This is a genomic window from Pseudomonas sp. GW821-FHT03C07, assembly GCF_059420925.1.
Genome location: NZ_JBWKUQ010000005.1, coordinates 57,418 through 113,421 on the forward strand (window position 1 = coordinate 57,418; position 56,004 = coordinate 113,421).

The window sequence follows — 56,004 nt, forward strand, 5'->3', positions numbered from 1 at the left end:
CACCGCGAAGTGCCGTTTGGTACTGCGGTCGAGTAAGTCGGCAGGCTCACAAAAAACGCCATTGATCAGGTCATGATCGATGGCGTTTTTTTATGTGCGCAGGGAGGGGTCAGTCCTGACCGCCCCAGATGATCGATGAGTTGTCGCCGGTCATGTACTCGCGCACTTCAAGGGGTAACGACAGGTCGCTGGGCAGCAGCACGGTGCCGTTACGCAAGTGCTCTTTACGGATCATGCCCTTACCGGCATAGCCCAGGGCCATTCTCGTCGAAAACGGCTGGCGGAAGGACGAAGAAGCCACTCCGGTGATCAGGCCGTAGAGAAAGCGGATAGGGCGACGGTGTTGCGGGGTGAGAATCGAAAAAGTGATTTCGTTGCGTTGCTTGCCTTCGAAGTCGACCATGAACAGACGATCACCCAGCAGCAGGCAGAAGCCGTGATAGGTGAAGGAGTAACCGATCTTGCCACTGCCATCGAGCAGCGGAAAACGTTCTACGGTGACGTACTGAACCATGGAGTCGGCGCGGTACAGGCAGGTGACAGAACGCAGGATTCGTCCTTTGTAGATAGACGAGTTGTGGTACCGGTAGTACACCCCCAGGTAGTCTTCGAGCAGATCGGCGGAGTTTTTTGCCAGTGGCAGGAAGTGTGTGAATTGCGCCGAGGCTCGCAGACCGATCGGCAGTTCGTTCTCGAAACCTTCGTAGAACTTCTTGAAGTCGACAGGTGGCCGAAACAGATCCTCGCTCTCCATCATGAAATAGCGTGCGATCTTCTGCAGGATCTTCTGCGACGGCAAGTGCTGGCCGGCCAGGTACTTGTTGAACTGCTGGCGGTTGACGTCGACCTTACGGCACAGATCAGCCACCGAGCGGCAGGACTCTACCAGCGTGGCCAAGTTTTTTTGCACGTTGCCCTGTTGGTCGCTACGAGCTTGATGACGCTCGCCGTGTGACAGGTTGCTAGCAACAGACATTTTGCCTCCTCAACAAAGTAATACGAACCCCGTGGGCAGGATCAAGGCGACGATCAAGCGGCCACCGATGATGGCCGGTGAGCGCCTTTGCAGCGGGTGAGGCACACGGTATTCGATTTCACAGCACATGCCATGCCATCAGTGCTGCCCGCAAGGCCGGTGAAAACCCGAAGGTGCAAGGGGCGTTGTGGCGATGCCCTGCAGTGACGCGACATGACGCACCATAGCCCTCTTTGCAGGCAACGGAATAGAAAAAAAGCAGGCGTATCAACGGGCATCCGTTACCGGCGCACCCAGGTGGGTGAGGGCCGGGTGGTTGCCGTAACACCCTTCGGGTTAGACATCCTGGCGCCACTGCGCAAGAATCAGCGCGACTTCAGTATTCAGGCGTCCCCATGAAAGACAGTGCCGGTTCGCGGAACAAAGGCTCCTCCATCACGCGCGTGATGGAAATCATCGAAGCGGTCGCTCAGGCCAGCAGTGCCCCTTCGCCAGCGGATCTGGCGTTCATGCTGGATATTCCCAAGCCCAGCCTCCATCGGCTGCTTCAACAGATCCAGGCCGAAGGTTTCCTGCAAACCAATCTGCGCGGGGCAATTGTGCCGAGCGAGCGCTTGCATCACATCGCCATGGGCGTGATCTATGCCAGCCGCTACAAGGCCCAGCGCCAGGCCATTCTCAGGCAGTTGGCCGAGGAGCTGGATGAGACCTGCGGCATCGCCATGCCCGACGGTATCGACATGGTCTACCACGATCGGGTCCAGAGCAGTTGGCCCCTGCAACTGCACTTGCCGGTGGGCGCCCATGTACCGATGTGGTGCACCGCGAGTGGCAAGCTTTACTTGAGCACCTTCTCCGAGAGCCGCCGAAAGCAGATCATCGAAAGCCTGTCGCTCAAGCGCATGGCCCGCAACACCATCACCCAGCCCGAAGATTTGGAGGCCGCGCTCAAGGTCATCCGCAAGAGCGAACTGGCGGTCGACAATGAAGAGTTCGTCGACGGTATGGTGGCCTGTTCCGTGCCGATCAAGGACCGCAGCGGACGACTCTTCGCCTGTCTGTACACCCATGCCCCGACCATACGCAAAAGTCTTGAAGAACTACTGGCTCTCGAGCCGCAGCTCAGACGCGCGGCGTCCAGGTTAGGTGAGCTGGTAGAGGAGCCTCCGTTAGAGACATAACCCAGCGTCACGCCTCACTCCAAGCCATCGGTCGACAGCCGGTGGCTTTTTTTTGTGCTTTCAGTCGACTTTATTTTCATATAACGATACATTTTGTCTCGTTATATGAAAATAATCAGCCTTAACGCTCTTGAGGTGCTCTGATGTCTGTACAAGCCATTCTTCCCCGCATCATGGAAATCGGCGCCGACGCCAGCCGAAAACTGCCCGACGTACTGGCGACGCTGGGGTGCAGCCGCCCGTTGATCGTCACGGATAAGGTCATGGTCAAATTGGGGCAGGCTGAGCGACTGGTCGCGGTGCTGGCCGAGCGCAATATTGTCTGTGAAGTGTTCGACGACACCGTGCCGGAGCCGACGGCTCAGTCGATTCAGGCCGGGGTGGCGCGTGTGCGCGACGGCAGCTTCGATTCGATTGTCGCCCTGGGCGGCGGCAGCCCCATCGATAGCGCCAAGGCCATTGCCATCCTCGGTAAGCACGGTGGGAACATTCGTGATTACCGCTTTCCGCGCCAGGTCAATGAAGCCGGACTTCCGATCATTGCCATACCCACCACGGCCGGTACCGGTTCGGAGGTGACGCGTTTCACGATCATTACCGATGAAACCAACGATGAAAAACTCCTGTGCGCCGGGATTGGCTTTATGCCGGTGGCGGCACTGATCGACTTCAAGCTGACCCTCAGCCTGCCTGCGCGCACGACTGCGGATACCGGCATCGATGCGCTCACTCATGCCATCGAAGCCTATATCAGCCGCAAGGCCAACCCATACAGCGACACTCAGGCGTTGGCGGCCATGAACCTGATTGGGCCGAACCTGCGCCGCGTCTACCGTGATGGTCAGGACCAGGTTGCTCGCGAAGCCATGATGATCGGCGCCACGCTGGCGGGTATCGCCTTTTCCAATGCATCGGTGGCACTGGTGCATGGCATGAGCCGGCCCATCGGGGCGTTCTTCCATGTTCCCCATGGTTTGTCCAACGCCATGCTGCTGCCAGCCGTGACGGCCTGGTCGATTCCGGCCGCCGTCGAGCGTTACGCCGACTGTGCTCGTGCTATCGGTTCTGCCAATGCAGCGGACAGCGATGCGCTGGCCAATGAAAAGCTGATCGCTTTTCTTGAGACCGTGAATGACGAGCTGGCCGTACCCACGTTGCGTCAGTTCGGCGTTGACCGTGAACGCTTCGAGCAATCCATGGCGGTCATGGCGCAACAGGCACTGGCTTCGGGCTCGCCGGGTAACAACCCGCGCGTGCCGAGCGCCGATGAAGTGATCGAACTGTACACCTCGCTCTGGCAATAACCCCTGTCGTTCACCCGCCCCTTACCGGTATTTCAGCCCTACAGCAGGGCACCACGATTTTTGGAGAGTAGATATGAGCACCACCATCGGACACTTGATCAACGGTGAGTACGTGAACCTTCCGGGCCGTTCCCAGGAGGTGTTCAATCCGGCGACCGGCCAGGCTGAAAAGCGCGTTAGCCTGGCCGACAAGGCCACGGTCGAGGCCGCCATCACCGCTGCACAGGACGCGTTCCCGGACTGGCGCGATACCCCGCCGGCCAAACGTGCCCGCATCATGTTCCGCTTCAAGGAACTGCTGGAGCAAAACGCCGAGCGCATCTGCCAACTCATCGGTGAAGAGCACGGCAAGATCTGTCATGACGCGGCGGGTGAACTGCAACGCGGCATTGAAAACGTCGAGTACGCCTGTGGTGCCCCTGAATTGCTCAAGGGCGAGCACAGCCGTAACGTGGGCCCCAATATCGATTCGTGGAGCGAATTTCAGCCACTTGGTGTGGTGGCCGGTATCACGCCGTTCAACTTCCCTGTGATGGTGCCGATGTGGATGATCCCCATGGCGCTGGTCTGCGGGAACTGCTTCGTCCTCAAACCTTCCGAGCGTGATCCAAGCGCGACCCTGTTCATCGCCGAGCTGCTGTACGAGGCGGGGTTGCCAGCCGGCGTCCTGAGCGTGGTCAATGGCGACAAGGAAGCAGTCGATACACTGCTGCATGACCCACGGATTCAGGCAGTCAGTTTTGTCGGCTCGACACCGATTGCCGAGTACATCTACCGCACCGCCACAGCCAACGGCAAGCGCTGTCAGGCGTTGGGTGGTGCCAAGAACCACGCGATCGTGTTGCCCGATGCCGATCTGGACAACGCGGTGAATTCGCTGTTGGGAGCGGCATTCGGCTCCTCCGGCGAACGCTGCATGGCATTGTCCGTCGCGGTTGCGGTGGGTGATGCGGTGGCCGACGCGCTGGTCGAAAAACTGCAGGCGGCGATCAGCGGTCTCACGTTCGGCGTGCACAGCGAGCGTAGCAATGATTTCGGCCCCTTGATCACTCGCCAGCACAAGGACAAGGTCGTCGGTTACATCACCAGCGCCGAACGCCAGGGCGCGCGCTTGGTAGTGGACGGCCGTGATGCCAGGGTTGCGGGCTATGAGAACGGCTTCTTCGTGGGGGCCACGTTGATCGACAGGGTCACTCCCGAGATGGAGAGTTATCAAGCCGAAATCTTTGGCCCGGTGCTGCAAGTCATTCGTGTTGCCACCATGGGCGAAGCCATGAAGTTGATCAATGACCACGAATACGGCAACGGTACTTGCATCTACACCCGTGACGGCGAGGCTGCGCGATATTTCAGTGATCATATCCAGGTGGGAATGGTCGGGATCAACGTGCCATTGCCCGTGCCGGTGGCTTCTCACAGCTTCGGTGGCTGGAAGCGCTCGCTGTTTGGCGACTTGCATGCCTATGGCCCCGATGGAGTGCGCTTTTACACCCGCCGCAAGACCATCACTCAGCGCTGGCCTTCGGCCAATATTCGCGAAGGTGCCGAGTTTTCGATGCCCACGATGAAGTAATCGCAGGCGTGCAACCGAGCCACTGTCCCTGCTTAGGGCAGTGGCTCTTTTGGGTGTCGCGGGCGACTGCAAGTTTGAAGGAAGCACGAAAAAAAATGCTGGCCTGGCGAAGCGTGCAGGGTGGTCGATACCTGCGAAATAACAGCACAACAGGGTCGACAAGCACATGCCTCATATCATCAAGGCGGTGAAGGGTTCGCCTGCACGAGCACTTTCCGTTTGCGGGATCACTACCCGTTACTTGTCCTTCGAGGAGGACGTTCGGGTCTGTTCCGAAGCCGGCATGAACGGAATCAGCCTGTGGTGGGACAAGATAAAGGCCTGTGGGGCAGCCCAGGGCGCAAAGGTGCTGAGGGATACACCGCTTGCGGCGGTGAGCATGGTCGGTCTGCCGTGCATGCTGACGGCGGGGAGGGAGCAGAACCGACAGGTTTTCGACCTGTTGCGTGGCGCGCTGGATGATTGCGCGACTCTCGGCGTGGGCGTGATGGGCGTGGTGCCGGGCAATCACGAAGGTCGTACCCGCGAGCAGCAGGACGAGGCAACCATCGACGTGCTGGTACGCCTGGGCGAAGAAGCGCGGCAACGGGGTGTGACCCTGGCGCTGGAGCCCGTGCATGAACCCTATCTGGATTATCTCAACACACTGGTCGATGCAGAGCGGATCGTGACGGTTGTCGATAGCAATTCGGTCGGCATTCTGTTCGATGTCTGGCATCTGTGCCATGAGCCGGAACTGGACAGGCGCATCGAAGAAACGGCCTCACGAATCGCCCTGGTGCATTTTTCGGATTGGCGAGAGCCAACGCGCTACCACGATGATCGCCTGTTGCCGGGGGAGGGTGTGCTGCCGCTCAAGTCCATATTGACCAAGCTGCATCAAAGCGGATACCGCGGGTTCTTTGATGTCGAAGTGTTTAGTGAAGAGGTATGGCACGCGGACCCGCTGCAGAACCTGAAAAAGTGTCGGGCGTTCTTTGATTCCGTCTGGGCAGGTGAGACGTGAGCAGTAAGGCGGCCCTGCAATAACAATCAAGGGCCGATATCGGCCTCACTCACGAGGTGTTTCAACATGGCAATTTTGACGGGCGATATTCCTGCAAAGAGAAAACTCAAGGTCGGCATGGTCGGTGGTGGCAAAGGCGCTTTTTTTGCCAGTTACCACCGAGCGGCCATGCGCCTGTGCGATCGTTTCGAAATCGTCGCCGGCGCATTCTCTTCTGATCCGGCCACAGGGCGTGAAGCGGGCGAGGCGCTGGGGGTGGATGCTACCCGGATCTACTCGACGTTTGAACTCATGGCGCTCGGCGAGAAAGCGCGTCCTGACCCCATTGAAGCGGTGGTCATTGTCACGCCCAACTTTTTGCACTTTGAGCCGTGCCGCCTGTTCCTTGAGGCGGGCATACCGGTCATCTGTGACAAACCCCTGGTCAACAGCCTGGACGAGGCGCTTGAACTGCTGAGGATCGCCCGGCAGCGCGATACCTTCCTGGCCATGACCTACACCTACCTGGGTTATCCCATGGTTCGGGACGCGCGCAGCCGTATCCAGGGTGGGGAGCTGGGCGAGATCCGCTTCCTGTATGTCGAATATCTGCTGGAGTGGCTAGCGCCAGGTGTCGAGCACCTCGGAAAAAGCCTGGCCTGGCGCGGCGAGCCGGCCAAGGCGGGCCCTACTGCTGCGCTAGGCGATGTGGGTACCCATGCCTTCAACATGCTTGAGTTCCTTTCGGGGCGACGTTGCACCGGGGTTAACGCCAAGCTGACCAGTACCGTACCGGGTTGGGCAATGGACGATACCAACGTGGTGCAACTGGAGTTCGAAGGCGGCGTGGATGGTTTGTTGTGGGCAAGCCTGGCGGCGCCCGGCCACCGAAATGGCCTGCGATTCAAGGTTATCGGCAGCAAAGCCTCGATCGAATGGTGCCAGGAGGCGCCTGAGACCCTGCGCTTCACGCCCACAGGCGAAGCGGAGCGGATCTATCGGCGTGGGCAGTCCGACAATTGTGCCCAGACGCTGGTGTTCACCAGCCTGCCCGCCGGCAACTCGGAGGGCTATCTGGAAGCGCTGGCGGTGCTTTACGCCGATTTCGCCCAGGCGCTGGAGGCAGGGTCTGCCTGGCGCAGCGCAACCGTTGTGCCGATTCCCGATATTCAGGAGGGCGCGCGGGGTGTGGCGTTGTCGCAGGCGTGTGTGGAGTCCAATCGCAGGCGTGGCTGGGTGCCTTTCCCGCAAGTCTGATCGGTGCGCCTGCGCCCTTAATGTCATGCAGTGCGTCAGTGTGCGTCGGCTTTGTCTGGATTGCGAAATTGAGTGAAAGCGGCCAAAGGCAAATACTTTAATGGCACCCGGCGGCTGCGTTGGGTGCCCACACGTTGCACTTGAGACCCAGCCTGGCTTTTAAGGCGATAAAGAGGCGAATGCGTAGATGAAGCAATTACCCGAAGTCATTGTCATCGGCAGCGGAGTAGGCGGTGGGGCCACGGCCCGTCGTCTCGCTGAGAACGGCGTGAACGTGCTCATGCTCGAACGCGGTGACTGGGTGCCTCAGGAAGACCAAAACTGGAGCGTCGCTTCAGTGTTCTTCGACAAAAAATACACCGCACATGACTCTTGGCTGGATGCGAGCGGCACGGCGTTTCGCCCCAGCATCTACTACAACGTAGGTGGCTGCACCAAGTTCTATGGCGCCTCGATGATCCGACTGCGCGAACGTGATTTCGAGGCGTTGCACCATGAAGCCGGGGTTTCTCCAGCCTGGCCGATTTCCTATGGGCAACTTGAGCCCTATTACGCCGAAGCCGAAGCGATCTTTGAGGTGCACGGCGACGACACCGATGACCCCTCGGCCCCTTGGCGCAGCAATGCGTATCCATTCCCGCGAGTGGCCAGCGAGCCGATCGTTGCGCGGATGGGGGCGACGATGAGCCGACTGGGCGCGCGCACTTCTGCCTTGCCTCTGGCCATCAATTACTCCAGCAAAGGCCGCTGCATCCTCTGCAAAACTTGCGATGGTTTCCCGTGCAAGGTCAGCGCGAAGTTGGAGGCCGAAACCGCACTGGTGAGGCCTGCTTTGGCCACCGGGTGCGTCACATTGCGCACCCAGACTCTGGTCAAACGCTTGATCCTCTCGGCTGACGGCAAAACGGTCAGCGGGGTGGAGGTGGAGAGTGCCGGCAAGACCGAGATCCTCACCGCGAAACTGATCGTTGTCGCCTGTGGGGCAGTCAATAGTGCGGCGTTGTTGTTGCGCTCGGCCTGCGATGCGGCGCCGAACGGGGTGGCCAACAGTTCCGACGTGGTGGGGCGCAATTACATGGCCCATAACCAGACGGCGTTGATGGGGCTTTCCATGGGCGAAAACACCACCACCTTTCAGAAAACCCTGGCGATGAACGAGTTCTACTTCGGTGCGCCGGATTACCCATTTCCGCTGGGGCACGCGCAAATGCTCGGTAAGCTTCAAGGCGGAATGCTGTCTGCCAACGTGCCGTTCCTGCCCAAGGCGGTGGGCTCGAGCATGGCTCGTCACAGCATCGACTGGATTGCCTTTTCTGAAGACCTACCTGACCCGCAGAGCCGAGTGGTGCTCAAGGACGGCAAGATTCAGTTGGCGATCCGTCGTAACAACCTGGCGCCGCATCGGGTGTTAGTCAAAAAGCTCGCGGCGCTACTGCGTGCCAGCGGCTATCCGATCGTGCTGACCAAGCCGCTGCTCAAGCATTCCACGTCGCACCAGTGCGGCACCGTAAAGTTCGGCACCGATCCGCGCACCAGTGCATTGGATACGTTCTGCCGCAGCCACGACCATTGCAACCTTTTCGTGATCGACGCCTCATTCATGCCGTCCTCGGCTGCCGTGAACCCGGCCCTCACGATTGCTGCGCAGGCACTGCGCGCGGCAGACCACATTCTGGAGCAAGACTTCGGTATCGCCGCGGTGAAAAGAACCAATACGGTGATACGGACGACATTGGTTGACTCGACAGGGCTGTCTCGAACTTGAAGGCCGCGATCTGCGTGGCAATGCACACCATCCCATCCCATCCCATTACAGAACAAACGGAGCAGGACATGGCTGATACAAAAAAAATGACGGGCGGGCAGATCGTGGTCGAGTACCTGATCCGCGAAAAAGTGCCTTATGTCTTCGGTATTCCGGGCCACGGCAACACCGCATTGCTCGATGCATTCGTCGATCGCAAGGACGAGATCACCCTCGTCCCCGCGATGCATGAGCAAGGCGCTTCGCACATGGCCGACGGCTTCTATCGGGCCAGCGGGCAGATCGCCGCAGTCTGTGCCTCCATCGGCCCTGGCGCCACGAACACCCTGACCGGCATCGCTACCGCATTCGCCGACTCGATTCCGCAACTGGTGATCAGTGGTGGCGTACACACCTACATGATGGGCAAGGGCGTGCTGCAGGAGCTGGACCGCCCCCACGGCGACAACTTTCCGCGCATGGCCGAGCCTGTGGTGAAGCGTTGGTGGCAACCGAGCCATGTCGAGCAACTGCCAAGTGTTATGACCCAGGCCTTCAATGTGATGCTTGAAGGTCGTCGTGGCCCGGCGCTGATCAATCTGCCGCAAGACCTGCAAGCCGAGTACGCAGAGGTGGCATTGCCTGCCCCGCAGACCCACCGGTCCCATGGTCGCCTGCATGGTGACCCGGCCGACATCACCCGCGCCGTCGAGCTGTTGCTGTCGGCCGAGCGTCCGGTGATCATGGCCGGTGGCGGCGTGATCGCTGCCAATGCCAGTGCCGAACTCGTCGCGATCGCCGAGCATGTGGGTGCGGCCGTCACGACCTCGTTCATGGGCAAAGGCTCGATTCCCGAAGACCACCCTCTGTATGCCTGGCCATGCGGTGACCTGGGCTCGATCCCAGGCAACGCCATGACCCGGGAAGCAGATGTAATCCTAGCCATCGGTTGCCGCTTCAGCGACCGCATCACCTCGTCCTACCGTCCGGGCGTGACCTTCGATATCCCGAAAACCAAGCTGATTCAGATCGACATCGACGGCTTTGAGATCGGCAAAAACTACCCGGCCGAAGTAGGGATCGTCGGCGACGCCGGGCCGATCCTGACCGCGCTGCTGGCGCAGTTGCGTGCTCAGTCCCCAGCTCGCGACTATTCCCAGTCGCCGATGTTCCAGCGGCTGCAAACCCTCAAAGCCAAGTGGGAAGAGCACCTCCATCCGCTGCGTACCTGCAATGAATCACCGATGACTGTGTCTCAGGTGCTGTTCGAAGCGCGCAAGGTACTGCCACGCAACACCATCGTGGTCACTGACTCGAGCAACCCGCAGAACCAGGTGTTCAACGAATTCCCGGTGTACGGCCCCAAGCAGCACATTACCCCAGGCGGCTTCTCGGGAATCGGCTTCGCGGTGCCGGCGGCCATTGGCGCCAAGATGGGTGCCCCGAGTCAGCCAGTGGTGGCTATCTGCGGCGACGGTGCTTTTCTGCAGACAGGCCAGGAACTTGCCACGGCGGTGATGATGGGCGTGCCGGCCATTTTCCTGATCATGAACAACGGCGGTTGGGCGGCCATTCGCAACCTGCAGTTGAACATGTTCGGCGAAGACCGGGAAATGATCACCGATTTCCGCACCCCGGACGGTGCCTCGTGGGAAGCTCACATTGCCGACTTCGCCAAGTCGCTGGGCGCCGCATCGGAACGCGTGACCGACCCACTGCAGATCGGCGCGGCGGTGGAGCGTGCGCTGGCATCGGGCCGTCCATACGTCATCGAGGCAATCACCTCCCTTGAACGCCCATGGAGCAACATGCACCCGACCGGCTGGTGGGACATCACCGTGCCGGCTTACCTGGGCGACCTGCGTGACGACTACGTCGAAAAGCGCGGTTTCTGATAGCGGCTCATTGAATTATGCCGCCTTTCGTGGCGGCATGACTCGTTGAGTCAGAAAATTCCCAGGCAGGAGAGGGCCATGTCAGCGAGTAACCAAAAACGTGAACTGCAGTTTTCCGACGAGTTCGTGGAATGCTACCTCGTCGAGAATGTGAAGGACTTTGTCGTGTCTGGCGGGGTAGTCGTGAATCTGGACCACGCGCCCATGCACATTGGCGGGCCGATTCCCAGCGTGGTCCCAGGCTGGAAATCCACCTGGTTGTTCAATGCCGTGATTATCGAGGCGAGCCGCGTCGCGATCTTCAGGGTTCGCAGTGAGGTCAATCTCGGGGGCTTGGTGTTGGGTGAGTGGGACTGGTTCGGCAATCGCTTTGCCAAGTTTCCGCGCACCACGCCACTGTACATTTCCCGGTACGACGAAATCGGCAGCGTCATGCTCGATCCGTTTGCCTTTGCCAATCAGCGCAAGGAGGTGACTGACCTGCGTGAGTACGGCATTCGCCTCAATTTGTGGTGGGCATCAGCGAATACCGACTGCTACCTGCACAACGAGCATCCGTTCCTTGAAATTCACACTCAGATTCACGGGACGGGGCGCATTCAAAAATTCCTGGAGCGTGATGACTCAACCCTATACGAACAGATCAGCATGGCGCCGGGTTATACCCATGATCCGTTTACCCATGTGCAGACCGATGGAAAACCGACCTATCCATGGCACCGCTACTGGTCTGACTCGGATGCCATCTGGTTGGCGATCGAGTTTCATCCCACGGCTTGATTCTTTTTGCAGCGTTCTTTTCGCGGATAACCAGAGCACCGGACTGTTCGTTCCTACACGGAAATGTAAACCCTTTGTAGGAGCGGCCGGTCGCAAATATCAGCCACGTTACACATTTCAATCCAGGGGATTGCCTAGCGCACGCCAGGGGCAGTCTGACATCGATTACCTCGCTCGCAGTGTTGTCTGCCGCCTCCTGATCAAGCAATAGCAGCTGCACTGCCGAGTAGGCTTTCTTGATCAAGTCGATGTCTTCTTGCTGGCCTGGCGGGACGTATGCGCCACGGGGGATCTTCATTTTTTCGAGCAACCCATCGAGCTCTGCCAGCGGAGAAGAGTGATCAGTTTGGTGTGTGTCTTTAGATTCCATGGTCTTTGCCACAATACGCGCACAGGCTTCGTGTACCGCGCGGTTATGCGGGGTGTAAGTGCCGAACCCATCCCAAGATGATCGATTCGACTGAATAACGTTCCCTCTCGCTCAGCTCCGGCAACTTTCCCAGATTCAGCATGAAGCTGTGTCTGCCTCTATTGTTGGCATTGGTGATGAGGGTGGGCGCGTGGGTGGCTACCACGAAAGAGCAACCAAACCGCCGAGAAAGCAGATGAAAAACCCTTGGTAGCGTTTGCTGCCATTTCAGGTGCAGGCTGATCTCCGGCTCGTCTACCAGAAATACTGTGCCTCGTTCAGCTGTGGTGATAATACTCAGCAGCAGCTGGTTGATGTTCTGTTCACCCGAGCTCAAGGACGAGTAGGAGACTCAGCACCGTCAGGCAGATGCCAGCGCCGCGCAGGTGCTTGAGGCCGTCGATGCACTGGCCAATGTCAGCCAGAACATCGAGATCATGACGGACATGAACCTGCAAATCGCCAGTGCGGCCGAAGAGCAGAGTGCAGTGACCGAAGAGGTGAACCGTAATGTCTCGGCCATCAGGGACGTAACGGGCGCATTGGTGGAGCAGGCGGATCAATCGGCACGGATCAGCCTCTCCTTGAATGACCTTGCGAACCAGCAACAGGTGCTGATGAACAACTTCAGGGTCTAGCGGGTGTCGACCTTCTGAGGAGCAAACCTCAGGAGGGTCGCCATACTAGTGAGCGCGCTGAATGTGATCAGCCGCTTTCTCGCCGATCATGATCGCCAGCGCGTTGGTGTTGCTGGAACACAAGCTCGGTGCGATGGAGTTGTCGGCGATACGCAGGCCGTCGATGCCGTGTACCCGCAAATCGGTGTCCACTACTGCCGTATCGTCCGCGCCCATTTTGCAGGTGCCTACCGGGTGCAGCGCAGCGTGCGCCTGTTGACGCACGAATTTCAGATAGTCGTCACGGGTGTGCAATGGCTCAGCGGGTACGTGTTCGCGCAGAATATGGCCGGCCATCGCGCTCTGGGACATGATGCCTCGACCGAACTCGGTCGCTTGAACCATGCACTCCACATCGAACGGAACAGCTGTGTTGTGAGATGTTCTAATAAGATTCAGCTCATTTTAAATAACCCATCTACGACTACAGTTTCTGCTAGTCGCTTACGAAGGTCGGCATCTATAGCCTCGTCGTCAGGGCGATAAAGACGTACACGCTTATATGCTTCAATGCGATTAATCTCTTTCCCTAAATAGTCCCACACTACCCTGGAGCAAGCTGGGGTGCGCTGATCTCCAGATGAAACGCCTATTTTCAATCCGTTAAGTCGTGTGACGCGGCTTTTATAACTGGGTACGATTATTGTTTGAGTTACTTCATTTGAAGTAAGGGTCTCATAGTCTACAAGGAAGAAGCGTCCCTTTAAGCTGTATGCCACGCCGTAGTAGGAATAACGATCATCGTCATCGCTTTTAATGCTAAAGTTCTGAAGTCTTTCGTTGCGATTATAAATATAGCTTCCCGCCTCTGCTCTAAGGTAAATCAATGAGCAAAGATAATGTCCTGGCGATGACATTGAGTGATAATATTCGTGATAATAGCCTACGTACTCTCCGATATCATCGGAAGAGTGTTTTTGTAAGTGGTCAAATATTTTTTGCGCCGCAGTTTTACCTTCTGACGATTTTCTCGAATTGTCTGCAGCGATTATCTCTCTGAATTTTTCGGTAGGTAAATTTATTTCAAGCTCTTCCACACCAAAGAAATCACAAATTCGTTTCAGGTTGTACGGAGATGGGGAGCTTTTCCCATTTAAGTACTTGTTGAATTGTGCTCTATTAATATTCAGGCGGCGGCAAACATCAGCAATTGAAGTGTAGTGCTTGCACAATAACTGCAAGTTTACTGGTAAGGAGTCACTCATGATTCCGCTCTCCAGGATGGCGCTATTTGGCGCTAGTATCGCATCATGTAGCGCCATTTTCAAGCAAGCAGCGAAATTGAAGTCATCAAGCCCTTTGGCCAACATGCTAGTCGAAGGCCGGAAGCATAATGCGCTCCAGCTCCCCTTGGGTTCTCTACCAAAAATAATTAGCGAGGACACTCCTATGCTTGAATTAATCAACGATTTTCTATCAGGAAAATTACTCATATTGCTTGTCGTTGGGCTTGGAGGCTATTTCACGATCCGCTCGCGGTTCGTCCAAGTGCGACACTTCTTGCATATGTTCGCCGTATTTAAAGGTAGTCTCGGCAGCAGCGTTGGACACCTCAGCTCATTTCAAGCATTGATGCTAAGTCTTGCCGGTCGAGTCGGGGCGGGAAATATTGCTGGAGTGGGGGTAGCGATTACGCTCGGTGGCCCTGGCGCAGTTTTTTGGATGTGGGTGGCCGCATTCATCGGAATGTCCAGTAGCTTCTTTGAGTGTACGCTGGCTCAGCTTTATAAGCGCCGTGATTCCGAAGGTATGTACCGCGGCGGGCCATCCTATTACATACAATATGGCTTGGGCAAACGATGGCTCGGTATGATTATGGCCGTTTTTATCCTGGTAACATTCAGTTTCGCTTTCAATGCGGTTCAATCTCATGCGGTTACGCACTCATTAAATAATGCTTTTGGCCTAAACGTTGACTACACCGGATTTGTTTTGGCTGTCTTGCTGGGAGCGGTGTTTGTTGGTGGTATCAAGCGAATTGCGCGGGTCGCTGATCTGCTAGTTCCTATAAAGACTTTGACCTATGTAGCTATCACTATATACGTGATAGTTGTACAGTTTGATCATGTGCCTCTCATGTTGTTGACCATTGTCAAAAGCGCGTTCGGTTTGGATCAAACCTTCGCTGGGGTGATTGGAACCGCAATAGTAATGGGTGTAAAACGAGGTGTTTTTGCAAACGAAGCAGGTCTAGGCAGTGCGCCAAATGTCGCTGCTGTAGCTCAGGTGAAGCACCCAGTTGCTCAGGGCGTTGTTCAAGCATTCAGCGTGTTCTTGGATACGTTCGTCATCTGCACTTGCACTGCGTTGCTTATTCTACTTTCGGGTATTTATTCTCCGGGATTTGAGGGGGATGGACTGGTACTCGCTCAAAACTCTCTCGCGGCTGTGGTAGGTGATTGGGGGCGCATGTTTATTAGTGTTGCCCTAGCGCTATTCGTTTTTACTTCAATACTTTATAACTACTACCTCGGTGAGAATAGCCTGCGCTATCTGCTGGGTGAGAATAAGAAAGCTATAGTTGTATTTCGCGGGCTTGTTCTTGTGCTGATTTTTTGGGGCGGAGTGGAGAATCTAAGTGCGGTATTCGCTTTTGCAGACATAACCATGACGCTGGCCGCTTTGGTCAATCTCACTGCAATGGTATTGCTGTTCAAAGTTTGTCTGCGTGTGCTCAATGATTACGATAGCCAGCGTTCGATGGGTATTGCCGTACCGGTATTTGATTCGAGCAAATTTGATGATCTCGACCTGGATTTGAATGCCTGGCCCAACGATATTGGGTCGCCAGTACCCGCAGCGGTTGGGGCTACTCAGCAGGTGAAAGATAAATCTCGCACTTTGGCTATGGCAATGGGTAAGATTAAATGACGATCAGTAATAGAAGCTACGTGGAAAAACCTAAGCTTGGCATTATTACAGGTTCAGGCCCGGAGGCGGGTATGGATATGTGGGCTAAGTTACTCCAAGAAAATCGGCGTCGTATGGGCTCTGCATTCAGGGGCGACTTGGACGCTACGTCGGTCGTCATAGTTTCTGATCCAGAGCTTGGTTTGTCCATGGAGTTGGAGTTAACCGAGCGCCAGGTGTGGTCGGCATTACGCGATGATATTTATCAGTTGGATGGGCGGGTCAGTGCTTTCAGTATTGCCTGCAATACTCTGAATTTATTTGCCGATAGAATTAGTGGTTTGGATTTGCAAAGCAAATTCATATCCTTCAATGACGTGCTACAGGGATATTTTCAGAGGGCAGGGATTAGCAATGCCTGCCTATTAGGTTCTCGCCCAGTGGCCGAGCTTGGGTCGTGGTCACCCTATAGATCATTGGCAGATGTTATAGACCTTGAGCCCGTACCAGACACCCAAGAATTACACCAGTTGATTTATGATATTAAAATGCTTGGTTCTCAAGACGAGAGTCTTCGACCGCGATTCAGAGAATTGTTAGCCCGCATTCAGGCGGATACCGTGATTTTGGCCTGTACTGAGCTTCCACTCATTTCGGACATTTCGACCGATAAGCATCTATTAGACGTAACGCAACTCGTCGTTGAGGCGATGCTGGATCACTCTGGGATAGAAGAAGTTGAGTGCGTCTGATGAAGTCGAAGATCCTGAGCCAGGCAAAATGCATAATGATATTGTACACTGGCGGTACAATAGGCATGAAAAACACCGAGAGGGGATTGGCACCCGCCGGTGGATTTGAAGAGGTATTGCTTGAACACTTTGGTGATGATGCGAATAAGTTAGGAGCGGAGTTTAATTTTCGTGAACTGGAACCTGTGATCGACAGCTCTAGCATGACGCCGCTCTATTGGCAGCATATTCGTGACGCAATTGTTCAAGCGATTTCGGTCGATCAAAGTGACGCTGTTCTTGTATTGCATGGTACCGATACACTGGCTTATAGCGCAGCAGCGTTGGCTTTTCAATTGATCGGCCTGCAGGCCCCCGTTGTCTTTACCGGGTCAATGTTTCCTGTCGGAGTAGAAGGTAGCGATGCGTGGGAAAATATTGATGGCGCCCTCAAGTTATTAGTTGGCGGTATCAATCCGGGAGTCTGGCTGTACTTTCATGGAGAATCTTTTGTCTCGACTCGCTGCACTAAGCTTCGTAGTTCAGGGCGTAATCCATTTGCTGCTCCGGCAAGAATGAAAAGTGATCCTTGTACAGGTTCTAGTTTGCTGCCTGATAAGCTCGAATACACTTTTTCGAAGACTATTGCATCGGTGGTAGTAGTGCCTATGTATCCTGGTATAGCGCCGGAGATCTTACATGAGCTCTTAGCGTTGAACGTACAAGGATTGATATTGGAGTGCTATGGCAGTGGTACAGGGCCCAGTGAGGATCGTGATTTTATTAATGTGTTGCACCTCGCAAAGGAAAAAGGTGCAGTGGTCGTTGCGATCACGCAATGTTATGAGGGGGGGGTTGAGCTAGACTGTTATGCTGCAGGGAGCGCTCTAAATGAGGCTGGTGTCATTTCGGGAGCAGGCATGACACGAGAGGCTGCATATGGAAAACTTCATATGCTTTTAGGTTCGGGTTTACCGGTCCCGGAAGTTCGAAGACTCTTCCAAATAGATCTTTGCGGTGAATCAAGCTGATTTCTTTTCAAACTCATCCATTTACGACCTCGACTGACTGACGAGCCGAGGTCGGTTTTATTCACATCATGCGTAATGCTCGATTTTTATCAGCGTTTTCCGGGATTATGCGCAATCGCCGGGCGCCTTCAAGCTGCCGTGCTGGGAGCTCGAGATGTTTCATCGATAGGTAATTGATTGTGCGTCATAGATCTGCCAACTGGTTGAGCGCTTTGATCACTCACACGTTGTCGATGTTTCGCGGCGCTATCGAAAAATTGAGAAATCTATCTTGATTTTCATTATCAAATACTTGGTTCGCTCTAACGATTTGGCCTCAGTGTATACGTCTTCTGCCTACATACGAATGTAGACATGGGCGTGCGCCTCTTCCGAACTCGTGACCCCCACCGGTAACTCGCTGCTTCGCCAATCCAATATTTATAAATACCCGCTGGAGAAGTCATGAACATCAAACAGAAGCTGACATGGGCGTTCGCAGCCATCGCCTGCCTCCCGGTGATTCTCGTAGCGGTGCTCGTCGTGTTGAATCTGCGCAACGCGGCACAAGTCAATTTTATTGATAGCAGTGGCCGTGAAATCCGCCAGATCGATAACGGTATAAAGCAGTTCTTTGATGGCATCAGTCAAAACGTCGAATACTTCGCCAAGGACCCTAGGATAGCCACAGTCAAGGGATTAAAAAACTATAGCGGTGCCGACGCCGCACAAATTCCTGCTCCTGAGAACAATCAACGGCTTCAGGAGATTTTCAATAGATTCGCCGCCAGCCATCCGACCACCGCCTACATTTCCGTGGGACTGAAGGACGGCAGCTTCGCGGGTTGGCCCGAGGACCCGAAAATGGCTAACTACGACCCGCGTGCGCGTCCATGGTACAAAACGGCCATGGCAGCCGCACCAGGTTCCACCGTCCGCACAGCAGCTTACTACTGGGCGCCGGATGATGCGGTACTGGTCGGCACCGTACGAACCATCGCCGATGCCAGCGGCAACCCGGTGGGCGTAGTCGGCGTGGACGTCTCGCTCAAGCAACTGACTGAAGTGGTTAAAAACATCAAGCTGGGCGATAGCGGATACCTGATGCTGGTCGAAGCCAATGGCAACGTTCTGGTCGATCCCAGCGATGCCAAGCACAACTTCAAGCCTTTGGCCGACCTGGGTCCTGGCTATACCGGACTGGCCAAAAGCGGCGACGGCGTGACCCAGATCGAGATCGATGGCGTGCCTTACATGGTCAATGTGGTCAGTTCCGGAAGCCTGGGCTGGCGCTTCATCGGTCTGATCAAACGCGAAGAGGTGATGGCTCAGGCCACGAGCCTGACGGGGTTGATCGCACTGATTGCCGCCGTGTTGGCGGTCATCTTCGCCATCGTCGGCGCGAGTTTCGCTAGCATGATCGTGCGACCGATTCGCGGCGTTGCCGATGGCCTGCAGGAGATCGCCGAAGGTGAAGGCGACCTTACACGCGAACTCACAGTGCAGGGCAAAGACGAAACAGCCAGCCTGGCGGGCTGGTTTAACCAGTTCCTCGGTATGATCACTCAACTGATGCGGCGAATCGGCAGCGCTTCTTCCGACCTGCAAAATGCGGCTGCCGACACCAGCCTGGTGGCTAAAAACATGAATGAAGCAGCCGGGCGGCAGCGCGAAGCGGTGGAGTTGGTGAGCACCGCCTTCAACGAGATGGTCGCAACCGCCAACGAAGTGGCCCGTTCCTGCAGTCATGCTGCTTCCAGCGCGGACGCCGGTTACCGCGAGGTGCACGACGGGCAACAGCACATCGGCGAAGCCACGGGCAGCGTCCTTAAACTGAGCGATGCCCTGCAGCAGTCGGCCCAGACCATGCAGATGCTCGAACAGGACAGCAAGAACATCAACATCATTCTCGATACCATTCGCTCGATCGCTGAACAGACCAACCTGTTGGCCCTCAACGCCGCCATTGAAGCGGCCCGCGCCGGTGATCAGGGCCGCGGGTTTGCGGTAGTGGCTGACGAGGTACGCGCCCTGGCACGGCGGACTGCCGACTCAACCGGCGAGATCGACAGCCTGCTCGGCAACCTTGCGCGGCGAACCCAGGAAGTGACCCAGCAGATGCAGAGCAGTCTGAAGGTGTCGCAAATCAGTGTTGAATGTATCCAGCAGGCCCGCGACAGTTTCGACAAAATCCGTAGCTCGGTAGACTCGATTCGCGACCAGAACACTCAGATTGCCACTGCGGCAGAAGAACAGCATCAGGTGGCCGAAGACATCAACCGGCATATCGCGCAGATTCATGCCGATGCACAGCTGGTCGAAGAGTTTGCGCGCTCGGCGCATACCGGTTCGGGCCGTCTGACGGATATTTCTGGTCAACTCAAGGGCTTGGTCGGACGCTTCAAGTTCTAGTGTCCTGTCTCTAAAATAAACTCTCCGAAAAATTGGCTATGCTTTCTCGGTCATCACACCCTTGGAGGCGAACAGATGAGCGCCCAAGATATTGTCCTGAGTCCCGAAGAACACACCGAACTAAGCCGCCGCACAAGGTCTGCCACCATCAGTCAACGTGACGGTCGTCGCGCCCGGGTGATCCTGTTGGCCGCTCAAGGTTGTTCGAGGGTAGAAATAGCCCACTTGGTTGGATTTTTCTCGGCGCTCGGTCACTCTTTGGTGTCAACGTTTTCAAGAACAGCGATTAGAGGGTTTGATCGACAAGCCAGGGCGTGGACGTAAGTCCTCTTTGCCGCCAGAGGCGCTGACCCGAGTGCTTGAGCAAGTGGTTCAACCGCGTATTGGCCAGCCTCGCTGGAGCTGCCGAAGCATGGCGCGAGTCACCGGCATCTCACCGGCCAGCGTCCAGCGCATATGGGCCGCCAACGACCTAAAACCGCACTTGACACGTACCTTCAAGCTGTCCAACGATCCGCATTTCGAAGAGGAATTCTGGGACGTCATTGGGCTGTATCTGGATCCGCGGCATAAAGCATTGGTGCTCTGTTGCGATGAAAAAAGCCAGGTTCAGGCCCTGGAGCGCACCCCGCCAGGGCTGCCTTTAGGGATCGGGCATATCCGCACGCACTCGCACGATTATATTCGCCACGGCACCGTTTGTAGTGGTTTAACTGAGTCGGACACTGCATTGAGTTTCTTTTCTCGGTCCGAGGAAGGGGCAGGCAATCGAGTGAGGAGCGCTAACCCGTCTGTTGAACTTCAGGCTCGAATGAGCGGGAAGCCAGGCTTTCCGCTCATTCTCAAAGTGCCGTCAGCCGCTGACGGCCTGCTTGTCCAGCACAGAGCTCATTCTCAGTTGTGCCAGTTCAATCAAATGCATCACCCCCATCGCCACCTTACGGTTCGAGCCGGTTTGGTTATCGGCGTGTTCATAGGCCGTGGCGGCTGCGGATTGCAGAATCGAGTAGACGTTGGCCAGGGCGTCTTCCTGATGCCTGGGTTCACTCAGGTGATCGTGCAGCGTGGTGACAGGGGCAGGTTTTGATCCCGCGCCCGGGCCGAGGTTGTAGTGAGACAAAGCCCGGTCGGCGATACGAGGGTCGATGGATTCAACGTTGGAGAAAACAGGCGGATTGGGGGTGGGTTTGAACATAGATTGGTTACTCCCGATCTGTTGAGGGAGCCGCCAACATCGCTGCTAAACGAGAGGGTGGCAGCCGTACGCAGGTTAGCAGACCGGTGATCAGGAAACCCGGCGCACCGAAGTGCCCTGCGCACGACCACCATAAAACGGAGGCTGAAAAAAAGCGCCTCGTAGAAGGTGGCGCCGTGCGCCTGATCACAATGGGCTGCTAAACCCGGTCACTGAATTGGCAGTGACGGATCGAAGCCTAGCCGCGAGATCAGGCGCAAACAAGCGGTCAGGATTTTCTAGGAAATTTCACTCGATGGAAAGCGAGTTGTCTTGCTGGCCTTGGCATATCACTGCGGAAAAGCGTTCGCTCAACGACCCGTCGAACCTCAAAAAACTCCCATCCGTCCACCCCGCGCCAACTTCACACCTGAAGGTCGTCGTGAGCTCTCGAGCGGCGGCGATTCATGCTGAAAAATACCCACTGTTTTTGCGAATTCCCCTACGCGTATTTTGCGCAATTGCATGGACTTGACCACTCATTTGCATTCGACTTGACTCGTCTTGCTCATGATCTGAGAGATTTATGCGGCAACAGTTGCCCGATCTCTCTGAGCAGCCCGATGGCCGGAATCCAGTGCAGTCGGGCGGCCTCTACGCGCTGGCGCAGGTTATCCAGAAGGGCGCAAGCTTGCCGTAAACGTACGGAGAACACGCCTTGCTTAGCTACATTTTTGAGCGCGGCAGCAATGCCCGAGGGTTTAGCATGCTTTAAATTCCGAATTCTGAAGCGCCCCCTCAATCATCAATTCTGCCAGCACTGCGCGTACCGTTCGCACACCCCATAACGCTTGTCCAACTCGGCCAGACGTCCCCAGTTTTCCGCCACAGCCTCTTTTTGCAATTGCTCATTGAGGCGGCGGTAGTACTGCAGCATTGCGCCGTTGACGGCCAGCGCCCGAGTGACGTCGGTTTCCTGGGTATCAGGCACCAGCGCTTTGAGGGAGGGTATGTCCAACCGGGAGAGACGAGCGCGATACTCAACTTTGTATTTATCAAGCGCATCAGCTTTTATCCCTTGTACTTGAGCCAGGAGGGTCGCGACGCTCTGTCGATATTGGTTCCAATAGGCATCCGGCAGATCGAGGTTCATCTGTCCTTTTCGCTTGTTGATGATCAGGTCGACAGCCTGAGCCTGGGCGCTGGCGTCCAGGGAGGAGGTGTCAGGTTTCATCTCCGCGATGATGCTCTGGGAGATGATTTGCTGTGCCAATCCATCACGCTCCGAGGTATCAGGCAGGCCTTTGGCGGGGGCGGGAAACAGGGCATTAGTGCCAATGCAGCTTGGTAGCCCCTTATTCACCAGCGGGACGGGCGAACGCACGACCTGCCCCTGCACCTGGTGCAGGCGTTTAAGCATGGTCATGCACTGACTGCCAGCACTATTAAATGTCAGTTCATATTCAGCGCCACTTTGCGGCGTGAAAGTGAAGGCCGTGCCACACAGCGAGCCTGCTCCTTGTGAATTGAGGTGCAGCAGAAGAGCTTTATTAGGGGGCAGCCGGATCTCCAGGTAAGGCGCTTTCTCAGAAGCCGGCGGCATCGACATGTCCGCCCGCCTGCGGGTGTTGGCGAGGAACAGATTATTGAGAATGCCCGTGGTTTGGCCGTTGCAGTGATGCTCATCAAGCACGTCCAAAGTGGCACTGCTCATCTCGCTGATAAAACGCAATTTTGCGGCGTCTGGTTCGGTCGCGTCCGGGTAACTGCCCGATACGCTGCAGCCTCCCAGAATCAATACAAAAGCCACGGTGCCCAGTGCACGGCCCGCAAAAAAACTACTCATGATGGGGTGTCATCCTTAACGCTGAAGGTGAGAAATGCCGCATTATAATGGACGAGTCACATTTTGTTTCGAAGGACCGAGGATTGAATGAATAAAGTAAGTCAGCTGTGTGCGATTGGCGTCACTGCCTTGATAAGTGCCTGTTCGGCATTGCCGCCTGAAATGGCCCTGGACTCAAAGGTCTATTCCGCAGAAAACGCCGGCCTCGTCCTGGGCTCCCTGATCGAGGGAGGTCCCTACGGCACCTGGATCAGCTTTCGCGAAGTGAACACAGGCAAAACCTACGGCTGGGGTCCCAAGGATTATTACTCGGCATGGATGCCCGCAGGCACCTATGAAGTGAGCGATCTTGGCTCTCGCCGGGGCCTCATGGGCGCTTACTCGAAACCCTTGCGCTTTACCGTTACGAATGGCCAGATCAATTATCTAGGCGAGATGACCTATGATTGCCCACTCGCGGTGCACCCTGCCGCCATCTATGGCGTCAAGAACTGCGGCATTCTTGCGTTGGCAACGTGCTCGGTTGACTACCCCAGCATAGCCGTGTGTGTGGCGGACAGGCAGGAACAGTCGGTGCGAACCTTCGTAAAGCAGCACCCTCAATATTCCAAACTTCCGGTAACGTCTTCAGTGATGTCGACGCGTTAAAGAGTAAGCGTCGGTCGAACACGCCTTGCGTAATTAAACGGACGCCCACTTGTGCGGTAGCAACTCCGTATTTGAGACACTCGTTGAGTGCGTCGTAAGTGTCCGAGTGTAGTGGTCAACTAATCCCGGACACTACTTGAGTTTCTTATCTCAGTCTCAGCAGATGTCAGGTAATCACTTAGGACTGGTACGGCTTCATCCTCAAATGAAAGTGAACGGGGCGCTCTGGACTGCTGTCAGCCGCTGACCGCGTGCTCATTCAGCACTGAATCCATTCTCAGCTGTGCCAACTCAATCAGATGCACCACACCCATCGCGACCTTGCGGTTCGAACCGGTCTGGTTGTCAGCGTATTCATAAGCAGTGGCCGCAGCGGATTGCAGAATCGAGTAGACGTTGGCCAGGGCGTCTTCCTGATGCCTGGGTTCATGCAGATGATCGTGCAGCGTGGTGACAGGGGCAGGTTTTGACCCTGCGCTCGGACCGAGGTTGTAGTGAGACAAAGCCCGGTCGGCGATACGAGGATCGATGGTTTCAACGTTGGGTATTGCAGGCGGATTGGGGGTTACTTTGAACATATTTGCACTTCCAATGTTAAGTGGAACTGCCAGTTATCGCTGCTAAACGAAGAGGTGGCAGCTGTACGCAGGTTAGCAGACCGGAACATTGGGAACCCGGCGCACCCGTGAGGATGCCCTGCGCACAGCCACCATAAAGCGGAGGCAAAAAAATAGCGCCCGACTAGGGTGGCGCTGTGCGCCCAATGTTTATTTCCAGGCTGCTAAACCTGATCACTGATGAGCAGTGACAGTCGAAGCCTAGCCGCGAGATTGGGCGCATACAAGCGGTCAGGATTTTCTAGGAAATTTCACTCGATTGAAAGCGAGTTGTCTTGCTGGCCTTAGCAAATCACGACCAAGAAACGTTCGTTCAGCGGTCCGCCGAACCTCAAAAAACTCCCTTCCGTCCACCCTGCGCCAACTTCACACCTGAAGGTCACCGTGAGCTCTCGAGCGGCGGCGATTCCTGCTGAAAAATACCCACTGTTTTTACGAATTCCCCTACGCATATGTCTCGTATCCATCTGCGAAGCTGAGGGCCTGCAGGCCAGTAACGGCTGCGGGTTCTTTGAAACGTTGTGCTGAGCTTCGTGGCGGATGAAGCAGCAGACGGGCTACCAGTGACGTATGACTATGGAGAGATTTACGTGGCAGACATGGACAGTAGAGCCGCCGGTAGCATCGCAGGTGTCGTCATCAGTTTTGTTCCCATCAAGGGGTACGGTTTCATCAAAGGGGAGGACAGGGAGCAGTACTTTTTCCACCTTGATGACGTCGAAGGTCGAGCGCCTCTGGTGACCGGGCAGAACGTCACGTTCATGCCGACACCTTCTGCCAAGGGCTCGAAGGCAAAACGTGTGGTTCCTGGACCTGGCCCGACAGACATTTATGTTGAGCCCTACGATTTCGTCTGGTCCAAAGTCGGCCCACCGAAAGGCATGAAGAGGGTGCTGATCACGGGTAAAGGCTGGAGCGAATCCAGTGACCTCAGCGACGCCCGCCAACTGCTGATCGAGACCGCCAGGCTGTGGGGGGCGAACGCTGTGTTACATGTCACCCAGTCTAGGTACACGGAAGAAGAGGGCGGCTCCAACTACAAATACACGGTGCACCGGTTCGACGCCGAGTTGGCTGTCGTGAAGGTGATCAAAACCACCTCTGATCCTGAGCTCATTGCGGCCTCGCAGGCACAGATGCAGACGTTGAAGGACTGGTGGGCAAAATGCAAAGCACAACACAGCAGCGACGGGCCTTTTGCAGCGACGCGCCATCGTGGACCGTCCTATCGGCTGGGCTTCTGGCTGGGGCGGTTCTCTGGCCGCTACCAGAGGGCTGAGGATGACTGCATGGACTGGCTAAAGAACAAAGGCGTGCCCGCTGTTCTGGCCGGGATCCTGACGTGGTCGGTGAGGCTGAGCTTTCTCGGCTGTTTCTTGTATTTGGCGTTTTGGATAGCGCCCTTGATTCTTGGGCTCTTGGTGCTGATGGGCATTCTGAGGAATGATCCTGACTGCGGCGCAGAGAGAGTGGACTCTGATGTGGAGGAGCCTTGACCTGATCCGCCATCGATCGATTCGACCACGCAACGGTAAAAAACTGGCGGTCTCACGGTCCGCGAGGGTGATGCCACTTCAACAGCTTCTCTATTGAAAGACCACGCCGTCAGCATTTGCCGAAAAACCCTACAGGCGCTTCTGCGGATCATCTGCAAAGCTGGTCTGAACAATCGCACCATTGAACTGTGCGAAGAATGGAATCTCAACAGCAGAGGTCAGCAGCATGGCGGACGACATTAAAAAGCAGAGACCTTCATATCGCTTGGGCTTCTCGCTGGGGCGGTTATCTGGCCGCTACCTGAGGTCTGAGGATACAGCCATGGGGTGGCTAAAGGGCAAAGGCGTGCCCGCCGTTTTGGCGGGTATCCTGAAGTGGTCGGTGAGGTTGGTTTTTGTAGGTTGTTTCTTGTATTTGGCTTTTTGGATGGCGCTGTTAATCGTTGGACTTCTGGCGCTCCAGGGGCTTAAGAGAGGAAAGTCGGGCTGTGGCGGAGAAATAGTAGATTTTGATGTGGAGGAGCTCTGTCCTGATCCCCATGCACCTAAATATATTCATGACCCGAGGTTTGATCGTGACTTGTAGGAGTCAATTTTCTTCATCTGGCTCCGTATTTTCATGAATGCTCTCTATCATTATGTCCCCACCCTGGCCTCCCTGTTGTTGGGCTCCACTGGTTCCACCTACCAACCCTTGGATAATTGGTCCAGCGTGTATGCCTGCCCAAGCCAAGGCAGTGATCCAGAACGTTGGCAATATGATGAATAGCGCGGCCATCACATAATTCAGCAGCATGTCGGCCTGTATGTTGTGCAAGCCCATCAACGGGTCCAGATTCGAGTAGGGCGAGTTTTGGCCGTACAGGGCGTCGAGGATGGTGCTATCGATCCAGCGCGCAAGCTGAAACCAAAAGTCCACGAAGATCATCGCGAACTGCACGATTGAAACCGTGACGGCGGCCTTCAGGTCGTAGGTGCTGAAAATCAGCACCAGTGGTATGCAGATCACCAGCGCCATCTTCAGCGCCGCCATCACCATGGGCAGCGCCTGGCGCACAACGTCCATGGCCGGGAAGTAGGCAGCTGTTCCCATCGATAAGCCAATGGTGCTCACCGCTCGGCTCAAGTCGTTGTAAAGGGAGCTTTGCACCTGACCGCCATAGTCAGAGTAGAGCTGCCCTTGGGTCATCCACTGGCTACTCGGCGACACCACTTGCCGAATGATCGCGTCGTTCACTTCATCCTGGGGCATGGAGCTGGCCCACCGCACAAAGCGATCCAGCAGAGTGATGTCTACCTGAGTCAGTAGCCGTGCGCGCAGCCCCTGATCACTGTCGGCCCACCACTGATTGCAGGTCGGGTAACCGCCGCCATGGCTGACCTCAGCCAACCCCATGTCTCGCACCGGGTCGTAGGGCCACTCAACTCGCGGGGTCTTGGAATGGTAGGTGTCGTAGTACCCGGACTGCTGGTTGAAGTACCGGGAGCCGATCCAGTTGATGTCGTGGGTTTGTTCGTCACTCAGGGTAGGGCGGCTCATGAACAGCTTGGCCCGGGAGTAGCCGTAGCAGTCATTAGTAAAGTCAGCCACTTCCTGGGTGAGCACCGGGTCATGCAGCCGGGTGGTGTTGACCTGCATGCGCATCTGCCGCAGATCCGTCCCGCACGGAATGGCCGCCACCGCAGCGCCGGTCACCGCCTTGGACATTGAATGCACGAACCACCACCACACCGGCACGCGAGCGCTCTGGTTATTCAGGGAGGTGAAGGAGCGGCCCCAGCCGGTGTCCTCGGGCGCCGGCACCTGGTACTGACATTGTTGCGAACGCGTGTCGTCGAACTGCAGGGTGGTGAGATTGAGCTCAATGAAGGGCACGCCCGCAAACATGATCACGGCGGTGGCCAGCCAGAGCCGGTTCTCGATGCGGGTGGCGGCCAGCAGCCCCTTGTTGCCCTCATCGGCGCCTTCGTCACGGGCCTTGAGCCATTCCTGAAGCAGGATCGCAAAGAACGGCAGGGCAAAGAGCCCTGAGTCCATCAGCACGTCCCAGATGCCGTTGCCGACGAGCCAGCCCACCAGGGTGAGGTAGTACTCCAGATAATCGTTGGTGTAGAGGGTCATATCAGCCTCCTAGCTGCGTGTGAGCGCGGGACAGTTCCATCAGAACCAAGGCCATCACGACCGCAATTTCGGCTCGGCGCCAGCGCAGGCTCGCGCCCGGTTCACGCTTGAGTAGGCGTGCGCGGTACTTGAGCCACCCCAGTAGGGCAGCGCTGTAAAGCCCCATCCGCCAGGCAAAGAAATACCAGTAGGTGTGAGCTCTCCAGGATTGCCAGGCCGGCAACCCCTGCATCACATACACACCGCCGAGGTTGAAGGCTGCGGCGATGATGATGACCAACAAGGCGACGGCGATGGGCCCCCAGATGCCCAGGCTTTTGAAACGGGAAGAAGAGGGCGTGCTCATGGCTGCATCCTCCGACGGCTGTTGACGTCCTTCTCCACGCTCTCAAGGCGGTTGGTGTCCGGGTCGCCCTCGTAGATGGTCCGGGAGTTGTCCTTGCGCTCGGTGTGGCGGGCGATGATGGCGGCGGGGGAGTTGCTGGTCAGGGCACGGCGCAGCTCCAGCTCGGTCCGCAGGTTGGTGATTTCCTGTTGCAGGGATTCACGCTCCTGGTTCACTGCTGCTGTGGCGATCTCGTTGGCGGCGACGTTGGGTTCCTTGTTGCCGGCCAACAGGGCACGTTGTAGCAACAGGGCTTTCTCCAGCACGCTGGTGACGGCGGTCTCCGACGCCAGGCGCTGAGCCAACAGCTCCTGGTCGGGCTCATCGCGCAGTGCGGTGATAACGCCACGGGTGATGGGCATCGAGCTGCTGCCAGCGGCGGCGAGGTTCTCCAGGCTGGGCGGCTGGGTACCGGCAATCAGCGCTTGCAGCGACTGGAGTTTGCTTTCGTACTCTTCCTGAATCAGTGGCGTCAGGCCGACACCGGCCGTGGTGCTGCTCTTGGTGCAGTCCTCACAGGTCTGCTGTTCCACTTCGCCCAGCACTCGGTTGGCGAAGGTGGCGGCTTCATCGGGTGAGCGCCAGACACCGCAGAGCATGCCGTTGTTGCAATCGGCGGGCGCGATGGGCGATGACTCTGTGGCGCCACGACCATTGAGGAGGTTGTAGCCGGCCTTGGTGACGGTGTTCACCACCCGGATCGGTGGCTGGCCCTGGCCACCGGCTTTGTCACCACCCACCCAGGGAATGCCGGTGTTGCCCTTGTCCGACTCGGCCTGGGCTGTCACCGCGACGGCATCGCTTTTCTGGCCCATGGCTTCCTTGAGGGCCTGGCCTTCAGCGAGTGAGCCCCAGCCGCTTTGGCTGCCGGCCACGTTGATCATGCGCTCGGCCATGGCGCGACAAGTGCTCTTGGAGCGATCGAAGTCCAGACGAGCCTGCAGGATGCCGTTGGTGAGCAGGTTGTACAGGGCCGGGTCCGCCCGCTGAATGATCAGCGCCGGCAGCGAGGCCACAGCTCCGGTGGCGTTCTGAATCAAACTCCCCATGATGCTCTGAAAGCCATCGGTGAGTCCGTTGAGCTGGTTGTGCAGGGTGGTGGACAGGTCCATGTTTCCGCACATGAGGTTGCTGTTCCAGCCGACGCCCACGCCGAAACTGCGCATGTTGCCGGCACGTCCCATGGACACCGCATTACCACCACCAATGCGGTACAGCACGTCGTCACCGATCACGCTGCCGGTGCTGCTGAAACTGGGGGGTACTGCGAAAGTGAGGGGGCTCGACAGGGCCGTGAGGAGGGCCAGCCAGGGGGCGGCTGAAGAAGGGTGAAGCACTGACATCCAAGTCATGAGGGGGAACTCCGTTCCGTAAAAAACGATGCAAAGACGGGAAAAACGTTACTGAGGGCCGGTACTGCCGAGGAAGGTCTGTCCCTCTCGCTTGCAGCAGGTGTAGGGGCGCCACAACGACCAGGCATAACCGCCGTCCCGGGCCTGCGGGTGAGGGCCCGGGTGAGGAAAGACCGAGCAGGATTGACTGAGCACCGGCGTCAGCGATTGCCACTTGCCCGTGCTGGGATCGGATTCGCGTAATTCCCCCGCTGGCCAGTAGCCCGGGCTGGGCAACGCCAGGAGCGGCTGGTAGACATGCAACTGGCCCGGGCGGGTGACGATGTCCCCCGCGCGTTGAGCCGTCACGGCGGAGGCCTTGTAGTCGTCAGGCTGGTGCAGAAAGCCGCTGCGCGGATAGACGCTGCCCCACAGGTTCAGCGCCAGCCTGCTGCCGATCTCACGCAGGCCCGGGATCAATGAAGGCGGGTAGATGCTTTCCGGAATGCCGTGGCGCCAGCCGAGGGGATCCAGGGTACTGAGGAGGTTGGGCACATAGGGTGTACCGGCTCCTGCGCAGGTATAACCCGAGCCACTGGCAAAGGCATTGAACGCCGCAATGCCTGGATGGCCAATCACATCGACGTTCTTGAAGACGGCGAGGTTGTTCTCGTTCGAATTGTTGGTGGTACCGCTGCCTCCACCCTGGGCCATCGGGTTGGTCGGGCTCAGCAGTTTGACCTCGGTCCAGGGATTCTCACCCGTGGAGGAGTAACTGGAGACCACGGCATCGGGCACGTAATGCCGGACCTTGGCCGATGTCTTGACGCTACAGCCGAAGGGCGTACACCGCAGCCAATAGCACACGCCCACGACCTGGTACTCCAGACAGCTCGGAGACGACACCGACGGGATGATGGTGGCCGTGTCCAGGGCTAGGCTCAGGGTCGAGTAGGGAAGGGCCAGGAGAACCGGTACCCACGATTTCACACGTCGACTTGGCGCACAAAGGCTCATGGCTGATCCCTCCTGAACTGCTCGATCTTCGCGAGCGCCTGCTCAAGGTTCGGATCGCCGTAGACGACGTAGCGGTGGTCCACGACAACGGCCGGCATCTTGGTGACGCCGAGGTTCCAGGCTTCTACCACGTCCTGGTGAGCCTGGCTGATCTCGGCGGCGGCCTCGGCTGTGAGGCTTTCCTGAAAGAGAGCCTGCACCTGAGCAGGATCGTCCGGCAGCAAACTGGAAAGCTCAGCCTCCAGCTGGTCAAGTCGATCTAGGTGGACCAAACGAACGTCCGCAGTCACCTCAACAGGATGAGCCGAGTCCGTGATGACCCAGGTGCTGGCGAAACAGGTTGGAGCGATGGTCAGCAGGGCCGTCAGGCCAAGTGACCGAAGAGGAGGCAAATGCAATAGCGTCATGGCAAAGGTCCAGGTAACAGAAACCTAGATCCTCTCTAAAACGACGCGCGATCACAGCCAGAAAACAGGATCCCGGGCGGTGGCTTTTTTGAGGGGATGTGTGGTGGTGGCAAGTCCAATATCGCAGATCAATTTCGCTATTAGGTAAAGGGGTATAGGTCAATTTGCAGGAAATCGATTTCGCGTTAAGTTCAAGCGGTACTATTGAGTCGGATGCTGAGCTTCGCGCCTGGGGACAAGTGCTGTAGTGCCTGCCGCGCATCAACATACCGTGCCAGTCACTACGATTTCATTGCCTCTGAGGCCGCCTCGCCGATGAGTTCCGATACTTCACGTGGTTTTGATGCCAGTGACGCATGACTCGCCGCTAAGGTAATGACTTTTCTCGCCTCGAGCCGAGCTGACATGCGCTTCTGGTTTTCTGGGGAGATCATTCTGTCCTCGCTCGAGATCTGGTACCAAGAAGGTTTCTTTTTCCATGCCGGGGTCGTAACTGCATTGCCAAAGGTGCTGGCAAGAGGCGCCTTCTGGGTCACGGCCATGACCAAGGCGTCGTCCGGTGTTAGATCCTGGCAAAAGCTCTCGTGGAACTTCTCGAATTTGACCCACAGGTAACCGTCACTGTCGGGCGCGAGATTAGGCAATACGACAGGCGGAAATTCCTGAGTGATACCAGCAGGGCTTTCTCCAGCATCGGGGGCGAACGCTGCGATGTAGACGAGACCGACCACATTGGGCTGATCACCGGCTTCGCTAATGACCACTCCTCCGTAGGAGTGCCCCACCAACAAGACCGGGCCACTGACCTGCGCCACCATTTTACGGGTACGCTCAGCATCGTCGGCTAGCGACGTCAACGGGAGTTCAACCGCCCGAATGGAGCTGTAGCCTTTTCGTGCCAGCTCGAGAATGACCTTGTTCCATTGGGCGGCACCGCCCCAGAAACCATGCACTAAAACGATTGTGGGTTGGTTGCTCATTGTCTGACTCCTGAGGTAGAAGGTTCGCCGACTGTCGTAGGTGCTTATAGTCCGTCAGCGTGCTGGTTTTACCTGTGCGTGCGGCCATCGACGGAAAATCGACGTGCTCCAGCGAAAATGCGGTTTTCATGAGCACCCGCAGTCAGGCGTGCCTTTGAAGCTAAAATTCTTCGTAGATCCGCCAACAGTTGATCCCCGCGTTCGGTCCATAGGCGCCCGCGAATAAGAGTTTTTTGCGCGGCCTAAAATTATAATTTCGCCTGCGACCTAACAGTATAATCAGTTGGGATTTAAAACAAGCTTTTTGGTGTTGCGATGATTATAAAGATGGTCTATATGCAATCTTGAAACTGTCTATTTGCGCTGCAGCGATACTGCTCATATTGTTCTTCTAACCATAAAAATTAACGATTCTCTTGCGCTGTTTTTCAAGGGTCGTGATTGATGGTCCATAACAATAATCAGAGTAATCCGAACATGGGCACGCACCTGTTGAGTCAGCGCAGCCAGGCTTTCGAAAATGCGGACCAGTATGCGGTATCGCACTATATCAATGAGCACGTCGGCGGCCACCCCATCCGCTTACCCAGAGCTTGCGCCGCACAAGCGCGGCTGAAGCATCTCAGGTTTTCCAGTTTGGATCTGTGTCCTCAATGCTTTATCCGTGAGAGAAAGCGCGCACGCATTAACGCCTGTCTCAGCAAGACCAATTGCAACGTTCGCAATGTCACCGACCTAGCGCTGGATCATGTTTCGTGCATTTTTGGTGCTTTGTGCAACATTCCCGCAAGCCGTTCGGTGAGCTGCCTTCGAATACTCTCAAACGTTGTTCTGCGTAACCTGCGCAAGGCCTGATTCTTGCTGTGCACAGACTGTTTCGTTGGTGCAAGCGGTAGGGGAGGGTTTATCGCAATGGTTACGACAGATTTGAGCAAGCTGGAAGTGGAGTACGTTGCCGAAATCATCTGGCGGCTTTCTGAGTATCGTGGCAAGGCTCAGGCGCGAGCAGAGGTTCTTGAACTGGTGACCTTGCTGCTCAACGCTGACTATGCAGCCTCGTTTGTATGGGATGCCCAGCGCCAGAAATCGACCCAGAGAGTTGCAGTCAATATCAGTGGCGAGATGCTGGACAGCTACGATCAGTACTTCTGTCAGGTCGATCATGTTACTCCGGCCTTGCGCGCGCGCGTGTCGGCCACCAACGTGGACAATGTGATAGCTCGTCCTGAGCTGCTAGGCAGTGAGTTCTACGTCGATTTTCTGAAGCCGACAGGCATGTACCATGGCATCAATATCTACTTTTTCGACGAGGGCGTTGATGTAGGGGATCTGCGCATTTGGCGGGGGGCTGGAGAGCAGTCCTTTACACTTCGGGAAGAGCGCATTCTCAATAGTCTTTCACCTTATTTTGTGCGTTCACTGTCATCGGCCATTCAACCTGCGCAAGGGCTTTCGGGGCGTGAGGTTGATGTCGCGCGATTGGTCGCAAACGGTGCAAGCGACAAGGAAGTTGCTCGGCAATTGGGCATTGCCTTCACCACTGTTCGAACCCATTTGAGCAATGCAATGTGCAAGCTCGACTGCGCGAATCGTACTCAACTGGCTCGACATTTCTAGTACCTCCTCCTCATTAATGAGGAAGCGGCCGATCGGCACACTCGTTAGTTTAGTGGCAGGGCATAGGGGCCCGATAACTGGACAGGATACGAGTGATGCGACAGTTGAAATGGGGCATCGGACCACCGTTGGCGTTGGCTGCCAGCGTGTCGAGTGCAGGAGTATTACCGGCTAATTTCTATGAATTGACCGGTGTTGAAACGGCAAAACTGATCTGCTCGAAAACTGTTACCAGTCGCCAGTTGGTGGAAGGTTGGCTGGCGCGTATCGAGACTCATAAGGAATTGAATGCGTTCATCTCGGTTGACGCACATGCTGCTCTGGCACAGGCAGACGCTTACGATCAACGCATGCAACAGGGTAAACCCTGTCTGCCCTTGGGCGGTGTGCCCATCGCCATCAAGGACAATATCCAGGTTAAAGGCTTCGCCAATAGTGCGGGAACCCCCGCGCTGGCGGACTTTTATCCGAAGATCAACGCGCCCATCGTTGATCGGCTGATAGCCGCCGGAGCGATTGTCATTGGCAAGACCAATATGCAGGAGCTGGCCTATGGCACATCCGGCTACAACACGGCTTTTCATGAGCCAGGAGTAGTTGGCGTGCGCAATGCCTACGACTCGACGCTGATCGCCGGAGGTTCGTCTTCAGGCAGTGCCAGTGCGGTGGGCGCAAGGCTGATACCAATGGCCTTGGGCACCGACACCGGTGGATCCATCCGTCAACCTTGTGCACTCAATGGCTGTGTAGGTTTCAGGCCTACGGTGGGGCGCTACAGTCAGCAAGGTATTACGCCGATATCCCATACACGTGACACTGCCGGGCCCATGACACGTTGTGTTGAGGATGTGGTTTTACTGGATCAGGTCATTACCGGGCTGAAGCCAGTAGTAGCGCCGAAGGCCTCCGCGATAAGGTTGGGTGTGCCAGCTGAGTTCTGGCAAGACCTGAATTCAGATGTTGCAACCACCGCCAGCCAAGCGCTCAAAAAGCTTGAGGCTGCTGGGTTCCAGCTGGTGCCTGTTTCTATGTCTGGGGTCTTCGAACTGGATGCCAAGGTAGGGATGCCGATTGCATTGTACGAGGGAAAATTAGACCTGCAGCGCTATCTGGTGATTAGCGGCAGCGGTATCAGTATCGAGACATTAGCTCGTCAGATCTCGAGCCCCGATGTAAGGGATATTTTTCACCGATTCATCATTCCGCAAAAACTTCCTGACGCCAATGGCAATCTCGTTGATCTGAAGCCGGCCTACGACTGGGCGATCAACAAAGGCGTTCCTGCACTGATGCAGATGTACCAGGCGCTCATACGGGACAACCGTCTCGATGCCTTGGTGTTTCCGACCACCCCCGATGTGGCGATCAAAAGCGAACCTGAAGCTACTACCTTTGCTGCGTTTGCACGGATGATCCGCAATGCCGATCCCGGCAGCAATGCTCGCATGCCTGGCTTGACACTCCCTATTGGGCTTGGCCCACGTAGCGCGCTGCCGGTTGGTTTGGAAATCGATGGAATGCCCGACTCTGATGGTCACCTGTTGGCTATCGGCCTGAGCATGCAATCGGTCCTCGGACGCCAGGCTGGCCCTGCTCAATAAACCGCAAAGCTATTCCCAACGCCCCAACTACAAAAGTGAGCTGATATGAAAAATAAGTCGGTGCTAAAACACGGGTGTCTTGCGAATGGACTCAAACGGGCAGTGGCGACGCTATTAGTTGGGTATACCGCAGGGGCCTGTGCCGGTGTGGTTACCACCGAGCCTGGAGATTCGGCTCCTTTGCCCGAGGGCACGGATCTAGGGGTTCTGTACTACCAACACGCCGAGCGCAATACATTGAAGGTAGACGGTCATGAGGCGCAGGGGGATTTTCGCCTCAGTAGTGATGTGGCTCTGGCTCGATTCGTGAAATGGACTTCGCTAGGTGGCTTCCTGGTGACACCTCAGGTGATTCTGCCCTATGGGCATCTGAAAATGAGTGGTGACAATCATGCTTCTGAAAGCAATTTTGGCGACCCCATTATCGGCAGTAATATCTGGCTCCTCAACGATGCGGTCAACGAGCGTTACTTCAGCTTGGGGGGTTACATCGGCTTGCCGCTAGGCAGCTACGACAGCGACAAAGGTTCAATGAACATCGGCGAGAACCGCTGGAAGGGGGTATTTGAAGTCAACTACGTTCAGGCAATCATTCCTCGGACGCTGTACGGTGAAATCACGCTGGAGCACGATGAGTTCGGCAAGAACAATGACTTTGCCGGTCGCACACTACGTCAAGACTCGGTTTTTGAAGTGCAGACGCACCTACGCTATGTATTCAGCCCCACCGACCAGTTTGGGGTCAGCTTATTCCACACCACGGGTGGCGAAAATCATCTAGGCGGTGTCAGCCAGAACGACAGCCTGAATACCAAGCGTTACCTGCTGACTTGGTCGCACTTCCTTACCCCAAAAACACAACTGCAAACCCAGGTAGGCCAAGACCTCGATGTAAGCAATGGCCCGCAGGAAAACCTGCGTGTGAATGTGCGTCTGGCTCATATTTTCTGACTAAGCAAGGTGACCAAGCATGACTGTGCATAAAAAACAGTACAAAGTAGCCGCGGTGCAGGCCGCCCCTGCGTTCCTCGACCTAGAAGCTGGCGTGGCCAAAGCCATTGGACTGATTGCTCAGGCGGCAGCTGAGGGAGCCTCGCTGGTGGCTTTCCCTGAAGCGTGGTTGCCGGGATATCCCTGGTGGATCTGGCTGGACTCACCGGCCGGTGGTATGCGCTTCGTCCAGCGCAACTTTGACAACGCTCTGGAGGTCGGCAGTGAACCCTTCGAGCACCTCTGCAGGGCTGCGGCTCAGCACAAGATTCACGTGGTAATGGGCTTCACGGAACGTTCTGGCGGTACCTTGTATCTGGCTCAGGCGATCATTGACGATTGCGGTCGGGTAGTCGCCACACGGCGTAAGCTCAAGCCGACTCACGTGGAGCGCTCAGTCTACGGAGAGGGTGATGGCAGTGATCTGGCCGTGCATGACACTAACTTGGGTCGTTTAGGCGCCTTGTGCTGCGCGGAGCATATTCAGCCTCTGTCCAAGTACGCTATGTATGCTCAGCACGAACAGGTACATATCGCGGCCTGGCCTAGCTTTTCGGTATACAGGGGGGCTGCATTTCAACTTAGTGCCCAAGCCAATAATGCCGCCTCGCAAGTCTATGCACTGGAAGGTCAGTGTTTTGTGCTGGCGCCATGTGCCACGGTGTCCAAAGAAATGCTCGATGAGTTGATTGACTCTCCGGCCAAGGCCGAGTTGCTGCTGGAAGGTGGCGGCTTTGCGATGATCTACGGTCCGGATGGCGCACCTCTATGTACGCCATTGGCGGAAACAGAGGAGGGCATCCTCTATGCTGATATCGACTTAGGGGTGATTGGTGTTGCCAAAGCTGCCTACGACCCTGTTGGTCACTATTCACGCCCTGATGTGCTGCGGTTACTGGTCAACCGGGAGCGAATGACGCGTGTGCATTATGTTCAGCCGCAGCCGCTGCCGACGACATCGGTGTTGGCGTTCGGTGCGGGAGCGGATGTTGCCAGAGGCGAGGAAAGCCCAGAAGAGCAAGGAAAAAAGTAGGGCTTTTTTCAGTAGGCTTGCCCCGTCAACCCGTTTTCCAGTGACAACGGATTGGTGGGGGAGGTGCTATTGCAAGCATTGTGCAACAGGCATGATGCCCGTGATCCCGGTGCGTGGGTGATCAGGCTTCTCGCTCAGGTGAAAACTTCGCGACTGCGACCACTGACGGGCATCGGTGGCGATTTGTTCGCCCAGCGCGGCGACAATGCGTTGTTGAGCGTCGGCGAGTTGCGCGTAGCCGCCGGGCGCGTCCTCGCGGAACTGTCCCTGGCAAATCAAGCGGGCAGGGGCTGTGTCATCCGCCAAACTCAAACTCCAGTTCGCGTACAACTCGACCTGCTTGCCCGGCCAGTTATCGAAACGTCGAACCTGCACCTTGATTCTCAGCACCGCTTGATCCGACGAGGGCGTCAGTCCGGAAATATCCTCGGTGTCGAGACGCTGTGTCAGCTCGGTGGAGAGGGCGCTGCGCAGTTCTTCACTCAGCGGTGCGCCCCAGCGTTCGCCTTCCAATACGTCGAGGCTGTTTGTTCCACGCCGCACCACCCACTGCGGCTGGTCCATCTGCACCGGCACCCCCACTGCCAGGATATCGATCAGGAAGGGCGCCGGTGCTAGCCGGGACGCGGTCGCTGGGGCGGGTGAAACCAACGTGTGATAATGGATAGGTGTCGCGCTGCAGCCGCTCAGCCCTATGAGCAGGGCGAGCAGGCCCGGACGGGATGCAATGTTCATGGTGCTGACTCCTGGGAGGCCGAGCGGGTAGGCGGGATCGGTTGATCGTCCGGTCGGCCGCGCAGCAAGGATTGCGGATGACGGCCCAGCAGGTCGCTGAGCACGCGCAAGGCCACCGCCGCGCGCTTTACCTCTTGCAGGGCCTGGCCAAGCGCTTGCGGTAGCGGCGCGTCGCCCTCCATCAGGCGCTGCATCACGCCGAGGGTTTTGTGCGCCTGCTGCAATGTCTGTGTGGTCTGTGGCAGCACTTGCTCATTGACCTGCTGTAGCGTTTTGTTCAAACCAACCAACGTCGCGTCCAGATGACCGGCGATGGCGTCAAGCGGTAGCTTGTCGACCTTGCCGATGATGCTGGCCAGTTGTTCTTGCAGGTGGTCGAAGCTGCTGGGGATGGTGGGAATGCTGAGCGGTCGAGCCTGGCTATCAAACTTGGCTTTCGGGGCATTGGGTACATAGTCGAGGGCCACATAGAGCTGGCCTGTCAGCAGGTTGCTTGAGCGCACTTGCGCGCGCAGTCCCTGCTCGACCATGCCGCGTAGAAATGTAGCCGCCTGTTGCTCCTGGTCGCCCTCGGGTTTGGGCAGCTTTTGCAGCACCAGGCCCAAGCGCTGCGGATAGATCTCTATACCCACAATTGTCGGAAAGCGCTGCCTGGACGCATCGTAATCGAGCGCCATCGAGACGACGCGGCCGATAGTGATGGACGAGAACTCTACGGGCGCACCGACTGTCAGCCCGCGCAACGATTGCTCAAAACGTAGTTGGATGTGATGAGCCGGACCATCCGGTTGCGCCATGGCCGCTTGCTGATCCTGGGCCAGCGTGAAGGACGAGAGGGCGGGAGCCGATTCGGCGCGACTACCCTCCGGCGAAGCAAACGCAATGCCTCCGGCCACAATGGCAGCCATTGATTGGGTTTTGACTTTCAATCCTTCGGCACCGAGGGAGATATTCACGCCGCTGGCATTCCAGAAGCGTGTATCGCTTGTCACGAAACGGTCGTAGGGCGTGTCGATGAAGATTTGCAGGCTTACATCCCGGCCATCGTGGTCCAACTGATACGACACCAGCCGTCCGACCTTGATGTCGCGGTAGTACACGGGGGAATCGATATCCAGCGAATCAAGCTGCGCGGTATGAAGGGTAAAGACCTTGCCCGGCATGCCATTGATCAGGGTGGGCGGAGACTCCAGGCCGATAAAGGCATTGGCCGGCTGTGTCGAGGTGCCGGCATCCACGCCGATATAGGCCCCTGAAAGCAGGGTATCGACACCGGAGATGCCTCGGGCACCGATACGTGGCCGGACAACCCAGAAACGGGTGTCCTCGCGGGCGAGGCTCGCGGCGCTCTCGACCAGCGAGGCCGTGACCCGCACATGGGAGCGGTCATCGCTCAAGGTGATGGCGGACACGCTGCCGACCGTGACGTCCTTGTATTTGACCGGTGTCTTGCCGGCTTCCAGTCCGGTGGCGGTTTGAAAGGTCAGGGTGATGTGCGGGCCGACCGACAGCCAGGCATGCATCAACATCGACAGCCCGACCAGCGCGGCGACCAGGGGCACCAGCCAGACCAGGGATATTGTGCGACGTTTATCCACCCGCGGTGGGAGGGGCTGGTCATCGGCGTTGTCGGGCATTTGTTGCATGGTCTTGCTCACCATCCCAGATCAGACGTGGATCGAAACTCATGGCCGAGAGCAGGGTGAGAATCACCATCAGGCCGAAGAAAAAGATGCCTGCGCGCGGCTCGATGACGCTGACGGCTTGAAACCTGACAAGGGCCGCGACGATGGCGACCACCATCACATCGAGCATCGACCAGTAACCGATCAACTCGATCAGACGGTAGAGGCGCGCCCGTTCGTGTGTGGCCCAACGGCTGCGCCGCTGTGCGCTGAGCAGTAAGGTGCCGAGCACCAGAAACTTGCCGCAAGGTACCAGCACGCTGGCAACGAAGATCACCAGGGCGATGCCAAAATCCCCCGATGCCCAGAATTCGATGACGCCGTGCAGCAGTGTGCTCTCGCTGCCTTGGCCAAACTGGCTGGAGTACATCACCGGCAGGACGTTGGCGGGCACATAGGCAATGAGACCGGACAGGAGAAAGGCCCAGGCTTGCGCAAGGCTGTCCGGGCGCCGTCGATGAAGTCTTGAGCGGCAGCGCGGGCAGCGAGCGGGGGGGCCTTGATCGGGGGGGCTCTCGCAGACCAGTCCACACAAGGGGCAGGCAACGACACCCAACTGCGCCGAACGCGGTGAAGGGGTCATGGGTTCACCCCACTGGCCGATGGCTGCGCGGCCAGCTCCCATAGACAGCGCAGATCCCGGTTGGCGATCAAGCCGAGCAGTATCATCAACACGGCCATGCCTCGGATACCCGCGCCCGGCAGCACCTGAAGCAAGCTGGAGAGCTTGATCACAGCGACCAGGGTAGCGAGCAGGCAGACTTCAACCATGCACCAGGGGCGCAAATGGATCAGCAGCTTCATGACCTGGGCGAACCCGGGGGCTTTTCGCCTGAATTGGGCGAAGCCCAGCACCCAGCCCAGCAGGACGATCTGCAGCAGGGGCGCGACGATGGTCGAAAACGCCACCAGCATCGCAACAGGCAGCGCCGTGCCCTGGGCGAGCGCGGCGGCGGCGTCCCAGAGCGTCGCTTCGTTGTGCTGGCCATGAAAATCGATGCGAATGACCGGGCAGGTATTGGCGATCACGAAGGCGATGGCCGCGGCGACCGTCAGCGCCAGCCAGCGGTCGATATCCAGAAGACTGCCGCGATACAGGACCGCCGAGCAGCGCCGACAGCGCGCCACTTCGCCTGAGGCCACGGTGAAGCGTTGGTACACCGTGTCGCAATGCTCGCAGGCAATCAGGTACGGATAGGTTTTCATGGGCGCCGCTATTTGAACTGGGCGACCAGCGCGTCGGCGCCTTTATCGATCCCGGTTTTTGCCGCGCTCAGGGCTCCACGGGTGGCGCCGATGTTCAGCGAGTTGGGGTATTGCTTGGTCACGTAGGCGTTAAGCAGGCGGTTGCTGGACGAGTCGTAGATCTCGACCGCATAACTGACCGAACCGGTAAACGTACCCTCCTTTCCGCGAATCGATTGCACGATGTTGTATGGGCCGCCGGCCAGATCGAAGCGCGTGAACGTGCCGAGAAAGGGCGTGGTGGTTTGCGCACCGGTCAAGGTCAGCTTGATGCGCAGGGCATTGGGTGCGGGGATTCGGGTCAACTTGAAGCGCTCTTGCAAACGTTCGCTGAACTGCTTTTTCATATGGCCGGCGAGGGTTTGCCTGTCGGCCTGTGTCAGGTCGCCGAATTGATTGTCTGGCGCCTGATAGATCGTGATCGGTTCGAGAATGACCGCGGAGTAGTTGCGCCAGTCAACGTTGGCCTTGTAGAGGTAGGGCACGCGGTAGGCGTCATCCTCGGTGTTCGGTGCCAGGCGTGCCGAGGAGTCGATACCGGTATACAACGATGGGGTGGTTGTGGCACATCCGGCCAGGGCCAGGGTGATCGTCAGCATGACCCGTTGAGAAACCTTGAGCATTTTGTTCATGTTGGAACCCTGTTTGAAGAAGCGTGGTCAGGTGGGAGAGGGTGGTCTTGACGTTGAGGTCAGGTGTGCTCCAGCCTTTCCTTGTCTTTGAAGGGCCTGGGAAGTACAGTGTTTCCCGATTAAAACTAAACCACTTGGTACGCTTTAGATTCTTGCGCGGCGGAAGAATACCTGTCAAGCAAAAGTGTACATGATGGTTCACTTAAGCGATTGGAGTGGTGATGAAGGTAAGGACGGAGGCGCGTCGCGAAGCAATCGTTGAGGCCGCGGCGCTGCTGTTTCAGGAGGTGGGTTACGAGCGGGCGTCGATGAATGAGTTGACCAAGCGCCTGGGCGGTTCGAAGGCCACGCTCTATGGCTATTTCCCGTCCAAGGAAGCGCTGTTTGTGGAAGTCGTTCGTTCGGTGGCGACCGTGCATTTATCCGAGGCCGTGGCGCAGTTGTCCGCGCCTGATCGGGAGCGGTTTACGCTTGAGCAGATGCTGATGCGCTTTGGCGAGCGCATGTTGTTTGTGCTGACCAACGAGAGCAGTGCTCTGGCGGTGTACCGGATGGTCATGGCCGAGGCGGGGCGCTCGAACATCGGCATGCTGTTCTACGAGGCTGGGCCAAGCGATTGTAACGAGGTGTTGTCGGCCTGGATGGCGCAAGCCATGGGCCGTGGCGAACTGCGCGAGGCCGATCCTCAGGTCAAGGCGGCACAGTTCCTGGCATTGTTGACCGCGGAAGTACAGGTCAGGCTCTACCAGCCCAGTTCAGAACCGCTGGCGGTCGAGCAGATCCAGACGTTGGTCGGTCGGGCGGTAGAAATGTTCCTCTTGGGAGCTGCGCCTCGCCAGGCTACCGTCAGCGGCGCAGGCAAGGCTGGCGATAAGCGACAGGCCAAGATTAAGGCCTAGGCCAACTTCGTCGGGCTCAAATAGTGAATTTATCGATTTGCGTTTCGCGCCACACAATCCCGACACCTGGCAAGTCCGGGATCACGGCGTTTCCGTCCTTGAAGGTCAGAGTCGGCTCAACAACAGCTCCTGCGATGTCCAGCCGTTCGAGCCAGTCAGCGGTGGGTGAGATTGCCAGCAGGTGTGCACTGAACTCCTGAAACAAGTGGCTGGAAAGCGGCAGGCTGAATTGCTGGGCTAACGCACTTGCTCGGAGCCATCCGGTAACACCACCAATTTTCATGACATCCGGCATCGCCAGGTCGCAGGCACCGGCGCTCAGCGCCTTGAACATCTCTTCGGGGCCGAACCAGTTCTCGCCGATCTGAATCGGTATATCCAATGCTTCGCAGATTCGAGCATGACCGATATAGTCGTACTGAAGAGTCGGTTCTTCGATCCAGGCCAAGTCTTCTTGTTGCAGGGCTAGGCCCCGGCGGATCGCTTCGGGCACGGTCAGGCTCTGGTTGTAGTCGACCATGATGGAAAAATCCTCACCCACCGCGCGGCGCATGCTCCGAATGACTCGCAGATCCTCGGCCAGACTGGCATAGCCGATCTTGGTTTTAACCGCGCGAAAACCTGCTTCGGCGGCGTCAACGGCACGTGACGTAGCCAGGGCTTCACCGTCCAGGCTGTGACTGTCGTAGCTTTTCACTGCCCGTAGATTGCCGCCCAGACACTGTACCAGCGGCAGCCCCTGAGTCTTGGCCAAAGCGTCCCAGGCCGCCATGTCGATCCCGGCGGCGGCCATGCGCACCAAGCCAGTGAAACCCAACAAACAAAAGCGCTTGCTGAGCATCTGTTCCAAGTCACTGGGTGCCAAGGGCTGATCGATGATCAGACTGGCCATGTCATCGACCATCCGCTTGAGCGGCTTGAGCGCTATCGGCGTGTAAGCGAACAGGTAGGCATGCCCGGTTACACCAGCGTCGGTAGTCAGGTCCAACAGCACCAACGGGGCTGTGGCTACAGTGCCGACGGCGGTATGAATGGGATATGTCAGGGGAACATTCACCGCTCGGGACTTGAGCCCGGTAATCTTGACGACAGACATCGTTAACTTCTCGCTTGTTCAAAGGGGAGTATCTGGGCCGGCTCCGGGGCGGCCAATGCACGCGTAGCAGGCAAATCAAGGTAAGCAGGCGACAAGTACGCGATAGAGGGGCAGCCAATCTGGGCCAGGGTCCGGTCGATATCGGCTTTGAGCAGGCGCAACACATCATCCACACCGACTTCGCCCCGCGCCGCCAACCCATACAGAGTGGCGCGTCCCAGTAATACCGCGTTGGCCCCCATGGCCAACGCCTTGACGATATCGGCCCCGCGGCGGAAGCCGCTGTCGATCAGTACTGGGGGGCTGACCTTGCGCACGGTTTCAGCCAGCACTTCGAATGGCGAGATGGCCGTGTCGAGTTGACGTCCACCGTGATTGGACAGAATTACCCCATCGACGCCCTCGGCGATACATCGGGCCGCATCGTCGGCATCCAGCAGGCCCTTGACCAACAAGGTGTGGGGCCATTTGTCACGCAACCAGCGTAATGCCTGCCAATCAAAACTGGCGTCCATCTGCCGACTCATCAGGGCGGCCTGGACCTCCAGGCTGGACGCTTCACTGCTAACGAAGTTGGCCAGTTCCGGCATGCCATGGCGAACCAGGTCAAGTGACCAGCGCGGATGCAGGCAACCGTCGAGCATGACCCGCGGGGTGTAGCTCATCGGCATCTTGAACTGATTGCGCAGGTCGCGTTCGCGATAGCCGTTGACTGCCACATCGGTGGTCAGCACCAGGGTCTTGTAGCCAGCCGCCAGCGCGCGCTCGACCATCTGTTCGGCCAGGGTGCGATGAACCACATAGAGCTGGAACCACAGTTCACCATCACAGCGCCGGGCCATATCCTCGATGGACAAATTGGAAGCGGTGGACAGCACAAAAGGTATGCCCGCCCGGCTTGCCGCACGGGCCAAGGCCAGATCGCCCTCGGGCCACAACGCGCCATTGAGGCCGGTAGGGCCGATCAACAGTGGCAGTGACTGGCGTTTGCCGAACAGACTGGTCGAGAGGTCACGCTGGCTGACATCCATCAACCGGCGCGGCTTGAACCGAACGTTCTGGAACACCTCGCGGTTGTGTTGCAGACCCTGTTCATCTTCGGCGCCGCCTTCAAGGTAATCGAAGACCATTTTTGGTAAGCGCCGACGAGCCAACTCACGATAGTCGGCGACGTTCAGCGGAGCATTGTTCCACATGGATGATGCTCCTCAGTTCTGCGGCGCCAATGTGCTGACTTCGATCAATATGGGGGCGTGCAGCGCCAGAGCCTGATGAAGCGCATCTTCAAGTTGGCCTCGGTCCTCGGCTTTGAACGACTGCATGCCATAGCCCTTGGCCAGGGCACAGAAGTCGATGCCCGGGACGTCCAGGCCTGGCACATTCTCCACCTGCAGAACCCCGGCAAACCAGCGCAAGGCGCCGTAGGTCCCGTTGTTCATGATGACGAAAATCGTCGGGATGTTGTATTGAACAGCGGTCCATAGTGCGGTGATGCTGTAGTTGGCCGAGCCGTCACCGATCACAGCAATGACGCGGCGCTCCGGTTCGGCCAGTTGAACACCCACTGCTGCGGGCATGGCAAACCCCAGGCCACCGGCAGCGGCGAAGTAGTAGCTGCCTGGACTGCGCATGGTCAGGCGTTGCCACATCAGCGCGGTGGTGGAGGTGGATTCGTTCAGGTAAATGGCATCGTGCGGAGCGATTTCGTTGATCGTGTCGAACACCACCTCTGGGCGCAACGGGCCTGCGAGCTGTTCCACCGGCTCAGGCGGTGATAGCGCTGCCGGCATTGTCCGGGAGGAGGACGTTATGCGTTCGGCCAAGGTGGCGGCAATCAAGCCGACATCGCCAACGATGGCGTCACCCATGGGGGCCCGCGCCGCTTCCAGTGGGTCACAGGTAACCGCAATCAGTCGCGTACCTTGAGCCAGGTACTGACCCGGATCGTATTGATGGTAGCGAAACACCGGTGCACCGAGCACCAGTACCAAGTCATGACCTTCCAGCAGTTTTCCAATGGCCGCAATGCCTGCCGGCAGCAGGCCACGAAAGCACGGATGGCGCGTCGGGAAGGGACAGCGCGGTGCCGACGGAGCGACCCACACCGGGGCTTTCAGGCGTTCTGCCAATGTTACGCAATGCGAGTTGGCCTTCGCTGCATCGACATCTGGCCCCAACACCAGCACCGGGTTGCGGGCGTTCGACAGTTGCTCGAGCAGATCCGCTAGAAGGGCATCGCCCGGCAACCCGGCACTGACTACCCGTCGCTCAAGCAAGTGAGAAGATTGTGGATCGGCTTCCCGCGCCCAGTCGTCATAGGGCACGGACAAGTAGACCGGCCCGCGCGGTGACATGGAGGCCATATGGATCGCACGACTCATGGCGTGCGGGACTTCCTGGGCACTGGCCGGCTCATAGCTCCATTTGACCAGTGGCCTGGGCAGGTTGGCGGCGTCGACATTGGTCAGCAGCGCTTCCACCCCAACCATGGCGCGAGTCTGCTGGCCTGCGGTGATGATCAGTGGCGAATGAGAGTTCCAGGCATTGCTCAGCGCACCCATGGCGTTGCCGGTGCCGGCGGCCGAATGCAGGTTCACGAAACCGGGGGTGCCGCTGGCCTGTGCGTAACCATCGGCGATTCCGACAACCACGCCCTCGTGCAGACCGAGGACGTAATTGAAATCCGTTGGGAAGTCTTTGAGGAACGGCAGCTCGTTGGAGCCCGGGTTGCCAAAGACGGTGGTAATGCCTTGGCGACGCAGCAGTTCGTAGGTCGTGGAGTGTACGGATGCCATTGCGATGATCTCTGTCAAAACGTCAGCCTCAAAAGTAAGAGGTCATCTTGAATAGATCAAATAGATGATTTTTTCGACTTAATATAGATGATGTCTATTTTTCTGGGCGGCTGGTCAGTTTCCAGCCGCTTGAGCTCAAAGGCCTGCCAGGGTGTCCTTCAACAGCCCACAAAACCACCGTTGCGCAAGGATATCGCTGTCATGATCATTCCATTGCAGGCTGACTTCGATAGACGGAACGCTAAAGGGCAGTTCCACCACGCGGGTATGGCTGCGAGAGGCGAACATGGTCGCCACCCGTGAGGGCAGGGTAACCAGCAGGTCGCTGCTGGAAACAACTTCCGGCAAGACACTGAAGTGCGGCACCCGCAATCTGACCTTGCGTTCGAAGCCTGATTCGCGCAATCGATCCTCCACCACATGGTGTCCGGTCACTGCGGATACCACCACGTGGTTCTCCTCCAGGTACTGCTCCATCGTCATCGTCGAACCAATGCGTGGGTGGTCCTGACACACCAGGCACACATAGCGCTCACTAAAAATCAGGTCACAGTTAGCATTGAGCGGTGAGTCACTGCGGTTACAGATGGCCGCGTCGATCTTTCCGGTACTCAGCCACTCTCCCAGCTTGTCGATGTCAATCTGGATGATTTCCAGCTCGGTCTCGGGTGCTTGCGCCTGCAAGGCCTTGAGGATGTAAGGCAGAAAGAACACCTCGCCAAGATCAGACAAGGCCAGGCGAAAGCCGCGGGTCGAAACCCGTGGATCGAAGTGGCTGGTCTGGGCAATGGCCCGCTCGATCTCTGATAGTGAATAACGGAATTTCGCATACAGCTGGGTGGCCAGGAACGTGGGCTGCATGCCATCCCGGCTGCGTGTGAACAGTGGCTCGTTAAGCAATGTACGCAGGCGAGACAACGCGTAGCTCACGGACGGTTGGGTCACATGTAAGCGCTCGGCGGCGCCGCTGACACTGCCGGTTTCGAAAATCGTCACGAAGACCCGGACCAGATTGAGGTCGATCACTGTCACTCCGAATATAGTTTTTATTTATATTAAATTGAAAAATCTATCTATTTGATCTATTCGGATTCTATCCATATCGTCTGGAAACGCAAACGAAGTAGTCGTACGCAACTTCGCAATGCCCCCCGGTAGCGTACTGCCAAGTCCTGCTGCCGTGGCCCTGACAATAATAAGAGTAACGTGTATGCGCTCAATTAATGCGTTGGAAGTCGTCAATTCTGCACGACTTAACAAGTTCCACTACCTGCTGGTTTTCTGGTGCTCGTTCATCATGATGTTCGATGGCTACGACCTGGTCATCTACGGTTCGGTGCTGCCACATCTGATGACCGCGTGGGCGTTGACACCCGGTGAGGCGGGCATGTTGGGCGCCAGCTCCATGGTCGGGATGATGTTTGGTGCAGTCACCCTGGGCACGCAGGCCGACCGCTTCGGCAGGCGTCGCATCATCCTTTTCTGCGTAGCCTTGTTCAGCCTGGCAGCGCTGTCCAACGCCTTTGCCACGGACGCCACCAGCTTCGCCTTGTGCCGTTTCCTCACTGGCGCAGGGCTGGGAGGCGTTGTGCCCAACCTGGTGACCATCCTCAAAGAGATGTCGCCGGGTTCATGCCGCAATCGCCTTATCAACTTGATGCTCAGTTTCTTTGCCATCGGTGGGCTTTTTTCCGGCCTGGCAGGTATCTATCTGATCCCGCATCTGGGCTGGCATTCGCCGTTCTACGTCGCGGGCTTGTCGTTTCTGTCCCTGCCGTTGCTCTACAAGACCCTGCCCGAGTCGGTGGACTACCTGTTGCATCGTAACCGTCAGAAGGAGGTCGCCAGGATGTTGCGTTGGATCAACCCGGATCACAATCCCACTGGCTCTGTGACTTATGTGTTGGAGTCGGCTGCTGACGTGGGCGCTGGCAAAACGTCGCTGTCGGCGTTGTTCGGCGATGGCCGGGGGTTCAGCACATTGATGCTGTGGTTGAGCTTTGGCATGTGCATGTTGATGGTGTATGGCCTGAACACCTGGCTGCCGAAGCTGATGAGTAGCGGTGGCTATCCATTGGGTTCCAGCATTGTGTTTCTGGTGGTGATGAACGTCGGTTCCCTAATCGGCACCTTGATCAGCGGCGTGCTGGCCGATCGTTGGGGGTGCAAGGCGACACTGGCGCTGTTCTTCGCCTTGGCTGCCGTATCCATATCGATGTTGGGCATCAAGCCGGACGCGACCACGCTCTATGCCTTGTTGCTGATCGCTGGCGGTTCAACCGTGGGCTGCCTCTCTGTAGTGCATACCTTGGCCGCTGATCTTTACCCATCCCGGGTTCGTTCCACCGGCGTCAGTATGGCTGCTGCGATTGGCCGCTGCGGTGCCGTGGCAGGGCCGTTGCTGGGCGGCTTTCTGTTCAGCCTGAGTTTGCCTTTTGAGCACAATTTCCTGGTCTTCGCCCTTCCTGGAGTGATCGCGGTGATTGCCGTGTTGTTGATCTCACAGAAGCCGGTTGCACTTTCCCTAGCACCAACTCGCCCTACGGAGGGTGTCTGATATGGCAACCACTAACCTTCAAAATCAATATGCGTCTATTGCCGAATTCATGGACGAGCAACGCTGGAAAGCGCGCTTTTATCCTGGAACCTGGCAATCGGCCGAGAACGAAATGCCGGTGAATGAGCCCGCCACTGGTGAGTGCCTGGCAACCGTAGGGATTGCCAGTGCGGCGGACGTTGCGCGCGCCGGGCTGCGAGCCAGGCAAGCCCAGTCGGGTTGGGCGGCCACGCCTTTCGATCAGCGCGCGGCGATACTGCGAGAGGCGGCGCGACTTCTGCAGCAGGAAGCCGAGAGTTTCATCGAATGGAATATCCGTGAGTGTGGCGGTGCTCGTTTCAAAGCCGAGTGGGAGCTCAATGTTTGCGTCGAGCAGTTGCAGATGGCCGCTGCCATGCCAATGCAAGCCAATGGCGAAGTGTTCCCCTCGAGCATGCCAGGGCGAACCAATATCTGGCGTCGGGTGCCGATGGGGGTCGTTGCCGTCATCTCTCCCTGGAATTTCCCGTTGCTGTTGTCCTTGCGCTCGATTGCGCCGGCGCTCGCCCTGGGTAATGCGGTGCTACTCAAACCCTCGGAATTCAGCAGCGTGATCGGCGGTCTGCTGCTGGCACGCTTGTTCGAACTGGCGGGTGTGCCGCAAGGGGTGTTCCAGGTGCTTCCCGGTCTTGCAGAAACCGGTTCTGCACTGGTCAGCGACCCTTCTGTGAAGATGATTGCCTTCACCGGTTCGACGGCTGTGGGGCGCAGGATTGCCGAAACCTGCGGCGCACTGCTCAAGCGGTGTTCGCTGGAACTGGGAGGCAACAACGCCCTGATCGTTTGCCCTGACGCAGATCTCGATGCGGCCAGCTCGTCAGGTGCCTGGGGCTCGTTCCTGCACCAAGGGCAGATCTGCATGCAGGCAGGAAGGCACATTGTCCATCGCAGCGTGGCCGCGGCCTACACCGAGAAACTCAGGGAAAGGGCAGAGCGTCTTGCCTGTGGGAACCCCTTTACCCAGGCCGTGCAACTTGGACCACTGATCAACGCCCAGCAGCGCGACCGCGTACATGGCCTGGTACAAGACGCCATCCGCCAGGGCGCGACGTTGGTCACAGGAGGGGAATACCAGGATCTGTGTTACCGGCCGACCGTACTGATCGACGTTACGCCGGAAATGCCGGTGTTCAAGGACGAAATTTTCGGGCCGGTCGCGCCCATCGTCGTGTACGACGATATCGAGGAGGCCTTGGCGCTGGTCAATGCGTCGCCATACGGATTGGCGGTTGCCATTCATACCGCCAATGCCACGCGCGGCTATGAATGGGCAGGGCGTATTCACAGCGGCATGGTGCATGTGAACGACCAGACGGTTAACAACGAATTCCAGGTGCCTTTTGGCGGCATGGGGATTTCCGGTTACGGTGGTCGTTATGGCGGCCCAGCGAACTTTGATGAATTTACCGAGCGTCAGTGGGTCAGCCTGATGAACGATCCAGTCCAGTACCCGTTCTAGCGCGCTTTCCTGTCGCTGGGGGCGGCGCAATCGCTGCGATTGCGCCCTTTATACAAATACATGAGTGAGTCCGGCGAAGCCTTGCGCTATTTGCAGGGGTTCGGCTGTGCGCTGCATTTCAGTTTTTGCAGAACAACAATAAGAAAGGAATATGCATCATGAAAGCTTCTGTTCGTCTTGGTACTTTGGGCTCTTTGTTGACCTTCGTAATCGCTCCCGCAGTGAAGGCTGATGCCCTTGAGGACAGTCATCTCAACCTCGGCTTGCGCAACTTTTACGTCGACAGGGACTTCAAGCAGAGCAATGCCCCCAAGTCTCGTGTCGGCAGTTGGAGCCAGGGCTTCGATTTGCAATTCAAGTCGGGTTATACCGATGGCCCGATCCAGTTTGGCCTGGACGCCGCCGGACAGTTTGCCTATCGGCTCGATGGCGGCGGAGGGCGGGGGCCGGACACCGTGTTGCCCTTCGATAACAGCAAGGGCGAACCGGTTCGTGACTATGGTCGTGCCGGCCTGACCGCCAAAGTGCGGATGTCCAACACCGAAGTCCGCGTGGGCGAGCTACGCCCAACCTTACCTGTGGCCTACATGGATGACTCCAGACAGCTGGTTACCACCTTTGAAGGGGCAACCATTGAGTCCCGGGAGTGGTCGAAACTGACCTTGAACGCCGGTAGATTCTGGAAGATATCCACGCGCGAATCATCCAATCGGGAAGACATCTACCTGTTCGGCAAGAGTCCTGCCCAGAGCAGCGACGGACTCAATTTCGCCGGTGCGCGTTACGACTTTACCCCTGCGCTCAACGCCACCTATTACTTCGGCCAACTGGAAGACATCTACCAGCAACATTACCTCGGACTCGCGTACACCTTGAATTTTGGGGACGGTTATAGCCTCAAGAACGATGTCCGTTACTACAACAGTCGCGAGGAGGGGAAGCAGCTGTCGGGTGACCTCGATAACCGATCGCTGGGCTTTATGACAGCGCTGAGAAAAGGAGGAAATACCTACACGCTCGCTTATCAACGCATGTTCGGTGACGACGCCTTCCCGTTACTCAATGGCTATGCGCCGCAGCCTTATCTTGTGAACTGGTCGACCGTCGCTTTCTACAAAGCGAGCGAGCGCTCCTGGCAAGCGCGTTATGACTACGATTTCGCCGCGCTGGGTGTTCCGGGCCTTAAGTTCATGACCCGCTATCTACGCGGCGTTGACATCAACCCTGGAGCTAACCTTGCGGATAACGTCGAGAGCGAACGCAACTTCGTCATGTCTTATGTGGTGCAGAATGGTCCGCTTCAAGGGCTGGGTGTCGAGGGGCGCAACATCAAGGTGAAGACGCGCTACGGTGCCGACTTCGATGAGAACCGGCTGATCACAACTTACACATGGAAGTTCTGGTAGGCATAACTGTGTTGATGATCGGCAGATGATCGCCGGTTCTCCAGTGGACTGCCAATAATCGTTTAACGAGGCTGCGCTTGATCCAGTCGTAAGGGGCAAAACCCGATGTTTTAGAAAGGCTGCTGCTGATAGCTTCAAGCCTTGGCGATTTTGGACAGCACTTTGATGGAGCGCACGTTGCGACCGGACTCGATCTGCGACAGCATTGCCCGGCTCACACCGCACTGCCGGGCCAAGGCGGCGAGGGGCAGATGACGCTTACCCCGCAGACGTTGCAGATTCTGTGCGACCCGCTCGCAGATCAGTCCTCTTCCGGTTGCTCCAGGTTATCAGGTCAAGCACGGGGTCGTCGGAGCTCGTCAGGAAGCGCGAGGGTTTCTGCGTGTTCACGCGTAACGGGGCTCGGTCGGAGTCCGCTCGATCATGCCATATTGCGTATGCTGAACTTCACTTCCAATGTCGAGAGTCGTTTGCCACTAACCAGTCGAGATCCCTGCGCAGTTGAAAGTCTAGGGCATTAGGCGTGACGGTGAAACTTCCAGTCTCCTCGACTCGGACAAATGTTCTCATGCAGTTATACAAGTCCATAGTTTTCCCAACGGTGCAGACTGTTGCGTTTTTTGTAAGGCTGTATCAATTAACGTCCCCTTTATCGAAACCAACACAGGAGTAGAATTAAGCCATCACCAAATGAGAGGGGAAGACATGATGAAAATTTTACTCGGCGTAATTCTGGCGATCACTGCTACTGCAGCGATGGCAGCCAACGAACCCGTAGATCAGTATCGCGGTGACCAAGATCTGGACATCGCCAAAGTGATTTCTGTAACACCAACATCAACGGCTTGTGACGTGGTACCTGCAACGATGGTCTACATCGACCATCAGGGCGAAACCCATAGCGTGACGTATCAGGTGATGGGCACCTGCTCAGGCGCTTAACGTATTGAACAGCCCCACTTTTCAAGCGACCATTCGGGTTGTTTGTGTTGCTAATTCATGGAAGCTCGCTAACCACCGCATGATGCACTCCATGACTTCGACCCTTGCTATGGCGCTGCTACCTACACAGTTCACCCAATGACTGTAGCGCAGTCTCGTCCGTTTTCATGCCCAGCCGGGTCGAATCGGTTAGCAGTTCGATCCCTTGATGCGTGTTGTCTGCCGGCTTCTCCAAACCGGTAGCTATCTGACGAATCTGAAAGCTGGAGTCTGCAGCTTGTCGAGATAGATTTCGAATTTCATCTGCGACAACAGCAAATCCACGACCATGATCGCCTCCTGCGATCTCCAATGAGACTGTGGGCTGTCGGTGATAGAGCACTGTTATGACCAGCAGCAAAATGTTGATGGGTGCCGCATACAACAACTTAACGCTGTCGAATTCAACCATCAGAAAGACGCCCGCACCCGCTAATATCATTAGCGATGCACCCCAAACCTTGCAGGTCATAACCGAACAACATGCTCTTGTCGACCAATGGATTATTCAAATCAAAGAGTTGGCCACTCCTGGGATGAAATCCTCCGATACCGCGCGCTCAAACAAGTGTCGAGCAGATCGACCAGCTGTTCAATGATTTCAATCACATCCTGGCCAGGGCCGAAACATGCCTTGACCCCTAAATCCAGCAATCGACGCGCGTCAGCATCTGGAATGATTCCCCCCACAACCATCGGTATGTCGAGCTTGCGTTCGCCCAACAGATCCATCCGCTCAGTGAGTAACTCGTTGTGCGCCCCAGCCAGACTCGAAATACCAACCAGATCCACCTAGTTTTCTTCATCCAGTGATTCCAGTAACTGAACCGGCGTCTGGAACATGGGGAGAAGGCGCACCTCGAAACCGGCATCGGCCAGCGCCGCGGCCATCAGTCGAATTCCGCGGTCATGCCCATCTTGCCCCAGCTTGGTTAGCAGAACCTTGGGCGGCCGACTATGGTGAGCAACAAAGGTCGAGATGCGAGCGCATACCAGCGCCCAGCCCGGGCTCTCACTCTGGGTTGTGGTTTGGCGGGCGCTTGTGTGTGGCCCAGGCCTATCGGCGCCACAGCATGATCGGCAAGGCGTTGGTCAACGAAGCGGTGTCGCGAGCCAAGGAGCTGGGCTGCGAGATATTTCGCGCCACGGTGCAGGCACAGAACGAAAGGTACTTCCATGGTCTGCGCTGGCAAACCCTTGAACATATGGAGTTGCTTGGACGGCCTCATTGCCTGATGCAGGCGCGGTTGTCGAGCTACCCATTGATGCAGCGCCAGGTCTCTCTGCGTGCGCTGAAGGTCGCCCGTCATGACTGAAGCTCTTGATCTGTCGGCGCAGCTCGACACGTTGCGCTGTACTCCAGCGATACGCGCCAAGCAGGCGATTCAGCAGCCAGCGGCCGTCATTGGTCAGGTAAAACAGACGCTCACTCGTGAGCAACTTTACGCGCTGCCAGGCGATGACACGGCGGCCATTGCCTGCGGCGATTATTTCCAGTTGCTGGCCATCGAAGGCATGTTGCCAGCCTTCGTTCAAGCAGCACCGTGGTTCGCCGTATGGTCGGCGGTCATGGCCAATGTCAGCGACATCACCGCCATGGGTGGCCGCGCCACAGCAACGGTCAATGCCTACTGGCATCACGATAGCGCTGCGGCGCAGCAGGTGCTGGCCGGTATCCGTGCCGCTTGCGAAGCCTACGGTTTGTTACTGGCCGGAGGGTATACCAGCCTCGCTGCGTAAAACCCGACCGCGCTGGCGGTGGCGATCACCGGTATCGCCCACACACTGCTGTCCACGCTGCACGTGGCACCCGGTCAGGGGTGGATCTGCAAGGTGATTGGCATGCCGGCAGCACCTACTGGAAAGCCTTCGAAGGCGTGCCAGCCGAGCGCCTGCGCAGCAAGCTTGAAGTGTTGCCGCAACTGGCCGAAGCCGGCTTGCTGCGGGCGGCCAAAGACATCAGCAATGCCGGGGTCCTGGGCAGCCTGCTGATGCTGCTGGAAACCACCGGCTGCGGCGCGACCATTGATCTGCAGGCCCTGTCACGCCCAGCAGATGCCGATCTTGAGCGCTGGCTGCAAGTGTTCCCCAGCTATGGCTTTGTGATGACCCTGGAGGGAGGGGACTGGAACGAGGTCCAGGCCGCTTTCGCCTTCGAAGGTGTGCGTTGCGAACGCATCGGCCAGGTCAACGCCAGTGGCTCGCTGCGGGTCCGCGCCGGTGAGCAGCACGATGAGTTCTGGAATCTGCGCGAGCAGGCATTTACCGGCTTCAGCTACCCCCATCTCGATCTCAGCCCTTTGACACTCACCGAACAGGAGAACTGACATGCCCGCCGTCAACTTCAAGGTCCGCTGGCCCAATGGCAAGGAAGCGACAGGCTATTCGCCGTCGACCGTGATTTATCAACACCTGGAAGAGGGGGCCAGTTACCCGCTGGCCGAGTTTCTGCTGCGCGTGGAGAGCGCCTTGAACAGCGCCTCGGAGCGGGTCAAGCAGGTCAAGGGCTTCTATTGCAGCTCGGCTATGGACACATTGAGTTCGCTCAAGGGGCAGGCCAGTTATCTCGAAGGCGAGCTGTTCGAGACTGGTGAGGTGGACGTTCTCTGCATGCGTACCGAAGGTGTAGGCCAGATGATTAGCGCGGGCTGGAGTTCGTTCTGATTCAACGGTCTTTCCCCTTCAACCCTTATTTTTTCATAATATACCGGAGCACCCTATGGCTAGTCACCTCACTACAGTCAAACCTCCACACCACAGTGTGATCATCGTCGGCGGCGGTCAGGCCGGGTTATCCGCCAGCTACTACCTGCAACAACAGGACATCGATCATCTGGTGCTGGAAAAGCACAGCCTGACCCACACCTGGCGCAATCAGCGCTGGGATGCCTTCAGTCTGGTAACGCCCAATTGGCAATGCGCTTTACCGGGTTATACCTATACCGACGGCTTCAACGGCAGCGATCCTCACGGTTTCATGAAGAAGGATCAGATCAACGAGTACCTGGCCGGGTTCGTCAAATCGGTCAATGCCCCGGTCCGTGAAGGTGTCGCGGTGCAGCGCGTGGTCCCCCGAGCCGTTGGTGGTTTCGAGATACACACCTCGCAAGGCGAGTTCACTGCCGATCAGGTGATTGTCGCGTCGGGCGGCTATCACACGCCGATCATCCCGCGCCTGGCCGAGCGTCTGCCAGCGGGCATCCATCAGACTCACTCCGAGCAATACCGCAACCCACAGGCTTTACCCGCTGGCAATATACTGGTAGTCGGTTCAGGGCAATCAGGCGCGCAGATTGCCGAGGACCTGCACCTGGCCGGGCGCAAGGTCTATCTGGCGGTCGGCGATGCGCCACGTTGCGCGCGCTTTTACCGTGGCAAGGACGTGGTCGATTGGCTGGCGGAAATGGGCTACTACGATATCGGCGTT

Annotated in this window: 52 protein-coding genes and 7 pseudogenes (2 of these 59 cut by a window edge); 34 read left to right on the plus strand and 25 right to left on the minus strand. The window is 57.2% G+C overall.

All coding sequences use genetic code 11. From position 1 onward, the window contains the following. Positions 1 to 36: the 3' end of a histidinol dehydrogenase gene (gene hisD / locus AC07VG_RS11925; RefSeq protein WP_495021172.1), read on the plus strand. Its footprint begins 1,272 nt before the window's first position; the window shows 36 of its 1,308 coding nt (coding positions 1,273–1,308); its start codon lies off the left edge, out of view; its stop codon occupies positions 34 to 36. A 73-nt stretch (positions 37 to 109) separates the two neighbouring features. Here the strand turns inward: hisD and AC07VG_RS11930 are convergent, their stop codons facing one another. Beyond that, positions 110 to 976, minus strand: a complete 867-nt coding sequence (locus AC07VG_RS11930) for a helix-turn-helix transcriptional regulator (RefSeq protein WP_495021173.1) — start codon at positions 974 to 976, stop codon at positions 110 to 112. A gap of 395 nt (positions 977 to 1,371) precedes the next feature. Here AC07VG_RS11930 and AC07VG_RS11935 point away from each other — a divergent pair, with 395 nt between their 5' ends. From AC07VG_RS11935 to AC07VG_RS11970, 8 genes are all read left to right on the plus strand, one after another. Then, positions 1,372 to 2,157: an IclR family transcriptional regulator gene (locus tag AC07VG_RS11935; protein WP_152739505.1), complete on the plus strand. Its 786-nt coding sequence runs from the start codon at positions 1,372 to 1,374 to the stop codon at positions 2,155 to 2,157. 143 nt (positions 2,158 to 2,300) lie between these two features. Next, positions 2,301 to 3,461 (plus strand): iron-containing alcohol dehydrogenase, encoded by a 1,161-nt coding sequence (locus AC07VG_RS11940; protein ID WP_495021174.1) that lies wholly within the window; start codon positions 2,301 to 2,303, stop codon positions 3,459 to 3,461. Between the two features lie 73 nt (positions 3,462 to 3,534). Continuing rightward, positions 3,535 to 5,034 carry a CoA-acylating methylmalonate-semialdehyde dehydrogenase gene (locus AC07VG_RS11945; RefSeq protein ID WP_495021175.1) on the plus strand — a complete coding sequence of 500 codons (1,500 nt, stop codon included), beginning with the start codon at positions 3,535 to 3,537 and terminating at the stop codon, positions 5,032 to 5,034. A gap of 166 nt (positions 5,035 to 5,200) precedes the next feature. Then, positions 5,201 to 6,040, plus strand: a complete 840-nt coding sequence (locus AC07VG_RS11950) for a sugar phosphate isomerase/epimerase family protein (RefSeq protein ID WP_495021176.1) — start codon at positions 5,201 to 5,203, stop codon at positions 6,038 to 6,040. 66 nt (positions 6,041 to 6,106) lie between these two features. After that, on the plus strand, positions 6,107 to 7,276 hold the full coding sequence (locus AC07VG_RS11955) for a Gfo/Idh/MocA family protein (RefSeq protein WP_495021177.1): 1,170 nt from the start codon (positions 6,107 to 6,109) through the stop codon (positions 7,274 to 7,276). Positions 7,277 to 7,463: 187 nt separating this feature from the next. After that, complete coding sequence (locus AC07VG_RS11960; protein WP_495021178.1) at positions 7,464 to 9,041, plus strand: GMC oxidoreductase; 1,578 nt, start codon at positions 7,464 to 7,466, stop codon at positions 9,039 to 9,041. 68 nt (positions 9,042 to 9,109) lie between these two features. After that, the gene (locus tag AC07VG_RS11965; RefSeq protein ID WP_495021179.1) at positions 9,110 to 10,915 is read left to right on the plus strand and encodes a thiamine pyrophosphate-binding protein; all 1,806 of its coding nucleotides are present in this window, start codon (positions 9,110 to 9,112) and stop codon (positions 10,913 to 10,915) included. A 78-nt stretch (positions 10,916 to 10,993) separates the two neighbouring features. Beyond that, positions 10,994 to 11,695, plus strand: a complete 702-nt coding sequence (locus tag AC07VG_RS11970) for a hypothetical protein (RefSeq protein ID WP_495021180.1) — start codon at positions 10,994 to 10,996, stop codon at positions 11,693 to 11,695. Positions 11,696 to 12,108: 413 nt separating this feature from the next. On the opposite strand, the gene AC07VG_RS11975 is transcribed toward AC07VG_RS11970, so the two are convergent. Next, positions 12,109 to 12,441 carry an AAA family ATPase gene (locus tag AC07VG_RS11975; RefSeq protein WP_495021181.1) on the minus strand — a complete coding sequence of 111 codons (333 nt, stop codon included), beginning with the start codon at positions 12,439 to 12,441 and terminating at the stop codon, positions 12,109 to 12,111. 13 nt (positions 12,442 to 12,454) lie between these two features. Between AC07VG_RS11975 and AC07VG_RS11980 the strand changes: the two are divergent. Continuing rightward, positions 12,455 to 12,742: pseudogene (locus AC07VG_RS11980) on the plus strand (methyl-accepting chemotaxis protein); the annotation flags it as partial. 45 nt (positions 12,743 to 12,787) lie between these two features. Here AC07VG_RS11980 and AC07VG_RS11985 read toward each other — a convergent pair. Next, positions 12,788 to 13,144 (minus strand): annotated as a pseudogene (locus AC07VG_RS11985) (GMC oxidoreductase); the annotation flags it as partial. Positions 13,145 to 13,176: 32 nt separating this feature from the next. Then, on the minus strand, positions 13,177 to 13,986 hold the full coding sequence (locus AC07VG_RS11990; protein WP_495021182.1) for a helix-turn-helix domain-containing protein: 810 nt from the start codon (positions 13,984 to 13,986) through the stop codon (positions 13,177 to 13,179). A gap of 184 nt (positions 13,987 to 14,170) precedes the next feature. Here AC07VG_RS11990 and AC07VG_RS11995 point away from each other — a divergent pair, with 184 nt between their 5' ends. From AC07VG_RS11995 to AC07VG_RS12020, 6 genes and pseudogenes are all read left to right on the plus strand, one after another. After that, positions 14,171 to 15,652 carry an alanine/glycine:cation symporter family protein gene (locus AC07VG_RS11995; protein ID WP_495021343.1) on the plus strand — a complete coding sequence of 494 codons (1,482 nt, stop codon included), beginning with the start codon at positions 14,171 to 14,173 and terminating at the stop codon, positions 15,650 to 15,652. Continuing rightward, positions 15,649 to 16,383, plus strand: coding sequence for an aspartate/glutamate racemase family protein (locus AC07VG_RS12000; protein WP_495021183.1), 735 nt, complete (start codon positions 15,649 to 15,651; stop codon positions 16,381 to 16,383). The genes AC07VG_RS11995 and AC07VG_RS12000 overlap by 4 nt, the downstream gene beginning before the upstream one ends. Then, on the plus strand, positions 16,383 to 17,393 hold the full coding sequence (locus tag AC07VG_RS12005; RefSeq protein ID WP_495021184.1) for an asparaginase: 1,011 nt from the start codon (positions 16,383 to 16,385) through the stop codon (positions 17,391 to 17,393). The genes AC07VG_RS12000 and AC07VG_RS12005 overlap by 1 nt, the downstream gene beginning before the upstream one ends. A gap of 444 nt (positions 17,394 to 17,837) precedes the next feature. Continuing rightward, positions 17,838 to 18,923 (plus strand): annotated as a pseudogene (locus tag AC07VG_RS12010) (cache domain-containing protein); the annotation flags it as partial. A gap of 93 nt (positions 18,924 to 19,016) precedes the next feature. Then, entirely contained in the window at positions 19,017 to 19,784 is a 768-nt protein-coding gene (locus AC07VG_RS12015) for a methyl-accepting chemotaxis protein (RefSeq protein WP_495021344.1), read from the plus strand. A gap of 75 nt (positions 19,785 to 19,859) precedes the next feature. Beyond that, positions 19,860 to 20,484 (plus strand): annotated as a pseudogene (locus tag AC07VG_RS12020) (IS630 family transposase); the annotation flags it as partial. A 153-nt stretch (positions 20,485 to 20,637) separates the two neighbouring features. Here the strand turns inward: AC07VG_RS12020 and AC07VG_RS12025 are convergent. Continuing rightward, positions 20,638 to 20,979 carry a DUF6124 family protein gene (locus AC07VG_RS12025; protein WP_495021185.1) on the minus strand — a complete coding sequence of 114 codons (342 nt, stop codon included), beginning with the start codon at positions 20,977 to 20,979 and terminating at the stop codon, positions 20,638 to 20,640. Positions 20,980 to 21,763: 784 nt separating this feature from the next. Continuing rightward, a complete protein-coding gene (locus tag AC07VG_RS12030; RefSeq protein ID WP_495021186.1) occupies positions 21,764 to 22,804 on the minus strand; it encodes a hypothetical protein in 1,041 nt (346 codons plus the stop codon). 87 nt (positions 22,805 to 22,891) lie between these two features. Between AC07VG_RS12030 and AC07VG_RS12035 the strand changes: the two genes are divergently transcribed. Then, a complete protein-coding gene (locus AC07VG_RS12035; protein WP_495021187.1) occupies positions 22,892 to 23,452 on the plus strand; it encodes a hypothetical protein in 561 nt (186 codons plus the stop codon). A gap of 236 nt (positions 23,453 to 23,688) precedes the next feature. Here AC07VG_RS12035 and AC07VG_RS12040 read toward each other — a convergent pair whose 3' ends face one another. Continuing rightward, a complete protein-coding gene (locus AC07VG_RS12040) occupies positions 23,689 to 24,030 on the minus strand; it encodes a DUF6124 family protein (RefSeq protein ID WP_495021188.1) in 342 nt (113 codons plus the stop codon). A gap of 638 nt (positions 24,031 to 24,668) precedes the next feature. On the opposite strand from AC07VG_RS12040, the gene AC07VG_RS12045 reads away from it, so the two are divergent. Beyond that, on the plus strand, positions 24,669 to 25,565 hold the full coding sequence (locus tag AC07VG_RS12045; protein WP_495021345.1) for a DUF3742 family protein: 897 nt from the start codon (positions 24,669 to 24,671) through the stop codon (positions 25,563 to 25,565). A gap of 226 nt (positions 25,566 to 25,791) precedes the next feature. Next, positions 25,792 to 26,151: a DUF3742 family protein gene (locus AC07VG_RS12050; RefSeq protein ID WP_495021189.1), complete on the plus strand. Its 360-nt coding sequence runs from the start codon at positions 25,792 to 25,794 to the stop codon at positions 26,149 to 26,151. Between the two features lie 3 nt (positions 26,152 to 26,154). Here AC07VG_RS12050 and AC07VG_RS12055 read toward each other — a convergent pair whose 3' ends face one another. The 6 genes from AC07VG_RS12055 to AC07VG_RS12080 all read right to left on the minus strand — a co-directional run bounded on the left by AC07VG_RS12055 (position 26,155) and on the right by AC07VG_RS12080 (position 31,807). Next, positions 26,155 to 27,687, minus strand: a complete 1,533-nt coding sequence (locus AC07VG_RS12055; protein WP_495021190.1) for a conjugal transfer protein TraG N-terminal domain-containing protein — start codon at positions 27,685 to 27,687, stop codon at positions 26,155 to 26,157. A 1-nt stretch (position 27,688) separates the two neighbouring features. Then, positions 27,689 to 28,033, minus strand: a complete 345-nt coding sequence (locus tag AC07VG_RS12060; RefSeq protein WP_495004321.1) for a hypothetical protein — start codon at positions 28,031 to 28,033, stop codon at positions 27,689 to 27,691. Further along, the gene (locus AC07VG_RS12065; RefSeq protein WP_495021191.1) at positions 28,030 to 29,424 is read right to left on the minus strand and encodes an integrating conjugative element protein; all 1,395 of its coding nucleotides are present in this window, start codon (positions 29,422 to 29,424) and stop codon (positions 28,030 to 28,032) included. The genes AC07VG_RS12060 and AC07VG_RS12065 overlap by 4 nt, the downstream gene beginning before the upstream one ends. A 48-nt stretch (positions 29,425 to 29,472) precedes the next feature. Further along, positions 29,473 to 30,420, minus strand: a complete 948-nt coding sequence (locus AC07VG_RS12070) for a TIGR03756 family integrating conjugative element protein (protein ID WP_495021192.1) — start codon at positions 30,418 to 30,420, stop codon at positions 29,473 to 29,475. Continuing rightward, positions 30,417 to 30,827 (minus strand): TIGR03757 family integrating conjugative element protein, encoded by a 411-nt coding sequence (locus tag AC07VG_RS12075; protein WP_495021193.1) that lies wholly within the window; start codon positions 30,825 to 30,827, stop codon positions 30,417 to 30,419. Before AC07VG_RS12075 ends, AC07VG_RS12070 begins: the two co-directional genes overlap by 4 nt. A gap of 281 nt (positions 30,828 to 31,108) precedes the next feature. Further along, positions 31,109 to 31,807 (minus strand): alpha/beta hydrolase, encoded by a 699-nt coding sequence (locus AC07VG_RS12080; protein WP_495021194.1) that lies wholly within the window; start codon positions 31,805 to 31,807, stop codon positions 31,109 to 31,111. 477 nt (positions 31,808 to 32,284) lie between these two features. Between AC07VG_RS12080 and AC07VG_RS12085 the strand changes: the two genes are divergently transcribed. The 5 genes from AC07VG_RS12085 (at position 32,285) to AC07VG_RS12105 (ending at position 37,048) form a co-directional block, all read left to right on the plus strand. Continuing rightward, positions 32,285 to 32,662, plus strand: a complete 378-nt coding sequence (locus AC07VG_RS12085; protein WP_495021195.1) for a hypothetical protein — start codon at positions 32,285 to 32,287, stop codon at positions 32,660 to 32,662. A gap of 72 nt (positions 32,663 to 32,734) precedes the next feature. Beyond that, positions 32,735 to 33,424, plus strand: coding sequence for a helix-turn-helix transcriptional regulator (locus AC07VG_RS12090; RefSeq protein WP_495021196.1), 690 nt, complete (start codon positions 32,735 to 32,737; stop codon positions 33,422 to 33,424). Between the two features lie 95 nt (positions 33,425 to 33,519). Next, entirely contained in the window at positions 33,520 to 35,025 is a 1,506-nt protein-coding gene (gene iaaH / locus AC07VG_RS12095; protein WP_495021197.1) for an indoleacetamide hydrolase, read from the plus strand. A 45-nt stretch (positions 35,026 to 35,070) separates the two neighbouring features. Next, on the plus strand, positions 35,071 to 35,976 hold the full coding sequence (locus tag AC07VG_RS12100; RefSeq protein ID WP_495021198.1) for a transporter: 906 nt from the start codon (positions 35,071 to 35,073) through the stop codon (positions 35,974 to 35,976). 19 nt (positions 35,977 to 35,995) lie between these two features. Beyond that, entirely contained in the window at positions 35,996 to 37,048 is a 1,053-nt protein-coding gene (locus AC07VG_RS12105; protein WP_495021199.1) for a carbon-nitrogen hydrolase family protein, read from the plus strand. Between the two features lie 66 nt (positions 37,049 to 37,114). Here AC07VG_RS12105 and AC07VG_RS12110 read toward each other — a convergent pair whose 3' ends face one another. Genes AC07VG_RS12110 through AC07VG_RS12130 form a run of 5 tightly spaced genes read right to left on the minus strand, consistent with a single transcriptional unit; the run spans position 37,115 to position 41,345 of the window. Continuing rightward, entirely contained in the window at positions 37,115 to 37,783 is a 669-nt protein-coding gene (locus tag AC07VG_RS12110; protein ID WP_495021200.1) for a PqiC family protein, read from the minus strand. Continuing rightward, positions 37,780 to 39,429, minus strand: coding sequence for a PqiB family protein (locus tag AC07VG_RS12115; protein WP_495021201.1), 1,650 nt, complete (start codon positions 39,427 to 39,429; stop codon positions 37,780 to 37,782). The genes AC07VG_RS12110 and AC07VG_RS12115 overlap by 4 nt, the downstream gene beginning before the upstream one ends. Beyond that, positions 39,401 to 40,051 carry a paraquat-inducible protein A gene (locus tag AC07VG_RS12120; RefSeq protein WP_495021202.1) on the minus strand — a complete coding sequence of 217 codons (651 nt, stop codon included), beginning with the start codon at positions 40,049 to 40,051 and terminating at the stop codon, positions 39,401 to 39,403. Before AC07VG_RS12120 ends, AC07VG_RS12115 begins: the two co-directional genes overlap by 29 nt. After that, a complete protein-coding gene (locus AC07VG_RS12125) occupies positions 40,048 to 40,674 on the minus strand; it encodes a paraquat-inducible protein A (protein WP_495021203.1) in 627 nt (208 codons plus the stop codon). Before AC07VG_RS12125 ends, AC07VG_RS12120 begins: the two co-directional genes overlap by 4 nt. Positions 40,675 to 40,682: 8 nt before the next feature. Continuing rightward, complete coding sequence (locus tag AC07VG_RS12130; protein ID WP_495021204.1) at positions 40,683 to 41,345, minus strand: DUF3313 domain-containing protein; 663 nt, start codon at positions 41,343 to 41,345, stop codon at positions 40,683 to 40,685. A gap of 221 nt (positions 41,346 to 41,566) precedes the next feature. Here AC07VG_RS12130 and AC07VG_RS12135 point away from each other — a divergent pair, with 221 nt between their 5' ends. Next, positions 41,567 to 42,244 (plus strand): TetR/AcrR family transcriptional regulator, encoded by a 678-nt coding sequence (locus AC07VG_RS12135; RefSeq protein ID WP_495021205.1) that lies wholly within the window; start codon positions 41,567 to 41,569, stop codon positions 42,242 to 42,244. Between the two features lie 16 nt (positions 42,245 to 42,260). Here AC07VG_RS12135 and AC07VG_RS12140 read toward each other — a convergent pair whose 3' ends face one another. From AC07VG_RS12140 to AC07VG_RS12155, 4 genes are all read right to left on the minus strand, one after another. After that, entirely contained in the window at positions 42,261 to 43,340 is a 1,080-nt protein-coding gene (locus AC07VG_RS12140) for an enolase C-terminal domain-like protein (protein ID WP_495021206.1), read from the minus strand. 2 nt (positions 43,341 to 43,342) lie between these two features. Further along, positions 43,343 to 44,536 carry an alpha-hydroxy-acid oxidizing protein gene (locus tag AC07VG_RS12145; RefSeq protein ID WP_495021207.1) on the minus strand — a complete coding sequence of 398 codons (1,194 nt, stop codon included), beginning with the start codon at positions 44,534 to 44,536 and terminating at the stop codon, positions 43,343 to 43,345. A 12-nt stretch (positions 44,537 to 44,548) separates the two neighbouring features. Next, positions 44,549 to 46,135: a benzoylformate decarboxylase gene (gene mdlC, locus AC07VG_RS12150; RefSeq protein ID WP_495021208.1), complete on the minus strand. Its 1,587-nt coding sequence runs from the start codon at positions 46,133 to 46,135 to the stop codon at positions 44,549 to 44,551. Between the two features lie 135 nt (positions 46,136 to 46,270). Next, positions 46,271 to 47,167: a LysR family transcriptional regulator gene (locus AC07VG_RS12155; protein WP_454866998.1), complete on the minus strand. Its 897-nt coding sequence runs from the start codon at positions 47,165 to 47,167 to the stop codon at positions 46,271 to 46,273. Positions 47,168 to 47,345: 178 nt separating this feature from the next. Here AC07VG_RS12155 and AC07VG_RS12160 point away from each other — a divergent pair, with 178 nt between their 5' ends. The 3 genes from AC07VG_RS12160 to AC07VG_RS12170 all read left to right on the plus strand — a co-directional run bounded on the left by AC07VG_RS12160 (position 47,346) and on the right by AC07VG_RS12170 (position 51,596). Beyond that, positions 47,346 to 48,692: an MFS transporter gene (locus AC07VG_RS12160; protein WP_495021209.1), complete on the plus strand. Its 1,347-nt coding sequence runs from the start codon at positions 47,346 to 47,348 to the stop codon at positions 48,690 to 48,692. 1 nt (position 48,693) lies between these two features. Next, positions 48,694 to 50,190, plus strand: a complete 1,497-nt coding sequence (locus AC07VG_RS12165) for a benzaldehyde dehydrogenase (RefSeq protein WP_495021210.1) — start codon at positions 48,694 to 48,696, stop codon at positions 50,188 to 50,190. Between the two features lie 158 nt (positions 50,191 to 50,348). Next, positions 50,349 to 51,596, plus strand: a complete 1,248-nt coding sequence (locus tag AC07VG_RS12170) for an OprD family porin (protein ID WP_495021211.1) — start codon at positions 50,349 to 50,351, stop codon at positions 51,594 to 51,596. Positions 51,597 to 51,692: 96 nt separating this feature from the next. On the opposite strand, the pseudogene AC07VG_RS12175 reads toward AC07VG_RS12170, so the two are convergent. Then, positions 51,693 to 51,986: pseudogene (locus AC07VG_RS12175) on the minus strand (helix-turn-helix domain-containing protein); the annotation flags it as partial. Positions 51,987 to 52,304: 318 nt separating this feature from the next. Between AC07VG_RS12175 and AC07VG_RS12180 the strand changes: the two are divergent. Beyond that, a complete protein-coding gene (locus tag AC07VG_RS12180) occupies positions 52,305 to 52,538 on the plus strand; it encodes a DUF2790 domain-containing protein (RefSeq protein WP_495021212.1) in 234 nt (77 codons plus the stop codon). Between the two features lie 118 nt (positions 52,539 to 52,656). On the opposite strand, the gene AC07VG_RS12185 is transcribed toward AC07VG_RS12180, so the two are convergent. Next, positions 52,657 to 52,989 carry a methyl-accepting chemotaxis protein gene (locus AC07VG_RS12185; protein WP_495021213.1) on the minus strand — a complete coding sequence of 111 codons (333 nt, stop codon included), beginning with the start codon at positions 52,987 to 52,989 and terminating at the stop codon, positions 52,657 to 52,659. 101 nt (positions 52,990 to 53,090) lie between these two features. Then, positions 53,091 to 53,573: pseudogene (locus AC07VG_RS12190) on the minus strand (cobalamin B12-binding domain-containing protein). 26 nt (positions 53,574 to 53,599) lie between these two features. Between AC07VG_RS12190 and AC07VG_RS12195 the strand changes: the two are divergent. The 5 genes and pseudogenes from AC07VG_RS12195 to AC07VG_RS12215 all read left to right on the plus strand — a co-directional run. Next, positions 53,600 to 53,893, plus strand: coding sequence for an MSMEG_0567/Sll0786 family nitrogen starvation N-acetyltransferase (locus AC07VG_RS12195; RefSeq protein WP_495021214.1), 294 nt, complete (start codon positions 53,600 to 53,602; stop codon positions 53,891 to 53,893). Further along, entirely contained in the window at positions 53,886 to 54,317 is a 432-nt protein-coding gene (locus AC07VG_RS12200) for an AIR synthase related protein (protein WP_495021215.1), read from the plus strand. The genes AC07VG_RS12195 and AC07VG_RS12200 overlap by 8 nt, the downstream gene beginning before the upstream one ends. 80 nt (positions 54,318 to 54,397) lie before the next feature. Further along, positions 54,398 to 54,904, plus strand: a complete 507-nt coding sequence (locus AC07VG_RS12205) for an AIR synthase-related protein (protein ID WP_495021216.1) — start codon at positions 54,398 to 54,400, stop codon at positions 54,902 to 54,904. Position 54,905: 1 nt separating this feature from the next. Beyond that, complete coding sequence (locus AC07VG_RS12210) at positions 54,906 to 55,241, plus strand: MSMEG_0570 family nitrogen starvation response protein (protein WP_495021217.1); 336 nt, start codon at positions 54,906 to 54,908, stop codon at positions 55,239 to 55,241. A gap of 55 nt (positions 55,242 to 55,296) precedes the next feature. Beyond that, positions 55,297 to 56,004: pseudogene (locus AC07VG_RS12215) on the plus strand (MSMEG_0569 family flavin-dependent oxidoreductase); it runs 594 nt beyond the window's last position.

What these genes read in the sequence shown, in the direction of transcription:
- AC07VG_RS11930 (WP_495021173.1), bottom strand. Translation starts at nt 976, where the DNA reads ATGTCTGTTGCTAGCAACCTGTCACACGGCGAGCGTCATCAAGCTCGT.
- AC07VG_RS11935 (WP_152739505.1), top strand. Translation starts at nt 1,372, where the DNA reads ATGAAAGACAGTGCCGGTTCGCGGAACAAAGGCTCCTCCATCACGCGC.
- AC07VG_RS11940 (WP_495021174.1), top strand. Translation starts at nt 2,301, where the DNA reads ATGTCTGTACAAGCCATTCTTCCCCGCATCATGGAAATCGGCGCCGAC.
- AC07VG_RS11945 (WP_495021175.1), top strand. Translation starts at nt 3,535, where the DNA reads ATGAGCACCACCATCGGACACTTGATCAACGGTGAGTACGTGAACCTT.
- AC07VG_RS11950 (WP_495021176.1), top strand. Translation starts at nt 5,201, where the DNA reads ATGCCTCATATCATCAAGGCGGTGAAGGGTTCGCCTGCACGAGCACTT.
- AC07VG_RS11955 (WP_495021177.1), top strand. Translation starts at nt 6,107, where the DNA reads ATGGCAATTTTGACGGGCGATATTCCTGCAAAGAGAAAACTCAAGGTC.
- AC07VG_RS11960 (WP_495021178.1), top strand. Translation starts at nt 7,464, where the DNA reads ATGAAGCAATTACCCGAAGTCATTGTCATCGGCAGCGGAGTAGGCGGT.
- AC07VG_RS11965 (WP_495021179.1), top strand. Translation starts at nt 9,110, where the DNA reads ATGGCTGATACAAAAAAAATGACGGGCGGGCAGATCGTGGTCGAGTAC.
- AC07VG_RS11970 (WP_495021180.1), top strand. Translation starts at nt 10,994, where the DNA reads ATGTCAGCGAGTAACCAAAAACGTGAACTGCAGTTTTCCGACGAGTTC.
- AC07VG_RS11990 (WP_495021182.1), bottom strand. Translation starts at nt 13,986, where the DNA reads ATGAGTGACTCCTTACCAGTAAACTTGCAGTTATTGTGCAAGCACTAC.
- AC07VG_RS11995 (WP_495021343.1), top strand. Translation starts at nt 14,171, where the DNA reads ATGCTTGAATTAATCAACGATTTTCTATCAGGAAAATTACTCATATTG.
- AC07VG_RS12000 (WP_495021183.1), top strand. Translation starts at nt 15,649, where the DNA reads ATGACGATCAGTAATAGAAGCTACGTGGAAAAACCTAAGCTTGGCATT.
- AC07VG_RS12005 (WP_495021184.1), top strand. Translation starts at nt 16,383, where the DNA reads ATGAAGTCGAAGATCCTGAGCCAGGCAAAATGCATAATGATATTGTAC.
- AC07VG_RS12015 (WP_495021344.1), top strand. Translation starts at nt 19,017, where the DNA reads ATGAATGAAGCAGCCGGGCGGCAGCGCGAAGCGGTGGAGTTGGTGAGC.
- AC07VG_RS12025 (WP_495021185.1), bottom strand. Translation starts at nt 20,979, where the DNA reads ATGTTCAAACCCACCCCCAATCCGCCTGTTTTCTCCAACGTTGAATCC.
- AC07VG_RS12030 (WP_495021186.1), bottom strand. Translation starts at nt 22,804, where the DNA reads ATGAGTAGTTTTTTTGCGGGCCGTGCACTGGGCACCGTGGCTTTTGTA.
- AC07VG_RS12035 (WP_495021187.1), top strand. Translation starts at nt 22,892, where the DNA reads ATGAATAAAGTAAGTCAGCTGTGTGCGATTGGCGTCACTGCCTTGATA.
- AC07VG_RS12040 (WP_495021188.1), bottom strand. Translation starts at nt 24,030, where the DNA reads ATGTTCAAAGTAACCCCCAATCCGCCTGCAATACCCAACGTTGAAACC.
- AC07VG_RS12045 (WP_495021345.1), top strand. Translation starts at nt 24,669, where the DNA reads ATGGACAGTAGAGCCGCCGGTAGCATCGCAGGTGTCGTCATCAGTTTT.
- AC07VG_RS12050 (WP_495021189.1), top strand. Translation starts at nt 25,792, where the DNA reads ATGGCGGACGACATTAAAAAGCAGAGACCTTCATATCGCTTGGGCTTC.
- AC07VG_RS12055 (WP_495021190.1), bottom strand. Translation starts at nt 27,687, where the DNA reads ATGACCCTCTACACCAACGATTATCTGGAGTACTACCTCACCCTGGTG.
- AC07VG_RS12060 (WP_495004321.1), bottom strand. Translation starts at nt 28,033, where the DNA reads ATGAGCACGCCCTCTTCTTCCCGTTTCAAAAGCCTGGGCATCTGGGGG.
- AC07VG_RS12065 (WP_495021191.1), bottom strand. Translation starts at nt 29,424, where the DNA reads ATGACTTGGATGTCAGTGCTTCACCCTTCTTCAGCCGCCCCCTGGCTG.
- AC07VG_RS12070 (WP_495021192.1), bottom strand. Translation starts at nt 30,420, where the DNA reads ATGAGCCTTTGTGCGCCAAGTCGACGTGTGAAATCGTGGGTACCGGTT.
- AC07VG_RS12075 (WP_495021193.1), bottom strand. Translation starts at nt 30,827, where the DNA reads ATGACGCTATTGCATTTGCCTCCTCTTCGGTCACTTGGCCTGACGGCC.
- AC07VG_RS12080 (WP_495021194.1), bottom strand. Translation starts at nt 31,807, where the DNA reads ATGAGCAACCAACCCACAATCGTTTTAGTGCATGGTTTCTGGGGCGGT.
- AC07VG_RS12085 (WP_495021195.1), top strand. Translation starts at nt 32,285, where the DNA reads ATGGGCACGCACCTGTTGAGTCAGCGCAGCCAGGCTTTCGAAAATGCG.
- iaaH (WP_495021197.1), top strand. Translation starts at nt 33,520, where the DNA reads ATGCGACAGTTGAAATGGGGCATCGGACCACCGTTGGCGTTGGCTGCC.
- AC07VG_RS12100 (WP_495021198.1), top strand. Translation starts at nt 35,071, where the DNA reads ATGAAAAATAAGTCGGTGCTAAAACACGGGTGTCTTGCGAATGGACTC.
- AC07VG_RS12105 (WP_495021199.1), top strand. Translation starts at nt 35,996, where the DNA reads ATGACTGTGCATAAAAAACAGTACAAAGTAGCCGCGGTGCAGGCCGCC.
- AC07VG_RS12110 (WP_495021200.1), bottom strand. Translation starts at nt 37,783, where the DNA reads ATGAACATTGCATCCCGTCCGGGCCTGCTCGCCCTGCTCATAGGGCTG.
- AC07VG_RS12115 (WP_495021201.1), bottom strand. Translation starts at nt 39,429, where the DNA reads ATGCAACAAATGCCCGACAACGCCGATGACCAGCCCCTCCCACCGCGG.
- AC07VG_RS12120 (WP_495021202.1), bottom strand. Translation starts at nt 40,051, where the DNA reads ATGACCCCTTCACCGCGTTCGGCGCAGTTGGGTGTCGTTGCCTGCCCC.
- AC07VG_RS12125 (WP_495021203.1), bottom strand. Translation starts at nt 40,674, where the DNA reads ATGAAAACCTATCCGTACCTGATTGCCTGCGAGCATTGCGACACGGTG.
- AC07VG_RS12130 (WP_495021204.1), bottom strand. Translation starts at nt 41,345, where the DNA reads ATGAACAAAATGCTCAAGGTTTCTCAACGGGTCATGCTGACGATCACC.
- AC07VG_RS12135 (WP_495021205.1), top strand. Translation starts at nt 41,567, where the DNA reads ATGAAGGTAAGGACGGAGGCGCGTCGCGAAGCAATCGTTGAGGCCGCG.
- AC07VG_RS12140 (WP_495021206.1), bottom strand. Translation starts at nt 43,340, where the DNA reads ATGTCTGTCGTCAAGATTACCGGGCTCAAGTCCCGAGCGGTGAATGTT.
- AC07VG_RS12145 (WP_495021207.1), bottom strand. Translation starts at nt 44,536, where the DNA reads ATGTGGAACAATGCTCCGCTGAACGTCGCCGACTATCGTGAGTTGGCT.
- mdlC (WP_495021208.1), bottom strand. Translation starts at nt 46,135, where the DNA reads ATGGCATCCGTACACTCCACGACCTACGAACTGCTGCGTCGCCAAGGC.
- AC07VG_RS12160 (WP_495021209.1), top strand. Translation starts at nt 47,346, where the DNA reads ATGCGCTCAATTAATGCGTTGGAAGTCGTCAATTCTGCACGACTTAAC.
- AC07VG_RS12165 (WP_495021210.1), top strand. Translation starts at nt 48,694, where the DNA reads ATGGCAACCACTAACCTTCAAAATCAATATGCGTCTATTGCCGAATTC.
- AC07VG_RS12170 (WP_495021211.1), top strand. Translation starts at nt 50,349, where the DNA reads ATGAAAGCTTCTGTTCGTCTTGGTACTTTGGGCTCTTTGTTGACCTTC.
- AC07VG_RS12180 (WP_495021212.1), top strand. Translation starts at nt 52,305, where the DNA reads ATGAAAATTTTACTCGGCGTAATTCTGGCGATCACTGCTACTGCAGCG.
- AC07VG_RS12185 (WP_495021213.1), bottom strand. Translation starts at nt 52,989, where the DNA reads ATGGTTGAATTCGACAGCGTTAAGTTGTTGTATGCGGCACCCATCAAC.
- AC07VG_RS12200 (WP_495021215.1), top strand. Translation starts at nt 53,886, where the DNA reads ATGACTGAAGCTCTTGATCTGTCGGCGCAGCTCGACACGTTGCGCTGT.
- AC07VG_RS12210 (WP_495021217.1), top strand. Translation starts at nt 54,906, where the DNA reads ATGCCCGCCGTCAACTTCAAGGTCCGCTGGCCCAATGGCAAGGAAGCG.